We start from the raw sequence: 43,438 nt of genomic DNA on the forward strand, positions 1-43,438 counted from the left end.
CTTGCTTTGAGAAAGGGTTTGCTACGCAAACCCTTTCTCAAATCCCGTTTCAAATTATCTCGAACTTACGTTAATTTTTATTTAGTCCAATCTTGGGTGGGTAGATCGCTCGGATCAATAGGAGTATCCACGATTGATTTCAATCCTTCTAAGGTCGAAGGTAGCGATCGCGGATCCATAAACATCACCTTGCTACTGCCACTAGAACCAACAGTTGTAGCCATAGTGAGATAGCTTTGTGCTAACAAAAATTGCAAAGCCTCATTGGCTTGGGGATGCCCTTTCATAGACTGCAACAAAACCTGCATCGCTTGAGCCGTCCCCTGAGCCTTTAATACCTGCTCCTGTCGCTCCGCTTCAGCTCGCAAAATCCTTGATTGTTTCTGTCCTTCAGCTTCGAGGATCGCCGCTTTCTGAGAAGCTTCAGCATTAAGCAGTTGGGAGTCTGCTAAACCTCTAGCTTTGTTAATTGCTGCCTCGCGATCGCCTTCCGAAGTAAGAATGGCGGCGCGTTTTTTACGCTCGGCAGTCATTTGCAGTTCCATCGACTCCTGCACCGCCTTAGCAGGCAGGATATCACGCAACTCGACCCGCGTTACCTTCACGCCCCAAGGTTCGGTGGCATCATCGAGATCACGCAGTAGCAGTTCGTTGATTTTATTCCTCGCCGTAAAGGTTTCATCCAGTTCCAAGCTGCCTAACTCAGAGCGAATCTGGGTCAAAACAATATTAATAATTGCTTGGCGGAGATTTTCTACGCGGTAATAGGCTTTTTCCATATCAACGACTCGCCAATAGACCACGGCATCAGCGGTAATCGGCACATTGTCACGGGTGATGCATTGTTGAGCGGGAATATCTAATACTTGTTCTTTGATTGAGCCTTTGTAGCTTACGGTATCAATAAAAGGCAGGATAAAGTGGGGACCCGCAGGAAGCTTGCGTTTATATTTCCCAAAGGATGCAACTAGGGCTTCTTCGCCTTGGTTGACGATTTTAAAAGATGCACCTCCCATCCCAAAAAATACACCCGCACCAATTACAAAACTCCATAAGTCCATAGTGTTTTTCCTGTGAAAGACTAAAGTTTAATAATGCCGATTTTATATTGAGGCGTATCGCTTGAGCCGTTAACTCTTCTTCCAAATTATCTGGAAGCGTAATTGTCAAAGTTTTAGCCATAGCTTTCGTCAGATTGGATTGTAATCATTTTAGGTCACAAATCTAAAAACCTAAAATCAATAGTTTTATGTCTCAATGTCTAATGCAGCTAAGCGATCGCGTAATTTCTGCACCTCCAGATCAGCAATTTCTGCTCTCTGAGTTTGTACTTGCAAAAGTCATTTCAAAAATGACACTGGGAACTTTCCCTGTTTCCCAAATTTTGTAATTGTCTTAGGGCTGTTGCGGAATATCAAAAATTACCATCACATCAGGTGCAACCCGCAATCTAGGGAAACCATTCGCGTAATATAAAAATTGATTGGCAAGGACAACAGGCGATCGCTCAGAAAACTTTTCGGCTAAATAATTTCGTAAAACAGCTACCGTTGCAATAATCGCATCATTAATCTTAGTCATGGCTCAAACAATGCGATCGCACTGACAGCAGGGGACTTTTAAAGATATTTTTTAAAGATATTTTTTAATTATAGCGATCGCGGCAAATATACTTAGTCTTAATGCGATGTCTTGATGCGATGTCTTGATGCGATGTCTTGATGCGATGTCTTGATGCGATCGCGGGAAATGTTAATCTATTAATATAAATTTACAATTTATCAAACTTGGTTTTTGATAGCTAATTCCTGATGGCTAAATGTGTAATTAATCGCCGCGCTGAGTTTTCTGCTAGTCATCGTTACTGGCTGCCTGAAATCCCCCCAGAGGAAAATCTTGCTAAGTTCGGTGCATGTACTAATTTTCCTCCCCACGGTCACAACTATGTAATGTATGTGGGCATGGTAGGAGAGATCGACCATACTGGCATGGTACTAAATCTCTCAGATGTCAAGCACACGATCGCCCGTGAAGTGACGACCCAATTAAATTTCTCCTATCTCAATCAAGCATGGGAAGAATTCCAAGAAACGCTCCCCACCACCGAAAATATTGCCCGTGTAATTTGGCAGCGTTTAGAAGCGCACCTACCATTGGTCAATATTCGCTTATACGAACATCCCGAACTCTGGGCTGATTATCAAGGTAATAACATGCAAGCACATTTAACAATTAGCACTCACTTTTCTGCTGCCCATCGCCTCGCTCTCGACACATTATCCCTAGAAGAAAATACCGCGATCTATGGCAAGTGCGCTCGTGTTAATGGTCACGGACATAACTATCATTTAGAAGTAGCCATTGCTGGTGACATCGATCCTCGTACTGGCATGATTGCTGATCTATGCGCCTTTCAAAACGCCATTGATAAATATGTCCTCGAACCGATGGATCATACCTTTCTCAATAAAGATATTCCCTATTTTTCGGAAGTCGTTCCTACTGCCGAAAATATTGCTGTCTATATCCAAAAGTTGCTAACCAAGCCAATTCGCGAGATTGGCGCAAAACTCCATAGCATTAAGCTGATTGAGAGTCCTAACAACTCCTGTGAAGTTTATGGCGAATACCAACTCTCTGACATCGAGCATTCCTTAGAAGAAGCCTTGGCTAAGGCTTCTTAATTTCTAAAGATTAATTTCTAAAGATTAATTTCTAAACCGAAGATGAGCCAAGCTGTAGCTTGGCTCATCTTCGGCAAAAAATTTTTACAAATATCAATCATGTCCGCATCAAAACAGCATCACCAGCAACCCACAGCAAAGGATGCAGTTCTTGGCGGTCAGATAACGCCGCCACTGGGAGGAGTTGTATTAGGAGGAATTGCAGGAGTCAAGCAAAGGTTCCATAGCCCTGCGATCGCCTCTAGAATGGCATCCCTGCGCGAAGCTCTCAATCATGGGGAAGCGGGATTGAACTTAGTTTTGCAAGGCTTACAGGATCATTCGCTCTCCGTCCAACGTACCGCGCTCCTATTGCTTTGGCGCAGACCCGACCCCCATGTCCGTCAAGCCTTAGCCGACTACAGCCAATATCATTTATTCGATATCGTCGATACGCTCCAAGGTCATGCTTCAGCGATCGTTTCCCTTGCCCTGTCAGCCAATGGCAGGATTTTATATAGCGCTGGGGCGGATTTCAGTATTAAAGTTTGGGACTTAGGAACAGATAGAAATCAGCATAAACTGATTGGTTCCATTCGCGGACATAATCAGATGATTACCTCTATCGCCCTGAGTGCTAACGGTCGTCTATTAGCTAGCGGCAGCCGCGATAAAACGATCAAACTCTGGGATGCACGCTCTGGGCAAGAGCTACTAACCCTAACGGGGCATATCGGCTATGTTAATTCTGTAGCAATTACTCCCGATGGAAAGACCTTAGTGACAGGTAGCCAAGACACCACGATTAAGCTTTGGGATATTAAAACGGGAACCAAAATTCGCACTCTGCGCGGGCATACTAGTCTTGTGGATTCCGTCGCCCTGAGTCCCGATGGCAAAGCGATCGCTAGTTGCAGTTGGGATACAACGATTCGAGTATGGGACTTAGTTTCAGGGAGGCAACGTTGGGAATTTATCGGACATTCGGCAAGGGTGCTCTCCTTTGCCATCAGTCCCGATGGGCGTACCCTCGTTAGTGGTAGTCTCGATACGCGCATCAAGGTCTGGGATTTGCAAACGGGTAAAGCCATTCGGACATTAGAAGGACATTGGGGCTGGGTCAAGTCACTGATTGTCAGTAGGGATGGCAAAACTCTGATCAGCGCTAGCTATAAAGAAATCCGCGTGTGGAACTTAGAAACAGGAGAACCCATTCAAGTGCTTACTGGACATATCAATCTCATTAATGCGATCGCTCTCAGTCGTGACGGACAAACCTTAGTTAGTGGCGGCGAAGATAGCAATATTCATATCTGGAGAGTTCCCTAATCAAACGTGAGTTCGGGATAATTGGAAACGGGCTTTGAGAAAGGGTTTGCTACGCAAACCCTTTCTCAAAGTCCAAAATCAAAAGCCTTGCGTAGCAAGGCTTTTGATTTTGGACTTTTAAAATTTGCTAGCTTAACCCAAACTGACGTAAGTTTAACTAAGCAGCAACTACTTTAAGTTGCTTTTTACGTCTAGCTGCACGCCAGCCACCGAATGCACCTGCCAGAAAAATACCAGCGATCGCAGGAGGGACGGGAACTGGTCTTACAGAAACCAAATCATTGCTACATTCAAATCCTAAGGTTGCCAAAAATTGCTGACCTTGATATTGACTAGGAAGTGTAAACTTAAATCCAAAAGTATTGGGGTTGGCACTAGCTTGGTAGATCGTGCTGGGAAAACCAATGGCAGCTAGATCTGACTGCGTCAGATAGCTGAGGTTACCTCCCGCAAATAGATTCCCCGTAGCAATTTCAAGGGGAAGAGAAGAACCATTATTAATGTAGGGAGCAAAATAGGAATCATTGGCGGCTAGATCGCCAGCGGTAGAATTGCCCGCAGAATTTCTATAAGCGTTATAACTGGAATAGCCATTGTTACTTGAGGCAACACTTTGACCAGTAACACCCGTATAAACACCAACGGTATTAGCACCAAAGTCATTGTTGGGTGCAAACCTTACGCCAAGTAGCGAGCCTTGGGCTGTACTGAAGTTATTTCCAGCGTTGCCATAATTGAAGTCTAGAAAAAGAGAGCCGAAACCGACATTTGTGTTGTTGGAATTAACGCCATAGAGAGAATTACTGGAGTTAATTCCTACATAAACATCATTACCCACGACTTTATAGCCCATGCCATAGATATCCCAACGGCTGTCTGCATTAAATCCCCCCGATCCAGAACCATCATAGGAGTAGTCATCACGGGCATAATTCCAGCCATTTACGATCGTTCCGGCCTGTGCTGGAAGACTGGTGGCGATCGCCCCCAAAGAGATTGCTATAGCTGAGAATACTTTTGACAAAACCGACTTATTCATTTCCCTTCCCTAAAACCTGACTAAAACAAAAATATTTCTAATGACGAAGCAAGACTTATTAGTTAATGCTTGTTAGTTAATGCTTGGTTATTTCTTATACTCAGGTTTCTAGATCGGGTTGTCATCTAGGTAAAGTTAGCAAAAAGTTATTTTCGATACTTTTCACTGGTTATCGAATAGTTATATCAGTATAAAGTCTTACTAAATAAAGATTATCTCCTTGTTTTTATCCTCGTAATTTCTGAATCTGTCGTTCGCTCTGTTGCGCCCAAGGAATGTTTTTTTGCTGATTAAAATAAGCCTGCGCCTGAATAAAAGATTGCATCGCATCCTGTTTTTGCCCCGCTCTTACCTGTGCGACCCCAAGGGTATAAAAAGCCTCAGCATAGTCTTTACGAAACTGCAAAGCATTACGCAACTGTCCGATCGCATTTTCAGTTTGTCCTTGAATTAATAAAGCGGCTCCCAAATTGTAATAGGCTTCGGCATATTCAGGATTCAATTGCAAAGCCTTGGCATAATAGGCGATCGCTTTGGTAATATTGCCCTGAGTTTGAATTAATAGCCCTAGGTTATAGATCGTTTCAGGGGCTTGGGGATTGAGTTTAAGAGCCTGATTGAGATTCGCGATCGCCCCATTAATATCCTTTTTTTCCTTCAATGCTAAGCCGAGATTATAATAAGCAACTGATAGTTTCGGATCAAGGCTAATCGCCCTTTGTAAGCTGGGAATTGCGCGATTGGCATCACCTGACTGTAACAATGCTGCGCCCAGATTACTGTACGCAATCGCAAACTTAGGATCGAGTCTAGTGGCGCGTTGAAAAGAATGAATAGCTTCCTTTAATTTGCCTGCCTGTGCGTAGGCTAATCCCAGATTATAATGCGCTACCGTCAGTTCTGGATTTTTCTGAATCGCCGCCCGAAATATAACTATCGCTCCTTCTAAATTACCTAAACGCACATAGGCGTTACCCCGTTCCAAAAGCTGATCGGCAGTTTCATTGGGCGGTACGACGATTTCCTGCTGTACTTGAACTTTTTGCGGTGGCTTAGGACGCAGTTGCGCGATCGCCCCCTCAGCACCACAGATCATAATCACTAAGACCGATGCGAAAACTCCCAAAACTGGTTTCATAATCTTTTCTGGTCTGAATTCTTCATAAAGAATGTTAAATTGAGAAGGCTAAATTGAGTAAGAAATTAGCGATCGTCGTCAAGCCTTGAGCTTCAAAAATAAGCTTTACAAACACAAGCCCTGTAAACATGATTCTCGTTATCGACAATTACGACAGCTTTACCTATAACCTCGTGCAGTACCTTGGAGAATTATTACCCGAATTCCCTACATTGGGCGAAATTATAGTTAAAAGAAATGACGAAATAACCATCGCCGAAGTCAAACAACTTCAACCCGCAGGAGTCGTAATCTCACCAGGTCCTGGTCGCCCCGAAGAAGCGGGTGTATCTCTAGATATTATTCGTGAAATGGCTGCCCATACGCCAATATTAGGTGTATGTCTCGGGCATCAAAGCATGGGATTAATGTATGGAGGAAAGGTCGTCTCGGCTCCCTACTTAATGCATGGCAAGACATCCCAAATTTATCATACGGGAGTCGGTATTTTGGCAGGACTAGCTAACCCATTTACCGCCACTCGTTACCATAGTCTCGTTATTGATCGCCAAAATTGCCCCGATGTCCTTGAGGTTACAGCATGGACTGAAGATGACATAATCATGGGAGTCCGACACAAAGAATATCCCCATGTCCAAGGCGTACAATTCCATCCTGAAAGCATCTTGACCGAGACAGGCAAAGACTTACTGAGAAACTTCTTAAAAGGATTGAGCGTCATAGCCTGATATTTAAGGTAGGTGGCGCTTTATGCTACCTACCTTAAATACTGGGCTTTATAAATACTGGGCTTAAGTACCTGATAGTTTCGACTAAATATCGCTTTGGGAAAATCCGCACATTTCAAGCACATTTCAAAATACTTACTGAACTAAACAACATGCGCCGCAGACAAATTCTTCGACTCGCCCAAGGTGGACTGATCTCAGCATTTACCGCAGGAATTATTGCTGACGCAGCCAATTCTCAAGCAAATTCAACCCTACGCCTTCAGTGGTTGGGGCATCTATCATTTTTAATCTCAGGAGATAACGTTAGCTTTTTAACCCATCCATTTCGTCCCGTCGGTTGTACCGCGAAGCTGACCTCTCCAACCGCCCAATCTGACTATATTTTGATTAGTTCGCGCTTACTTGACGAAGGATATTTAGAAAATCTCCCCAAGGACAAGCGAGTTTTGTCTGAAGCGGGCTCTTACAATCTTAAAGGCATAAATCTTCAGGGAATTACGATGGATCACGATCGCCTTGGCGGTCGTAGATTTGGGCGCAATGTGGCATGGCGCTGGAAGCAATCGGGCATCTTTATATTGCATTTAGGTAGCGCCGCCGCCCCCATCACCGCTTCTCAGCGAATTCTCATGGGTCGTCCTGACGTTTTGATTTTGCCCATAGGTGGCAGTGCTCAAAGCACCGATCCAATGCAAGCTAAAGCCTATTCCCCCCAAGAAGCTCAAGCGATCGTTACCGAACTAAATCCCCGTATAGTTATTCCTGTGTATTACCGTACTGACAAATCCAGTAAGTCTTGCCAGCTAGCTTCTATCGATGAGTTCCTTGCGCTCATGCCCAAGGACAGTATTAAGAAGTTGGAAGGTTCGACCCTAGAGTTAAATGCGAGCAGTCTGCCTCAAAGCACTGTGGTGCGTGTCCTCAGTTCCTAAATAAACTCCTAAATCACTTCTATAGGGACATAAGCCCCAAGAATTGATAGGCGGCGCTTCGCGCCGCCTATCAATTCTTGGGGTTTGACTTACGGCGATACTCTTACAGTCGTGTTCGTTGTTACTTGACTAAACAACTCGCGAATATCTTCGTTATACATGCGGATACAGCCATGGGATGCCGCCGTACCAACCGAGGCGCGATTGGGTGTCCCATGAAAACCCGACCAATCTTTGCCATCCGTCCAAAAGCCAATCCAGCGATCGCCTAAAGGATTTTCGGGATCTTTGCTAGGAATGACATCCCCCGTAAAGGGATTTTGCCAAGCAGGATATTCAATCGTTTGTAAAACACGATGATTACCTATGGGCGTGCTCCAGCCTTGGCGACCAACGGCGACAGGATAGGTCTTAAGAGCAATTTCTCCATGAAAGGCGGTAACTGTCCGCCGACTAATGCTGACCTCAAGGCGCGTCACCTGCATTAGCTCCATATCCCACATGCGGCGATTGGGATCGATCGTATAGAGAGATCGAATTGACGGTACTTTCTTCTGATAGGCAAGAGCTTGATAGATCAGCACAGCCAGTTCACTTTTGGTAATTGCTCCATTGGGAGCAAGGATACGTGGATCGGGATAATTAGTAACTAAGCCTTCCTGAGTAATTGTAGCGATCGCAGGAATGGCATAGTTGGGAATCTCTATAGCGTCGCGAAACATTGATAATAAGTAGGATTGCGGTGTTTTAACGGCATTGCTATTAAGATTGAGTTGGCTAGCGATCGCGACCAGAGTTTCAGCTTTAGTGGCTGGCTCGTCAAGTCTGGTAGTAATTCTGGATGCATTGCGATTGGCAAAGGCAAGCTCTAAATAATTCGCAAGCTCGGCACGGGTAATGGGGCGATCGGGCTGAAATAAACTAATGCCATCGGCAGTATCAAAGGCTTTACTCAAGTTTGTTTTAGATAGCAGTCCCTCCACAAAGAGGCGCGACCAATGCCTTTGCAAATCCAAAAACAAAAATTGCTTTGAGTTGAATTTATCTGAAGAGCTGATCGTAGATTCAGAAGTGTTTGCCCAGATTGCTGAATTCTGAGTGTAAGAACATAACGCAGTAAAACCACATATATTTATCGCTATGGCAACATTAACAAATGAAGAGAAAAGACTTTGCTGATTTTGCGATCGCATTCTCATAGTTCTTAATTGCAATAGCTCTTGTTGACTTAATTATCTAAAGTAGCTATGCAGTCTAACATATTCCATCAAAAACACCCCTCCATAAATTGTCGGAAATTAACTCCTTAATAAGCAAAGCTTGCATTCCTATATAGGTGATCGCCAAATAAAAAAATCCCCCACGTTACCGTGAGGGATTTTTTTAATTAACTAGCAAGCTAGATTAACCGAAAGCAGTTGTGGTAGACGCAATCAGGAAGGCTGCATAGGTGACGATGTAGCCAATCGTGAAGTGAGCCAAGCCAACCAAACGAGCTTGAACAATGGAGAGAGCCACAGGCTTGTCTTTCCACTGAACCAAACTTGCAAGAGGTGTGCGTTGGTGCGCCCATACAAGGGTTTCGATCAATTCTTGCCAGTAACCACGCCAAGAGATCAAGAACATGAACCCAGTTGCCCAAACGAGGTGTCCGAAGAGGAACATCCAAGCCCAAACAGAGATATTGTTCATGCCATAGGGGTTATAGCCATTGATCAACTGTGCAGAGTTGAGCCATAGGTAGTCACGGAGCCAACCCATGATGGTGACAGATGATTCGTTGAACTGAGCAACGTTACCTTGCCATACACCGAGGTGTTTCCAGTGCCAGTAGAAGGTTGTCCAACCAATGGTGTTCAACATCCAGAACATAGCGAGGTAGAAGGAATCCCATGCTGAGATATCGCAAGTACCGCCACGACCAGGACCGTCGCAAGGGAAGCTGTAGCCGAAGTCTTTTTTGTCTGGCATGAGCTTAGATCCACGAGCATCCAACGCGCCCTTAACCAAGATCAAGGTGGTGGTATGTAGCCCTAGAGCGATCGCATGGTGAACTAAGAAATCGCCAGGTCCAATGGTGAGGAACAAGGAGTTATCGCCAGCGTTGATGCCAGCCAACCAACCAGCTAACCAGACGTTACCACTGTTGGGGTAAGCGGTAGAAGCAATGCTGTCAGGATTAGAAAGAAGAACATCAAAGCCATAAAGAGCTTTACCATGAGCGGCTTGAATCCACTGAGCGAATACAGGCTCGATCAAGATTTGCTTTTCAGGAGTACCGAAAGCTTGCATTACGTCGTTATGAACGTAGATGCCAAGGGTATGGAAACCTAAGAAGAGGGATACCCAGCTTAAGTGAGAGATGATCGCTTCCTTGTGCTCAAGCATACGTGCAAGCACGTTGTTCTTATTAGCTTCAGGATCGTAGTCACGAACGAAGAAGATCGCACCGTGAGCAAACGCGCCAACCATCAAGAAACCAGCAATATATTGGTGGTGAGTGTACAAGGCTGCCTGTGTGGTGAAGTCCTTAGCGATAAACGCATAGGAAGGCATCGAGTACATGTGCTGAGCCACCAATGATGTGATTACACCGAGGGAAGCAAGAGCCAAGCCGAGTTGGAAGTGCAAGGAGTTGTTGACTGTGTCATACAAACCTTTGTGACCATCGCCTAGCAAACCACCAAAAGGAGTGCCCTTAGGAGGATTGTGAGCAGCCAAAATCTCCTTAATGCTGTGACCGATACCAAAGTTGGTGCGGTACATGTGACCAGCGATGATGAACAACACAGCGATCGCCAAGTGGTGATGAGCAATGTCGGTCAACCAAAGAGACTCGGTTTGAGGATGGAAACCACCTAAGAAGGTGAGGATTGCAGTACCAGCACCTTGGGAAGAACCAAACACATGACCAGCAGTATCAGGATTCTGAGCATAAACACCCCAGTTACCAGTGAAGAAAGGTGCAAGACCAGCTGGGTGAGGAGGAACGCTCAAGAAGTTGTCCCAACCTACGTGAATACCACGGGATTCAGGAATCGCAACGTGAACCATGTGACCAGTCCATGCCAAGGAGCTTGCGCCAAACAAACCAGCCAAGTGGTGATTGAGGCGAGACTCAGCATTCTTGAACCAAGAGAGGCTAGGACGGAAGCTGGGCTGTAGGTGCAACCAACCTGCAAATAGCAGAACAGCCGCGAATACTAGCATCCAGATTGCGCCAGTAAATAGCTCTGCATTGGTACGCATACCGATGGTGTACCACCAGTGGTAAACACCAGAAAGAGCGATATTAACAGGGCCAGCAGCGTCGGTTTGAGTAAACGCTTCTACTGCGGCCTTACCAAAGTGAGGATCCCAAATCGCATGGGCGATCGGACGTGTGGTGAGAGGATTTTGAATCCATTGCTCGAAGTTACCCTGCCACGCTACGTGAAACAGGTTGCCAGATGTCCACAGGAAGATGATTGCCAAGTGACCGAAGTGCGAAGCAAAAATCTTTTGGTAAAGACTTTCTTCGGTAACTCCATCGTGACTTTCAAAGTCATTCGCTGTGGCGATCGCATACCAGATCCGACGGGTTGTTGGATCCTGTGCGAGAGCCTGGCTAAACTTAGGAAATTTCGTTGCCATAATTACTTCAATTTCTCCGTTTTATTAGCCAAGTGCACCGTAACGGGCTAGGAAGAATGCCCAAGTTGTGGCAATTCCACCTAAGAGGTAGTGAGCTAGACCCACTGCACGACCTTGAGTAATGCTCAAAGCGCGAGGAGAGATAGCAGGAGCAACGTTGAGCTTGTTGTGTGCCCAAACGATTGACTCGATAAGTTCTTGCCAGTAGCCGCGACCGCTGAACAGGAACATGAGGCTGAAGGCCCAGATGAAGTGAGCGCCCAAGAAGATCAAACCATAAGCCGACAATGCCGAACCGTAGGATTGAATTACATTGGAAGCTTGTGCCCACAAGAAGTCACGCAACCAACCGTTAATGGTCAATGCACTCTGTGCAAAGTTGCCACCAGCCATATTGGTCACAGTGCCACTTGCATCAACAGTACCGAAGATATCGGACTGCATTTTCCAAGAGAAGTGGAAGATGACAACGGAAATACAGTTGTACATCCAGAAAAGACCGAGGAATACGTGATCCCATGCCGAAACTTGACAGGTACCGCCACGACCAGGACCGTCGCAAGGGAAGCGGAAACCGAGTTCAGCTTTGTCTGGAATCAAGCGAGAGCTGCGAGCGTAAAGAACGCCTTTAAGCAAGATCAAGACAGTAACGTGAATGGTGAAGGCATGAATATGGTGAACCAAGAAGTCAGCCGTACCAAGAGCCATATGGGCAACAGCAACTTTACCGCCAACAACTAGAGTTTCACCGCCGAAGATAGGGCTAACACTAGAGGTTGCATAGGGAGCAGTTGTACCCGCAGCCGCAGCATGAATACCTTGAATCCAGTTAGCGAAGACGGGCTTCAACTGAATTGCGGTATCGGAGAACATATCTTGAGGACGACCCAATGCACGCATGGTGTCGTTGTGGATGTAAAGACCAAAGCTGTGGAAGCCAAGGAAGATACATACCCAGTTGAGGTGAGAAATAATTGCATCGCGATGGCGCAACATGCGATCAAGCAAGTTGTTTACATTCTTAGCTGGATCGTAATCGCGAACCATATAAATGCCTGCGTGAGCAGCCGCACCACAGATCAAGAAACCACCAATCCACATGTGATGTGTGAATAGAGAAACTTGGGTAGCGTAATCGGTAGCAATGTAAGGATAAGCAGGCATTGCATACATGTGCTGAGCAACGATGATGCTCAAAGAACCCATCAAAGCCAAGTTAACAGCTAGCTGAGCATGCCAAGAAGAGGTCAAGATTTCGTATAGCCCCTTGTGACCTTCACCAGTTAGAGGTCCCTTGTGAGCTTCAAGGATTTCCTTCATGCTATGACCGATACCAAAGTTGGTGCGGTACATATGTCCAGCAATGATGAAAAGTGTAGCGATCGCAAGGTGATGGTGAGCTTGGTCAGTTAGCCAAAGAGATCCAGTTTGAGGATTCAAACCACCCTTAAAGGTCAAGAAGTCAGCATAAGCACCCCAGTTAAAGGTAAAGAACGGTGTCAAACCTTGTGCAAAGCTAGGAAAAATGTCTGCCATCAATGAAGGATTCAGGATGAACTCATGGGGTGCAGGAATCTGGCTCGCAGGTACGCCCTTATCAAGGTAGTAATTGATAGGAATCGATACATGGATCTGATGTCCAGCCCAAGAGAGAGAACCCAAACCGAGTAAACCAGCCAAGTGGTGGTTCATCATCGATTCAGCATTCTTGAACCACTCAAGTTTAGGAGCAGCCTTGTGGTAGTGAAACCAACCAGCGAAGAACATCAAACCAGCCATCACCAAACCGCCAATTGCGGTGCAGAGGAGTTGATATTCCGTGGTGATACCAGATGCTCTCCAAAGGTGGAACAAACCAGAAGTGATTTGAATACCTTGGAAACCGCCGCCTACATCGCCGTTCAAGATGTCTTGACCGACAACATTCCAGACCACTTGGGCGCTGGGCTTGATGTTGACTGGATCAGCCAACCAACCAGTGTAGTTAGAGAATTTTGCTCCGTGGTAATACATACCACTGAGCCAGATAAAGATGATACCTAGGTGCCCAAAATGAGCGGAGAAGATCTTACGGGCAGTATCTTCTTCGGTTGTGAAACTGTCAAAGTCATGCACATTGGCATGAAGATCCCAAATCCATGTGGTTGTCTTTGGGCCCTTCTTTAAGGTGCGGTCGAAGTGACCAGGTTGTCCCCACTTCTCAAAAGAAGTAGGTACTACATCACGATCAACCGTTACCTTTACCTCTGTGTCTGGCTTTTGAGGAGTCATTGTCATGAAAATTTTCCTCTCTCAGACTGTTAAGACAAAGTAGATTAAACGATTAGGCAAGCTCTCTCATAGTGCTGAATCTATGAATGAGATAAGTACTGCTGTACAAGAGTCGCTGTGCCACGATGAGGTAATTATAGGTTTAGGTTTGTGTCGCTCCAGATAGTTTGTAACAATTGTTTAGAATGCACCTAATCACCCCAATCCTTTATGCTGCAATAAATTTACATCTTTAGGCTCAATTTTTTTAATGAATAACCCCTGTTAATTTCTTAACAAAACTTTATTTAAGTAAGTGGGCTTAATTAAATAAAGTGAGTTCGGGATAATTTGAAACTGGCTTTGAGAAAGGGTTTGCGTAGCAAACCCTTTCTCAAAGTTCAAAAGTAAAAGCCTTGCGTAGCAAGGCTTTTACTTTTGAACTTTGAGAATTCGCCAGTTTAATCCGAACTGACGTTAACTTTGGCTGAGCGGAGTCGGAGCCACAGGTACTTTAATTAATAGCAAGTCCCTAACATAAGCGGTGACAGTTATATCTCACTCCTTGATTGATGGTAATAGCCTACAAAGTGCTTAACAATTATTTATTTAGGTTTAAAATTGTTAATAGATTGTTGGTGAAAATTAATAGATTAAAAACTATGAAAATAATTAATCTTTGGTAATCTTTGGGCAGTAGGAAACTCTTTAGTAAATTAAAATGGCTCAAAAAAATTTCTTTGTTATTAAACTTTATATAAAGAAATAAGATCGAATGCAAAGAAAGCTTAACAATAATGGATTAGGTAGAAAAGCCTATATCAATTGGCTGATAAGGTTTACAGGGAAACTGAATTTTCTTTACTTAACTACATATTTAGCGCTTCTTGATTTGCACAAAATCTGCACAAATTAGTTGTTTTAATCGCTTTATCCAAAAGCTACGGAACTAAAAAAGATTTAATTAACCTGATTAATCAGCCTTAATTAGCCTTAATTAGTTCTATTAAGTAAATTGATCAAAGTTGATTTATCGCTTTAGTCTTTATCGCTTTAGTCAATGATGCTTAGAATCTATTTGTATTGGGTATTTGCATTAATCAATACCTAAGAAAAAGATTTAGCTAGGAACGATTCGCGATTTATACATCATTTAAAAAAGGAGATTCTTTAAATGGCTTTAGATGTTTTTACTAAGGTAGTTGCTCAGGCAGATACTCGTGGAGCTTATATTGCTGATTCACAAATTGATGCGTTGAAGCAAGTAGTTGCAGATGGCACCAAGCGTTTGGACGTAGTTAACCGCATCACATCTAACTCTTCTGCAATCGTTACCAATGCAGCGCGTTCTCTATTTGACGATCAGCCTCAATTGATCGCTCCTGGTGGAAATGCTTACACCCACCGTCGTATTGCTGCTTGTATTCGCGACATGGACATCATCCTTCGCTATGTCACCTATGCAATCTTCACTGGCGATGCCAGCATTTTGGAAGATCGTTGCCTCAATGGTCTACGTGAAACCTACAGCGCATTGGGCGTACCTGGTGGATCTGTAGCTGTTGGTATCGAAAAGATGAAGGATGCAGCGATCGCTATTGCTAACGATCCAAACGGTGTAACCCGTGGTGATTGCAGTGCTCTTATCGCAGAAGTAGCTAGCTACTTTGACAAAGCAGCCGCAGCAGTAGGCTAAGCCTGAAATTCTCTCAGAATATTTTTTGCAATATTTTCTTTTTCTCGAAATTTCACAACATCCATATAAATTTTCAGAGGTACATTGAGCATGAAAACCCCTTTAACCGAAGCAGTTTCTACAGCAGATTCTCAAGGTCGTTATCTTGGAGTTCCTGAATTTCAAGCAGCATTTGGTCGTCTACGCACCGCCGCAGCTAGCCTTGATGCAGCTAAAGCAATCAGTGCTAAGGCTTCTAGCTTGGCTGAAGGCGCAGCAAACGCTGTTTATCAGAAATATCCTTACACCACCCAACAACAAGGCAACAACTTCGCTTCTACCCCTCGTGGTAAAGCTAAGTGCGTTCGTGACATCGGTTACTACATCCGTTTGGTCACCTACAGCCTAGTTGCAGGTAGCACTGGTCCTTTGGATGATTACCTCGTCAGCGGTTTGACCGAAATCAACCGTGCATTCGACCTTTCTCCTAGCTGGTACATTGAAGCTTTGAAATACGTTAAGGCTAATCATGGCTTGAGCGGCGACGCAGCTTTAGAAGCTAATTCCTACATTGATTACGCCATCAATGCCTTGAGCTAAGGTTTTTCCTCCTAATTCAGAAATAGAGAATCAGGAAAACCCCGAAGACGGTAAGTCCGCCCCCACGGGGGTGTGCTTACCGTCTTTGTCTTTTAAGATATAGCGATAGATGAGCTGTGCGTTGCATTGCGGTTTTTCCTTTGGCTGTGTCAATTAGTGTCCTATAAACTAGACCGATATAGTATTTCCAGTTTTCAAGTTGTCTGAGACAGCTTGAAAATTTCGATACAGAATTAAAAAATTTTCAAAGATTATTTAAAAACTATTGAGGAGCTTAGATATGACAAGTTCTATGGCAGCAACTCGTTTGGGTTTTGAACCCTATGTGAATGTATCTCCTGTGGAGTTGCGTTCAAATTGGACAGGTGCAGATGTTGTTACCGTGATTGCTGCTGCTAATCGGCAGATTTTTGGTAATGATCATTTGATGCTGTCGGAGCGTCTAACCAGTGCTGAGTCACTACTTGCCAGTGGCAATTTATCTGTACGTGAGTTTGTGAGAGCTTTGGCTCAGTCGGAGTTGTATCGGAATAAGTTCTTTTCCTCGACTCCACAGGTTCGCTTTATTGAATTGAACTTTAAGCATCTATTGGGTCGTGCTCCTAATGATGAAGCGGAAATTACAGAACATGTAAATCGCTATATCGAAGAAGGGTATGAAGCAGAAATCAATTCTTATATTGATTCTGATGAGTATCAAGAGAATTTTGGAGAAGCGATCGTTCCTTACTATCGTGGCTTCGCAACGCAACGCGGTCAGAAGAATGTCGGCTTTAACCGTATGTTTCAACTGTATCGTGGTTATGCTAACAGCGATCGCGCCCAAGGGAAAAACAAATCTACTTGGTTGAGTGAAGATTTAGCTCGCAACGTGGCTAATCCCATTCGTACTCCTCATTTTGGTCAGGGTCTGGCTGGTAATGCTAGCGACGATCGCGGACAGCTTTATCGGGTAACTGCGATTCAAGGCGATCGCGGTCGGACGACCCAAATTCGTCGTAGCGTTACAGAATATTTGGTATCCTATGACCAACTTTCCCCTACTCTACAGAGGCTGAACAAGCGTGGTAGCCGTATTACGCAAATTTCTCTTGCTTAGGGCGATCGCTTGTTTCCTCTTTACTTAATCGATTTCACTTAATCGATTTCACTTAATCGATTTCACTTAGTCGATTTCACTTAGTCGATTCTCCCTAGATTCAGAATAGAAAAAATTAATTAATTTATTTTTTCTATTCTGGTAGGGAGATAAACTGAGGATGTAGGCTTAATTAACTAAACATATTCAAGGAGAATAATCTGTGGCAATTACAAATGCTGCTTCCCGTTTAGGGACTACTGCTTACATCAATGCTAGTCCAACTGAACTTCGCCCTAACTTCTCAGCCGAAGATGCTCAAATTGTGATTAGTGCAGTTTATCGCCATGTATTAGGCAATGACTATGTCATGGCGGCTGAGCGCTTGGTTGCTCTGGAATCCTTGTTGACCAATGGTCAAATTACAGTGCGTGATTTTGTCCGTGGTGTCGCTAAGTCTGAACTATATAAAACTAAGTTTCTCTATCCTAACTTTCATACTCGCGTGATCGAGTTGAACTTCAAGCATCTATTGGGTCGTGCTCCCTATAGCGAAGCAGAAGTGATCGAACACCTCGATCGCTATCAAAACGAAGGTTTCGATGCAGATATCGATTCTTATATTGATTCTGATGAATACGAAGCTAGTTTTGGCGATGCGGTAGTACCTTACTATCGTGGTTTTGAAACTAAAGCAGGGGATCAAACTACTGGTTTTACCAGAATGTTTCGTCTCTATCGTGGATATGCTAATAGCGATCGCGCTCAAATCGAAGGAAATAACTCGAGATTGGCAGCCGAACTTGCTCAAAACAGCGCTTCTGCGATCGTTGGTGCATCTGGTGGTAATGAAGGCTGGGCATACCGTCCATCCCTGAAAGGCACAATGGCAAGTCGTGCCTTTGGTCGTTCCTCTACAGGTTCTACCGATCGTCTTTATCGCGTCGAAGTTGCCGCAGTTGCCGCTCCTGGATACCCTAAAGTCCGTCGCAGTAACCGCGAGTATATCGTCTCCTATGAGCAGCTATCTAGCACATTGCAACGCATCAACAAAATGGGTGGCAAAGTCGCCAGTGTGACCATCGCTCAGTAGTTGTAAAACTTTTATACGGCAAATCTATTTTTATGATATCTTCTACCTCAACCACAGATAATCGCTTCTTTATATACGAAGTGTCTGGTTTGCGCCAAAATCAAGAAACCGAAAATAGCAGCCATGCTATTCGTACGAGCAGCAATATTTTTATGCAAGTTCCTTACAATCGCATGAACGAGAAGATGCGTACAATTACGCGTCTTGGCGGCACGATCGTAAGTATTCGTCCTCTTAACAATCATTTGTCCGCAGACGAATAATTATCCTATAGTCTAAAAAAGCAGATGGAGTAACAATTTCTCCATCTGCTTTTTTAGGACTATGTATCCTATCCATACCAACTGCTTGTTGCTATATATAACGTCAGTTCGGGTTAAGCTGGCAAATCTTAAAAGCCCAAAAGTAAAAGCCTTGCGTAGCAAGGCTTTTACTTTTGGGCATTGAGAAAGGGTTTGCTACGCAAACCCTTTCTCAATGCTCGTTTCAAATTATCCCGAACTCACGTTATATATAGCAACTTATACCAAAACTAAAAATGGCGTAGCCATTTTTGAAATCTCAAAACCTTACTGGGTTTGTTTTTTAATTCATTGAAGTGTTGGCTCACTTCAGTGAATTGGTATTAAGAGATAGCTACTCCCTTACCACCAAAGAAATAGACATACAAAACTAAGAATTAGACGTTGCGGCGCGAAGCGCCGCAACGTCTAATTCTTCATTGGGAAGAGATTAGGACAAATCAAAGCCCCAAAGATGAGTGGCGGCGCTTTGCGCCGCCACTCATCTTTGGGGTCTTGAACCTTACGTTACTATAGCTGTCGCCAAATGTATTAAAGCTCAAAAAGCTATAGCTCACGCGCAGCGTGAGCTATAGCTTTTTGACTCTGGTTTTTAATTATGACCAGCTACCTAGCTATAGATCGCTAATTGGTAAGTAATTAATTGGCGATCGTGGGTAATCAAAACTCAACACAAAAAACTTATTTAGGTAATTTAACCGATTACCATAACGCGGGAACGGGACGAGCAGGTACTGCGGCGGGAACCTCTGGTCTAGTGACAGGAACCACAGGTGCAGGCTCTTCAGGAGCAGCGCAGGCATTAAATCCTTCACTTAACAAAGAGGAACAATAAGAAGTGGGCAAATCACGGGTGCGAATTGTGGCATCGCTGACCGTTTGCAAATCCATCATTTCTCGATTAATTGCTCGAAAAGCATTGACTTGTTGTTCTATCCATTGATCCCTATATTTAAAATTGATATAGGGGGCAGGAATGTTGGGGTCGGAGGTCATATCCAAGACTTTGTTCTGTACCTGAGGATAGGTGGCAGGAAAGTTGCGAGGATATTGATCTTGATCGGTGAGCAAAGGGTCGGCAAAGGCAGCACCACTAGCTAGCAGCGTTGAAGCTGCAACTAGTGATGAAGCAAGCCAAGAGAATCTAGTACTCATATAAATACGCATCCTCAAAGTTGGACGCTGACTAATGTAGCAGATCCAGTCATAAATTGACTGGTTTCGGAAAATTGATATATAGCTAACGCCAATTGTATAGCTGTTGCCAAGTGTACTAGTACACTTGGCAACAGCTATATTTAGGTTATAAAGCCCAAAAGAGAGATATGACGCACCGCGCCGCATCTCTCTTTTGGGCTTTTTGTCATAATATAACTGCCAACAGCAGCTCAATTTTTTGTTGTGAGGGGATAAGCAGCATTTAAACTAAAAAAGTATTTACAAAATCAAAAGCTAAGTCAAAGTTGTGGAACATCCAAATCGCGAACAGTTGCTCGATCTGTTTTGTCGTCTTGCTTATAAGAGTGGCGACTTTATCCTCTCCTCTGGGCAAAAAAGTACCTATTACATCAATGGCAAATTAGTCACGCTACATCCATTTGGTGCTCTGTGGACGGGACAGGTCTTATTAGAGATGTTGCCAGCAGAGACAGGGGCAGTGGCAGGTTTAACCTTAGGTGCCGATCCGATCGTGAGTGCGGTAAGTGTGGTATCGGCCTATGAAAATAGACCAATTCCTGCTTTGATCGTTCGCAAGCAGCCAAAAGGACATGGAACGGCCGCATGGATTGAAGGTCCTGAACTTGTGCCAAATACGAATGTGGTAGTGCTAGAGGATGTGGTGACAACTGGGCAATCGGCATTACTCGCTGTCGAGAAATTACGTGATGCTGGTTACACTGTTACCCATGTATTAACGCTGGTCGATCGCCAACAGGGGGGAGCCGAGCTTTACGCTAAGGAGGGGCTAAAGTTTGGTGCGGTATTTAATATTGGTGAAATACAGAATTACGCCAAGGAACTGCATTAACAAGAAAGAAAAAGAGGGCTTAGCCCTCTTTTTCTTTTGTTAATGCAGTTATTAATGCTACTTTTGCGATTTGGCAATATCTAGATTTAGGAATGGAACTGCACCATTTCCTCCTAATACTTGGGGAAACTTGCCATCCCATTTTTCGATCGCTTGTTTCTGCAATAGTTCTGAAGTTAGGGTCTCGCGTAGAAGGCGTTGGGCTTCCGCTTGCCCCTTGGCGCGATTGATCGTTGCCTCAGCTTCCTGCTCGGCTTCTCTGGCAATATATACAGCTCGCTGAGCGCGTTGTTCCGCAATCTGTTTCTCCTCTACTGCCTTGGAAAATTCGGTTGAGAAATTTAGATCGACTACGCTGGTATCTAGAACGATAATGCCATACTTACTCAAACGTTGACTCAAAGCTTCATCAAAATCTAGCTTAAGCTCATCGCGCTTAGTGATTGCCTCTTCTACGGTGCGTCTTGCCGCAGCCACTTTAAACGACTCTTGAGTTTGTGGGGCAATGATTTTGGAAACAATATTTTGCAAAGTGCCTTGAGTACGGCGGATGGTTACCACCTCAATGGGATCGAGTCGAAAGTTAATTGCAAAACTTGCTGTGAGTTGTTGTAAATCCTTGGTGGAACTTTGGGCGGGGACTTCAAATTTCTGGACGGTTAAATCATAGACATCAACCTGTGAAATTACGGGTGGCTTGAAATGTACTCCCTCAAGTAATACGCCATCCTTAGCTTTTCCTAATATGCTCAGTACACCTGCTTCTCCAGGATTAATAATTACGAATGAATTAAAACTAATAACTGCGAGAATTCCTAATATGGCAACTAGGATTAAGGATTGCCAGCTCGTTTCTTGGTCTTGCATTACTTTTTCCTAATATCTGTGGTTTTCGATCATATAAGTAAGTGGGCTTAATTAACTATAAAACCTAGAACCTACGGCGCACGCTGCGCGTGCGCCGTAGGTTTGAGATCTGGATTTTAATTATTGGGCTAGTTGCTGTAACTGATGATCGAAAAACTGCTGTTGAAAAGTGAGTTCATTGGCTGCTTGAATGAATTTTTGGGATAGGGGTGGAGGAGTTGTATTTAAGGCGATCGCCTCAATACGGATGGTTGGGTTGTCTGGATCTAGTGGGTTATCGATCGCCCGAACCACATAGCCATATTGTTGTAACTCCTCGAAGCCCATTTGCAATATATCGCGATCGCCAATTCCTAACTTGGCAACTAGTTGCGATCGCTTAATCTCTTTACCAGTCCGACTGAGATATTTAGCAATTCCTACTAACGTTTGCCATGCGATCTTGCCATTGATCTTTTGGGGATTGGGATAGGTAAGCGCGAGGGATTGATTGGCTTGCTGAGCGCTAGCGATAATGGTATTGAGATCTTGCCAACTTTGCGGACAGCGATCGCAGATAGTTGTCACTAAATGGCGATCGATTGTGTCATCTTTGCCGCGCCAATCAATAATTTTAAGATTTGCGTCAGCCTTGTTGAAGGATTTCGCAAGGGCAGGTATCTCGTTAGCAAGAGGCGTACTTTGGGCATGAAAATCGATTAGCCTGACATCGTAACGCTTGCGAAAGGCATTATCGACTAACTCGATCACGATATCGCAAGGAGTATCGGGTAATTCGTAGCTATAATGTCCCCACCAATCGCCATGAATCCGATTGCCCTGCCGATCGCTTAGGGTAAATTCTGTTTTGATATATTCAACTTTCTGACCTTTGGGTGTACGGATATTCGCATTGGATATGTCTGAAAAGTGACAATTGCGAACCAATAATCGAGGATAGGAGTTCCCCATCCCAAAAGGTTCTAACTGTTTTAGCTCGTTAAATAAATCTTTGTTTAAATCGGCGATCTCTACTTCTAAATCAATCGTGATTTTCTTACTTTGCAATACTCCATATTGACTCCAGAACGAACGATCAATTGCCTCAATTAATACCTGTAAATTCTCGATCTGAAAGCTCAAGCCCCCCGCAAGGGGATGTCCGCCGAAGCTCTGCAATAGATGCTCTTGACCCTTGAGCAGATCGTAGAGATTGATGCCCTCTAGCGATCGCGCACTACCTTTGGCAAGATCATCCTCAAGGGTGCAGAGGATCGTCGGGCGACCATATTCGGCAACCACTTGCCCTGCTACTAATCCTAAGATGCCCACCGACCATTGCGGATCGACCAAGACAATAATGCCTACGGTTGATAAATCTAGTTGGGCAATTTTGGCTTGCACCTGTTTGAATACTCTTTTTTGGAGGGCTTTCCGCTGAGTATTTGCCATTTCGGTCTGTTCGATCAGCGCTTTACACAACTGCTCATCTTGGGTGGTAAGTAGTTCCACGCATTTTCGTACATCTCCCCAGATCCGACTGACGGCATTAATGCGTGGGGCAATGCCAAAACTAATGTCGATGGGGCGATCGCCAACCCTTTTACATTGCTCTAACAGCATTCGTACGCCGAGGCGCTTTTTTTGACGCAATACTTCAATTCCCTTTTGGGCGAGATAGCGACAGTCTCCCGTAAGCTGCACTAAGTCGGCAACTAAGCCGATCGCCACTAAATCCAATAAATCCTCTAGGGGCTGTTGCGGTACTTCGGGCATGGTGGCATAGAGGGCTTCCATGAGTTTATAAGCGACGGCAACTCCCGACAAATGGAATAATGGATGGTCGCTGTTTAAATAGCGAGGATTGATAATTGCCGTGACAGGAGGACGCTCGTCGGGCAAGGTATGGTGATCGGTGACGATCGTATCAATTCCTAATTCTTGAGCGTAGCTTAGAGCTGCAAGGCTGGTGCTACCCGTATCACAGGTAATAATTAGACTGAGAACCTTGTCTGCGGCTTCACATTGCGATCTCAACTCATCTAATCCCCTAAGGGATATTCCATGAGATTCTTTTAACCGATCGGGAATATAAAAAACTAAGCGATCGCCTTGAGCAAAAAACTGCCCTAATCCTTCCCATAAAACCGATGTAGCCGTGATCCCATCGGCATCAAAATCTCCCCAAATGGCGATCGTTTCGCCTCGTTCGTAAGCTGTTTGGATACGGGCGATCGCGATCGCCATTTCGGGCAAGGCAAAGGCACTAGTGGGTTGATAGGCTTCTATGTCCAAAAATGCGCTGACCTGTTCGGGACTCACAAATCCTCTTTGCCAGAGTAACTGCGCTGCAAATTTACCCACCCTGTCCCGTATCCAAGTCGGTGGATCGATAGAATCTAAAATTTGCCAATTAGTTAAGGTCATATTGCTATCGATAACTTCTTCTCCCAAAATAACCCATGACCTATTTCGGGATTTATACCAAAACTAAAAATGGCGTAGCCATTTTTTAGTTTTTCAAACCTTTAATTATGCCTAGCTACTTAATGCGCAGTAAAAGAAAGTTCTGAAGTTTGATTAGAAGATAAATCATTACAGGGCAAAATAATCGTGAAACGGCTTCCCACCCCTAATTCACTAGTTGCTTCAATGCTTCCGCCGTGCAGTTCGATAATTTTTTTGACAAAGGTCAGCCCCAGACCCATGCCATCATACTTGCGACTATAACCAGTATCGACTTGCTTAAAGGGTTGAAAAATTCTATGTAAATCTTCTTTAGCGATACCAATGCCACTGTCAGTTACTGAGATGCGAACTGGTGTCGTGAAATTAGACTCTCGTTGATATTCTCGCTGATTTTCGCAGGTTAGTTCGAGGATAATATGACCATTTTCAGGTGTAAATTTCACCGCATTATTGAGCAAATGCATTAGAGCCTGAAAAATGCGTCTTTCATCTAAAATCATAGAGGGAATTCCTTCTTGAATTTTCGATTCAATCTTAATTCGTTTGGGCGCTGCGATCTTGGCAACACAACCAAGACAGGTTTGACAAAGTGAAGCGAGCGACATCGGTTCGATGGTTAATTTAAACTCCCCTGCTTCAAGCATGGATAGATCGATCATGTTATTAACTAAGTTTAATAAATGATCACCACTGCTATTGATAACTTGAATTGCTTCCAATTGTTTGGGATTGATCGAACCAAATACTTCTTCCTTCAAACAGTCCGAAAAGCCTAAAATTGCATTAAGAGGAGTGCGAAGTTCGTGACTGACTACGGACAATAATTTCTCTTTGAGGGTGGTTTCCTTTTGTTCGTCGTTTTGAGCGCGATGGGTGGTTAAGGCGATCGCTAATGTGGAAAGGAGTTGCTCTTGCCGAAAAGGTTTAACTACATAGCCCATGGGATTAGTCGATTGGGCTCTTTTTAAGGTTTCTGCATCTGAAAAAGCAGTGAGGTAAACAACGGGAATATCGCAGAAGGATTGAATAAACTGGGCGAGCTTTATCCCATCAATATCTCCTTTGATCCGAATATCTAGAAGAACGAGTTTAGGAGAATATTCTAAGATCTTCTGGATGGCCGTCTGAGCATCAACAGCGATCGCACAAATGGTATAACCTTCGTCACGAAGTATTTGGGCAATATCTTGCGCGACTAGTCTTTCATCTTCAACTATGATTACTGGGATACTCAATACCTTAACCTCGTTCAGAAAGCTGCCTGCAAACCAATCTTGATTCTATGATTCTTTGAGATTCCTATAGGATAACCCAAGTTGCTACCTATCAAAAATCGTCTTAGAACAAGTTGAAAAGAGCCTTGCTAAGTCCTAAATAATGTTGCTTTTATATAAAAATCTAGCATTTTTTGTTTTAACTTTAGTTTTGGATAAATAGGTAGCAACTTGGATTAGGATATTAATCTCAACATAAAATTTACATTCATCTTAGCGTAGAAAGCTGCATGGATAAACAAGTTACTATACAAACTATTGTGATTTCCTAGGGCGATTAGATGCTTGTTATCACATGACTATAATATTTTTTGCCCAAATTTTATATGATTAGTTCAGCATAATTAAAAATAAAACTAGACGGCATAATGCTTGCTATACGGTCAGTACACCCTTCTAGTTTTTAACTTTTTTAGCTACTTAGATAATTGTTCTGCTTTTTTTCTTTTCTTTTCTTTTCTTTTCTTAATGAGTCTTTTGCCACACAGGAAAAATTACTTGAAATTTCGTTCCTTTCTCTCCGTCATGAATCAGAGTCCCTTCTAGTTGTTCTACTAAACTGAATACTAGCTGCATCCCCAAGCTATCCGTATGTTCTAAAATAATATTGGCTGGAATCCCAACTCCATTGTCCGCCACAATCAAATGATATTGCTGTTGTTTTTGTAAAAGCTGAATATTTATTTTGCCAATACCTTTAGGGAAAGCATATTTTAAAGAGTTAGATATTAATTCATTGATAATTAGTCCTAAAGAAATCGAGCGATCTAAGGGTAAAGAAATATTACTTGCATCTATCGTATATGTGATCAATGTAGGGCTTTTTCCATAGCACTGAAATAAATTTACTAGTAAATCAGATATATAGTTATAAAAATTGATTTGATCGAGATCGTCATTGCGATGAAGTTGGGCGTGAAGTAAAGCCATCGATTGAATGCGATTTTGATACTCTTCAACCAAGATTTTGACTTCGGGGGTAGTTTTGCGAAACTGCATTCTTAAAAGGCTAGACATTACCTGTAGATTGTTTTTTACACGGTGATGGACTTCTTTGAGCAATACCTTTTTCTGTTGGAGTTCATTCTCTAGTTGCTGATATAGGATTTCTTTACTAGCAAGCTCGATTTGTACCTGCTGATACAATGTTGCTTGTTGGAAAATAATCGTAAATTGACTAGATAACTGCTTCATTAAATCTATTTCCCATTCCTGCCAATGCCGAGAACTATCGTATTGATGTATGCATATTAATCCCCAAAGTTGATTATTGTTAATGATTGGCATTGCTAACTTAGCTTTAATGGGTGGGGAAATAAGATATTCATTGCCTAAAGATATAACTTTTAATTCCAATTCACTCTCTGATTCTCCATGTAAGACATAAAGTTTTCCCTGTAGATATTCTTTGTATAAATCTTCGGGAACGGTATTATCCCAAACAATGGCATTGAAGATGGATTGCCAAGGTGCAGAGACGGACTCGGCAACAACTAACCTCGTTCCGTTATCTAATACTTGATAAATAAGAGTGCGATCGCCATGGAAAAACTTATGGATTTCGGTAACGGTTATGTTGAGAATTTCCTCTAGTTGGAGAGAAGACCGAATGCGTTGGGTAATGATGCTGAGGAGTTTTTGTTGTGATGTTTGCTCAAGTAATCGAGCCTCAGCAAGCTTTAGTTCGGTAATATCCAGCATAATTCCATGGCGAGCAATATCTCCATTTTTGCGCTTAAATAAGGTCACATTTAGATTTTCGATCCTTTCGGGCATAGAGTTGATTTGTAACCATTTAATCTTGCCTGAAGGGGTAACGATTCGGCATTCATGGTTTAAAGGAGATGCCGAAGCAATGCTATGAAGAGCTGCGTCCCAAAAACCTTGCCGATCGTCGGTGTGGTGATGATCGTAAAGGCATTTGCAGTCTTGGAGTACTTGTTCAGGGGACAATTCATAGATATCCTCGACCCTCGAACTAATATATTCAAAATAATGCTCTCCGTCAGGATTATGAATATATGTATAGATTATTCCAGGAAAACTTGAAACAATCCTTGCGAATCTTTGTTCGCTTGCCAGTAGCTCTGCTTCTACTATTTTGCGATCAGTAATATCATTGGCTGTACCAGTAGTTAACAAGACTTTGCCATTTTTATCGAGACTAAATACCGTATCGAGAGTGTAAAGCCAACGCCAATTCCCATTAGCATGTTTCACGCGATACTCAGACTGAACGACTTCTCCATCAGCAGCAACATTAATCCGTTGAAAATATTGGAAATATACATCCATATCTTCTGGATGGATCAGGCTAAGAAAAAAATCAGATCCCATTTCTTGAATCTCTTCAGGGGTATACCCAAGAACAGATTGCAAATTTTTGTTTGCATAAATGTTTCTTTGCTCTTGGACATTGAATAGATAAATGATCCCTGGTGAAGAGTCTGCAATTTGATTGATGAACCTTTGACTTTCTTCCAGATTTAGCTCTATTTGTTTGCGATCGCTAACATCTTGAGCGTTACCAATAATCTGTTGCACTCTTCCACAATCATCGCGATTAAAAATCGTGTCATAGCTACGGAGCCATTTAATCTCACCATTTGCATTGATCGCTCGATATTCAACTTCTAAGATTTCTTCATCACGAGCCTGACTTAATCGATGGATGTGAGATTCCATGATAGCAAGGTCTTCAGGGTGAATCAGGTTCCGATGTAAGTTATCTTTCATCGCTTGGATCTGTTCGGTTGAATAGCCCAAGATCTTGGCAATTTCTCGATTAGAATAAATATTGCGTTTTTCCTGTAAATCGTATAGGTACAGGATATTGGGTGAAGCATCAGCAATCTTTTGAATAAATTTGAGATTATTTTGTAGTTCGATCTCAGTTTGCTTGTGAGCAGTAATATCACAACAGAAACCAATGTACCCTAGAAAAAGATTATCTTTATTAAATATTGGGACTCCACGATCTATAATCCAACCGTAGATTTGGTCGTGGCGCTTGAGGCGATATTCCATTTCAAAGGATTTTCTCGCATCAAAGGCTTTAAAGTAAATATCTAGACTCATCTCGCGATCGTCGGGATGAATGCCTTCAAGCCAACCATCACCGATTTCTTGCTCTAAAGATCTTCCCGTGTAGTCTAGCCAAGCTTGATTGAAATAGTAGTAGGACTTGTCTGTTCCAGATTCCCGCAGCATAACATGAGCGCGCTCGGCAATGGTATAGAAATATTCTCGATCGTCTATTATTTCTTCAGAAGGCAATGGTGCGTGAGGATTTTTAGACATTGGTGATTTCTGCCATTGCCTTGTAGCAGCAATTTCTTTTTTGGCAATTTCTTTTTTGGCAATTTCTTTTTTGGTAATTTCTTTTTTGGTAATTTCTTTTTTGGCAATTTCTTTTTTTAAATGGGATTGGGCGATCGCATTCCGCAGGGCTGCAAAAATTAATTCCTTCGTTAAAGTCTCTTTGACCAGATAATCTTGATAGTCTTGGGCGATACGAACCATGCATCCTTCATCGTCGGCGTTCACCAAGAGAACTACAGGCACTTGGATAGAATTCAGTTGGCGCAAAAAAAATTCTTTGTCTGGATGCGATTCTTCCCATTCTAAAAATACGCAGTTAGGGGGGGATTGCAAATCAGGCTCTAAAGTTACTAATAGAGATGGATCGGAGTGGAAGTTATGGAAATGATAGCGATCGCTTCGATATTCGATGATGAGGGGATTGGCTGACTCTGAAAAGCCGATGGGGGCAAGAGATGCATAGCTGTCTGCGATTATTAACACTTTCCATTCAGAACTAGCTATGACTCTGTTCATGGGTTTAATTTAAATCAGTTAAACATAATAAATAGTTCGGCATAGTTAAAAATTAAAGTAAGAAAGCCCCTACGCAGACGACGCGCTCTTCTAGATTTTAAGTTTACTTATGCTTGGCTGCTTAGGGCTATTATATAGCAATCCTAAGTAGCTAGGCGCAATTACATATAAAACCCAAAAGCTGTAGCGCATGCTGTGCGTGCGCTACAGCTTTTGATTATAGGTTTTAATTATGCCCAGCCACTTAAATGGTTTGTGGAAAAAAGCATCTCCCAAAATGGAGCGCGTAACATTGATTAATTTGTATATTTAGTAAACAAAGATGATAGAAGAACTGCATCAAATAGGTGATATTGTCAGCGATCGCTATACCATCGTTTCAGTTCTAGGGCGTGGCGGTATGGCAATCACCTACGCGGCAACAGATCGCCTTCGCGATCGCGCCGTGGCGATCAAAGTGCTATCTCTGCGGCAGGCAAGCCAATGGAAAGTGATCGAATTATTTGAACGCGAAGCTAAGGTATTGGCTAGCCTAAATCACCCGCAAATTCCGAAATATATCGACTATTTTTATACCGATCTAGAGAGCGATCGCCGCTTTTATTTGGTTCAAGAACTGATTGAAGGCAAATCTCTAAATGAGATCGTTCAGAATGGGACGCGGATGACAGAAGGAGAAGTAAAGGAGATTGCGATACAAATCTTAAACCTGTTGTGCTACCTGCACGAACTATCCCCCCCTGTTGTCCATCGAGATATCAAGCCTCACAATTTGATCCAACGACCTACGGGGGCGATCGCTCTTGTGGATTTTGGTGCGGTTCAGGATATTTATCGTAATACGATCGCTGGGGGGAGTACTTTTGTCGGGACTTATGGTTATATGGCTCCCGAACAATTTCAGGGACAAGCAAGTTGCGCTTCTGACCTGTATGGGTTAGGGGCAACCTTAATGTTTCTGCTCACCCATCGATCTCCTTCAGAATTACCACAAAATCGCATGAAAATTGATGTGCGATCCTGTACCGAAATTTCCCCAGAATTTGCAAAGTGGTTAGAGCAAGCGATCGAACCTACTACTGAGGATCGTTTCCCTTCCGCAAGAATTGCTCTAGAAATATTGGAAGGGAAGCGTAATTCTACTTATTCTCTGGCTAATGCTAATAATTATATTGCTACTCTAAAATCATCAGGTGAAATTGCTAAGGCGCGCAAATTAAAGCCTTTAGATACGCGCATTCAATTTGAAAGAACTAGCGATCGCCTGACGTTTAAAATCCCTAGCCTCGGCTACCGTCCTCTGACATGGGTTTTCGGAGCTTTTGCCCTTGGTATCTACTGGGGTTTAGATAAATTCATTCTCCCCTACCTCCATACCTTTGGCTTACTATCTCAGATTGCCTTAGGATTCGTTGCGGTGATGGTTGGATTGATGTCACTGATGTGTGCTTTTTTGTTTGTCTATGCGTTAATTGGTAATTTCTTAATTGAAATGGATCGCCAAACTTTCAGGATCTCATGGTATCTATTTGGTATTCGGATTGGACGCGAACGGGGCTATAACTCGGAGATTACCCGTATTGGGATTGAGGAAATTGAATCGGGAAACGGGCAAAAAAGTACTCAATATGCGATCTGGCGAGGTGCTAGCAAACATCGTTTTGATTCGATTTTAATAGAAAAAGAAGAGATGGATTGGATATTAGGTGAGTTATTGGATTTTTTAAGCCATTTATAGACTTGTTAACTATAGTGCTAAATAGGTAAGGATGGGTGGCGCGAAGCGCCGCCCATCCTCATGATGTAAATCCTTTCTTTTCTTCCTAAAGAAATAGATGTCTAAAAACAAGAGATAGCAGTAAGGCGCAAAGCGCCTTACTGCTATCTCTTCCCAGTGAAGAATTAGATGTTGCGGCGCGAAGCGCCGCAACATCTAATTCTTCACTGGGAAGAGAGTATGCTTGCTTATCATTCTTTGGTAGGATGATGTTCTCAAGTATAGGGATTAGACTCTGTTTTATAGATTTGGATTAAAAAATCAGTACTAGGTAACTGATGGAGGTCATAACTATGGATAGCCAAGAAGCAACCATTTTCGCATTACAGAATCGCATTAAATATCTGGAAGCCCATCTCCATCTAGCTTTACAGGTTTTGCGTGAAATGGAAGACTACGCTCAAGATTCCATAGAATCCTTTGAATCATCGCCAAAATCTCATGCCAAATCTCATACCATAGATATAGTTCCAACTAGTAAAATTGAATTGCCGACATTTCTCAGTTCACGCACTTGGAGACATCAGCCCCCCATGATGAAGAGTCCCAATGCATTTGTCTCCCGCGATCGTGCGATCGCAAATGCGTCCTAATACCACGTCAGTTCGAGGTAAGCTGGCAAATTTTAAAAGCCCAAAATTAAAAGCCTTGCTAAGCAAGGCTTTTAGTTTTGGGCTTTGAGAGGGGGGTGCTTAGCCCCCCCCTCTCAAAGCCCGTTTCAAATTATTCCGAACTCACGTTTGCTTAGGACATAAAATCCCCAATATGAGTAGCGGCGCTTAGCGCCGCTACTCATATTAGTTTAGACTTCGCCTCGATACTTTAGGATAACTATGCCCAAGGGTGGCGCAGTCACATCGATGGAGTAAGGTTTCCCATGAGTGCCGTAGTCATCGGTATACTTACCTCCCATATTACCGATCCCACTACCGCCATAGATTGGGGCATCGCTATTGAGGATCTCTTTATAGAACCCCTTTTCAGGAACACCAACCCGATAGTTATGATGGGGAACAGGGGTAAAGTTGCAGACTACTAATACAAACTCGCCATCTTCGCCTTTCCGTAAGAAAGAGATGACCGAATTGCGCGTATCATTGCACTCAATCCATTCAAAGCCTTCTTGGGTGAAATCTTGAGTGTAAAGTTCGGGGAGCGATCGCAATAGTTTATTGAGATCGCTGACATATTTTTGCAGCGTCTTGTGACTGGGATACTGCAATAAATGCCATTCGAGATCGCCCCAAACATTCCATTCCGCCCATTGACCAAATTCCATCCCCATGAACATGGTTTTCTTGCCAGGATGGGTAAACATATAGCCATACAGACAGCGCAGGTTGGCAAATTTTTGCCATTCATCCCCAGGCATCTTGCCAATCATTGGACTCTTGCCATGAACCACTTCATCGTGGGAGAGCGCTAGCATGAAGTTTTCGCTAAAAGCATACCAAATGCTAAAGGTTAGGTAGTTGTTATTATGTCCGCGAAAATAGGGATCGAGCTTGAAATAGTCCAGCATGTCATGCATCCACCCCATATTCCATTTCAGGTTAAAGCCTAAACCACCTGAATAGGCCGGCCATGTCACCATCGGCCAGGAGGTAGATTCTTCGGCAATGGAAAGCGCTCCAGGATAATAGGTAAACAAAATGCTGTGCAGGTGACGAAATAGCTCAATCGCCTCCAAACTCTCTCGACCGCCGTACTCATTGGGCAACCAAGTTCCCGCTTCGCGGTTGTAATCGCGATAGATCATTGAGGCAACCGCATCAACACGAATACCATCAATGTGATACTTGTCAAACCAAAAGAGGACATTGGCAATCAAGAAATTTTTAACTTCACTGCGTTTGTAGTTAAAAATCTTGGTTCCCCATTCTTTATGCTCGCCGATTCTGACATCCGCAGGCTCGTACAGAAAAGTTCCATCAAAGAAGGATAAACCATGTCCATCCTTAGGGAAGTGAGCGGGAACCCAATCGACAATGATGCCAATGTCATTCTGGTGACATTTATCGATGAAGTACATCAAATCTTGTGGTGTACCATAGCGCGATGTAGCGGCATAGTAACCAGTGACTTGATAGCCCCAAGAGCCATCAAAGGGATGCTCGGCAATGGGCATCATCTCAATATGGGTATAGCCCATTTCTTTGACATAGGGGATGAGATCTTCGGCAAGTTCGCGATAGGTGAGAAATCTTGCTCCAGGCTTAAGGTCGGCTGCGGATACGGCAGGATAGCCACTGTCGGGAGGATTTGCCGATGAGGCATGCATCCAAGAGCCGAGATGCATTTCATAGACAGAGATAGGCTTTTTGAGGGGATCTTCAGTGCGGCGCTTTTCTAGCCAAGCGCGATCATTCCACTGGTAGGTATTGAGATCGGTGACGATCGAAGCGGTTTTAGGGCGGATTTCTTGGAAGTAGCCGTAGGGATCGGATTTTTCGTAAATATGTCCTTCGGGGCTCTTGATTTCGTATTTATATACTGTACCAACGGTTAAATCGGGAATAAATAGATCCCAAATACCCGTATTACCTTTACGCATTTGGTGCTTGCGTCCGTCCCAGCTATTGAAATCACCAATGATAGAGACGTTGCGGGCATTAGGAGCCCAGACTGCGAAATATACCCCACTGACATTATCGATGGTGGTAAGGTGCGCACCCATTTTTTCATAAATCTGATAGTGCGTTCCTTCACCAAATAGGTAGGCATCAAACTCTGTCAGTAATGGTGATTTGAAATAATAGGGATCGCGAATTAGGCGATCGCTGTCACCAGATTTGACTTTAAATTGATAGCTAAATAGGTGGGGGGCATCACTGATAATGCATTCAAAAAAGTGAGGGTGATGCACGGAATGCATCGGATATTCTTTATGTTGGTCGGGTGTAACTACATATACTGCCTCTGCATCGGGTAGATATGCTCTAACCACCCATACCGACTTACCATCTTGCTCAATTTGATGTGGCCCGAGGACTGTAAAAGGGTCGTGGTGTTGGTTCCACACAATGCGATCGATCTGCTCGGTGGGTATGGTCGGGGTCATATCTCTTTTAGTAAACGCACATATTTAAATTACTGCATATTATTCACCAAATTGCGGTGTGTAATCTAAACTAAAGACTGATGGTTTATTTCGTTTTTTTTTAATGTGGTGCTTGCTGTTATAGCTGTAGTCACTTAAGTCAGGACATCAACCCCAATAGAGAGTTGTGGCGCGAAGCGCCGCAACTCTCTATTGGGGTTGATTTTTGCCCTAATATTACTGACTATAGCTATAAATTCTGTACCAAAAATATTTGTAAGTAGTTCGGCATAATGAGAAACCGAAACCAGAGAGCATACCGCCCGCGCAGCGGGCGGTATGCTCTTCTAGGTTTTAAGTTTACTTATGCCTAGCTACTTATTAGGGTAATGTTCCATCCAGTTAGGATAGAGAGGTCTGCTTATGAACGTTCTATATATTGAAGATGAAGAAAAAATTGCTAATTTTGTATGTATTGGCTTAAAAGAACAAGGCTTTGTGGTGGACTATTGTAATAATGGAAATGACGGATATACCCATGCCCTAGAGTTTGAATTTGACGCGATCGTACTGGATATTATGGTTCCTGGAAAAGATGGCTTAGCAATTCTGAAGGGGTTACGCAAGGAAGGAAATACTACGCCGATAATTTTATTGACAGCCCGCAATGAACTTGATGATCGCCTATCGGGCTTAAATCTCGGAGCAGATGATTATATTGCCAAACCATTTTTTGTTGAAGAATTAGTTGCGCGGATTCATGCTGTTGTCCGTCGGGGCTCAGGCGATCGCCAAAACATCCTCGTTGTTTATCCCCTCAAACTCGATCGCCTTACCCGCGAAGTTACCTGCAAACAAGTAGCGATCGAACTTACTTCCCGTGAATTTAATTTGTTGGAATACTTAATGCGATCGCCAGGACGGGTCTTTACCCGTACCCAGATTCTCGAGCATGTTTGGGGCTATGACTTCAATCCGAATACCAATCTAATTGATGTTTGTATTCAACGCATCCGCAAAAAAATCGAAAAGGTCGGCGGTGAAGAATGTCTAGAAAGTGTGCGCGGTGTGGGTTATCGCTTTCGCAAACCTCAAAACCCATGAAAAAATCACGAAAAAACCATGAAAAAATGAGAGATTACTACGCAGCAAGAACGCTCATAATGAACTTCTAATGAAACTAAGATCTTTCCGTTTTCGCATTGCGCTGCTATCCGCCTTACTTGCGGGAACTGCGATCGCGGGTTTTAGTGGTGTTACTTATTTACTATTCTATCAATCCAAACTCAACACCATTGACAATGAGATCAAAGATCAATTATTAAGAGAATCTTCTGTCCCCCGTCCGTTAAACCACTGGCAAATTTACGAGCAGCACCGATCGGCTTTTTTTGAAGATCGGATGCAAAATGCGATCGCCTTATTGGTGCAAGATCGCGATGGCAAAACGATCTATCAATCGAATAATTGGCAAACGGCTCTCAATCCTGCCCCCTTATTTGTAAATTTAACAGAACCAAAACTATCTAATTTACCCAATTTACCACTGCCATCTTTAAACCCAACGTTGCCGACTCCGCCACCCGATCGCCCTCCACCTCGCCTCCTCCAAAATCGAGAATCAACCACTGGAACAACTGAGAATCGATTTGCGGCTCGTCTCCCTGATCGTCCCGCTCCTCGTCCATTGGAGGAGGCATTCAAATCGCCTCAGGTTATCTCCAGCCTGATTACAAGCAAAACCCCCACGGGAATATGGCGATTGGGAACTGCTTCTACTCCCTATATAAAAATTGCGATCGCAGTTAATTTGGGAATAATCGATCGCGAGATGAGCACGATTCAAAAGGTGTTTCTGATTGCCATTCCCTTGACACTGTTATTAATGATGGTAGGCGCATGGTTTTTATCGGGTGGCGCATTAAAGCCCGTCAAACATCTTACCGAAACTATTCGTCGGGTAAATGCTAAGGGGCTAAGTCAGCGGACATCGGTTACAGATCTGGATATAGAGTTTGTGGAACTAGCGCAAGTATTCAATCAAATGATGGAACGCCTAGAGCGAAGCTTCTTACAAGCTTCAAGGTTTAGTGCCGATGCCGCCCATGAACTGAAAACTCCTTTAGCAATTTTGCAAGGCGAACTAGAACTTGCTTTACAGAATACGGAAACAGGTTCGACTATGCAGCAAACTCTCAGTAATCTATTAGATGAGGTTTGTCGTCTCAGTTCGATTACCCGCAAATTACTATTGTTATCCCTTGCCGATGCAGGCAAAATGAGCATACAGAAAACCGAGTTAAACTTTTCGCAAATTCTCTATGAAATTACCGAAGATATCGAGATTTTAGCGCCCGAACTATCACTAAAACTAGATATTCTTCCCGATTTAAAAATTTGGGGCGATCGCGAATTACTAACACAGGTTTTGCAAAACTTGATGAACAATGCCATTAAATACAATCTGACAGGTGGCTGGATTCGGATTGAGACCAAGGTTAAAAATAACTCTCTGTTAGTAACCATCAGTAATAGCTCGCACGATATACCCTTGAGCGATCGCGATCGGCTATTTGATCGATTCCATCGAGCCGATCCTGCCCGTAACCGTGGGTTAGAAGGCTTTGGGCTAGGACTTAGCCTGTCTAGAGAAATTGCGCGCGCGCACAATGGCAATTTACAACTTGAAACCAGTACTCAAGGCTTTACGAGCTTTACGCTAACAATGCCCCGATCAATACCCCAAAGATGAGTGGCGGCACTTTGCACCGCCACTCATCAGCTAAAACCTGCGGCGTGCACCGCAGGTTTTAGGGTTTTATATTTAATTATGCCCACTTACTTAAAACCTTGCTATAAAGCCTTAAATAAAACTTTCAAGCCCGTAGCTTCCGCTACGGGCTTTGGTTCTGTTTTTTTATTATGCACAGTTTCTTAACGGTTGCAAGGCAATTGATTATATGCTTAATTTAACTTGAATCATTATGTAGTTCGTGCCGAACTTTCACTTTAATTATGTTTTCTTGGCAAATGTCGTTACGAATTTTTCTGGGTATCATCACTGGACTGGCAACGGCGTTGATTCTCCATGCTTGTCAAGCTGAACCGAATGCTCTGAATAATGGTTCTAATGTTCCCTCTAGTGCCGAAGCAAATAAAGTTGCCGTTGTCTCAAAATCTCAAGATCAACCTCAAGATAAACCTAAAAAAACAGAATTGCCACCAGCAACGAAAGCGATCGTCGATAGCGTTCCAAATGGTCTATACGATCCACCCCGAGGCGACATTCGACTGGCGGTAATTAGCGATTTAAATAGTTCCTATGGCTCGACCGATTACGAACCAGAGGTAGATAAAGGACTTTCCTTGCTGCCATTTTGGCAACCAGATATGGTAGTTTGCAGTGGCGATATGGTGGCAGGACAATATCCATCGCTGACTGAAGATCAGATCAAAGCAATGTGGGCTGCCTTTGACGATCGCATTGCAGCTCCTTTGCGGAAAGCGAAATTGCCCTATGGATTCACGGTGGGAAATCACGATGCCTCCAGCGCGAGAGGCATTTCTGGAAAATTTTTATTTGCGCGCGATCGCGATGTTGCCTCGAAGTATTGGAATGCTCCCGCTCACGATCCTGGGGTTGAATTTGTTGATCGCTTTGAGTTCCCTTTTTATTACACTTTTAAATACAAGGATGTTTTCTTTTTGACTTGGGATGGTTCATCCGATTTGATTCCCAAAGATAAATTGGAATGGGTAGAAAAGTCGTTGCAAAGCCCTGCGGCAAAGGCGGCGAAGATCAAAATTTTATTGGGGCATTTACCTCTCTATGCGGTCACGGTCGGTCGGGACGAGCCTGGGGAAGTGATGGCAAATACCGAACAGTTACGTGCCATGCTAGAGCGCAATAATGTCCATACCTATATTAGCGGGCATGACCACGGCTACTATCCTGCCCATAAAGGCAAGCTGCAATTACTGCATACGGGGCTTCTCGGATCTGGTCCCCGTCCTTATATTGGTAGTAATATGCCGCCACGCAAAACAATGACAATTATGGATATCAACTTCTCATCGCCTGAGTTGACGACCTATACTACCTACGACATGAAAACCATGCAAAAGATTAATTATAACGAGCTGCCGAAATCGATCTCAGCGCATAACGGCATCGTATTACGTCGGGATGTAAAGATGGAAGATTTGAGTGCTTCGGAGCGATCGAATTGCGAAAGTAGATTGGGAGCGAATCTGTGTAGTGCTTAAGGTTACCATTCCTAAGATTTTGAATCGTAACAAAACCTCTATCTGGATAGATTTAATACCAATTCCCAAAATGGCGTTGCCATTTTGGGAATCTCAAAACCTTAATGGGTCTTTTTTTTAATTCGCTGAAGTGTTGGCGCACTTCAGTGAATTGGTAAGTAGTTCGGCATAATTAAAAACCAAAACCAGAGAGCATACCGCCCGCGCAGCGGGCGGTATGCTCTCTGGTTTTAAGCTACTCATTACGATGAAGACCTAAAAAGCGATCGCCAATAAGCTCGGATGGGAAAAGCAGTATAGTCGCGGACGATTGACATTAACACCAAAAAATGACCGCAAAAAGTGGCGATCGCCCAAAACTTAGGAAACCATGCTAAGGGAACATTGGGTTCTGGGGCAAAATAATAGGCGGCGCAGGAGGTAATTGCCGTGGGAATAATCACTAACAAAATCCCAAAAATACTAAGCCAGCGACTCGTATAGACCTGAACGGCGTTAGCATTTTCCCAACGTTTGCCCGTCCAAGCCCAGCGCAGGGTAGAGATCGTATCTGCCATTCGCAAAAACTGTTGCCGTCGATCCTCGCTTTGCTCCAGCAAAAAAATATGACTGCAAAAGTTACAAGCTAGGGATTCCATCATAGGCATAGGTGCGATCGCGCCTCGCAGACAGACGGGACAGGGAGAAGATGACGATCGCGAACTAAAATAACTCATTGAAATAACTCATTAAAATAACTCATTATGTTTTCCTGAGGCGACGCAGATCGATTTTGGCGCGAAGTTCATCCTTAATTCTAGCTAGGATCGAATCTTCATCGATCGTATCGAGAATACGTTTAACGACGGCTTTAGGACCATCAGCCCCCCATGATGCACCATTGGCGAGATATTCCTTAGTGACCAGTCCGAGGGCATAGGTTGAGAAGCCAGCGACCCCAGCTTGGGCGATCGCTACGGATAGATAACCACCTAGAGTCAAGCCACCCGTTGCAGGTGCAGCAATGCCCAGTAGTCCTTTGAGGGAACTCAAGCCAAAATTGGCGAGAAATTCACTGGCACTGATTCCCCCCATCCCTAGGGCGATTTTTTGCATTAACGCGATCGCGCCCCGATTGCTCATATTTATGCCATAGAGTTTTGACAGGGCAACGATCATCGACACATCAATAATGGCAGTGCTAATTACGTCAATTACCGTAAAGGGATTAACAGCGATCGCCACAGCTTGCGTGATCACACAATTCCAAACGATCCGATTGGCTTGGCGATCGCGAACAAACATTTTGCGCTGGACTACCCGCTCCTGCACCATATCGGCAAACATCATCGTATTGAGAGCAATCAGGGATTTTCCCTCGCGATCCAACACCTCTAGAATTTTTAATTTGAGCTCCTCAATTTGCGGTTTACCAACAACCAGCTCCGCTTCAAAGGAGCCATCGGGTTGACGGACTGCCTTGGCGATCAAGGGTGAGGCAGCCGCCATCACGATTTCATCTTGAGTCAATAGTTCGCGCACCCGCTCATCGCGAATTTTGGCATAAATGGCTAGACGATCTTCGGGGGGATACTGATCGATTTTGTTAAACACCAATAGGATTGGCTTACTAGCCCCTCTTAATTCCGAGAGTGCGTCATATTCCACCTTAGTCATATCGCCAGCCACGATAAATAAAATTAAATCCGCTTGCTGGGCGATCCGCTTGGCTAGTTCGGCACGACCTTCCCCATCAACCTCGTCAATGCCTGGGGTATCGATTAATTCAATGCGGGCTTCGCCTCGCCCCTGAAAGGATGCCCTCAGGATCGTGCGATCGCCATTAGTTTCCATGGTCTCCCGCGATATTTGCCATTCGGCTGCTTGCCTACTGGTCGTGACCCCATGCAGGGGACCAGTCTCAAAAAATTGCCCACCCATGAGGGCATTGAGAACCGATGACTTACCCCTGCCTACCATGCCAAATACTGCGATTTGTAAAACCTGACGCTCTAGCTTGTCGAGCATTTGCTGGAGTTCTTCTAAGGGTTCCTCTAATCCACGCCGTTCGCGTTCTGACAAATCTAGATTTGCCACAATATCGCGCAATGTTCTCTGTGCTTGGCGATAATTTAGTTCCTCAAAGATTTCATCAAAGCTGAGAAAATTTTCATCTTGTGGCATCACATTGCTAGGCATAACTATTTAGCATGAACTATTTCAGAAGGAACTATACTTATGGTATTCGAGTCTTAAAGGCTAACAATTTACCCACAAGCTAGTATAAAAACTGGTGTAAAAAGGTTGTCTTTTTTAGTGAATTATTGTTAAATTTGCCAGAAATTACTTTCGGACAATGATTACCTTTGACTTTTAAGTTAAGTTTGCAAGTTTAAGTTTGCAAGTTTAAGTTTGCAAGTTTAAGTTTACGTAGTTATTTCTGCGTATCCAATCCCAAATAACCCTCATAATAAATAGTATTGTAGCTAGGAGAAATATGTCCTTATTTAAGTCGTTGGTTAATCTAGCAGCCACCGCAGGTGTCGCAGGGGCGATCGCTGTTAGTCCCATATTTACTCTGAAAGCTGAAGCCTTGACCGAAGCCCAAGTTTTGGAGAGATTGGGTAGTATTCCTGTTTTTACAATCACCGATGATAAGGGTTCGCCCCTATTAGGTGCAATCCCCCAACAGCCAAACACGAAGCCTGATGACAGTCAGCTTTTGTTTTTCTTCCTCGGACCCGATGAAGCACAAATGATGCTAGCACAGGTACAAAAATCTAATCCTGAAGTTGGCAAAAAAGCGCAAATTGTCATAAGGTCAATGAATGACGCGTACACGGTAATTCGCCAAAATAAAGACAAAAAAATTGTTTTTCAGTTTATTCCCACTAAGGCAAGTGTTGAATCGGCGCGGACAATCTTAACCGCTCAGGGGGTAGCAGCTGACAAGATTCCCAATGTGCCTGTTTTCTTTGCGATCGGCGGTCAAGCTAATAGTCAAGGCTTGTTAACTATGAGCATCGATCAAAATGGCAAAAAGGAGCAAGTCGTCCCCTTCTTCCTCGATAAAACCGATCTCCAAAACTTGCTAGATCGTGCGGGTAAGGAGCAGCCTGATGTAGCCAAGACAACTAAGATCCAAGTTGCATCGCTCTTCCAAGTACTGGATTCGATGGTATCTAAGGATGATAAGCCCAATCCAGAAGTAGAACGTTTCCAGTTTGTGCCATCCCGTTCTTCCTTTGAGTATATCCTCAAAAATACAAAGCAACCTGCTACACCTCAGATAGCACCACAGACCTCTCCCCAAAAATAACGTGAGTTCGGGATAATTTGAAATGGGATTTGAGAAAGGGTTTGCTACGCAAACTCTTTCTCAAATCCCAAAAGTAAAAGCCTTGCGTAGCAAGGCTTTTACTTTTGGGATTTTAAAATTTGCCAGCTTAACCCGAACTGACGTTAAATAAGTTATCTTAGTCAAGTTTCCTACAATGGAAGCTTGACTTTTTTGTGTGGAATTTGTCGGGAGGATTGTAGGTGAGAAAGTTACAGGGTAACACTTTGTTTTTAACCACGATCGCTGCGATCGCCTTAATTGACGGAGGAAATTACTTCAAGGCGCTTCAGGTGCATCACTTGGCGATCGCCGCCGAAACCAACTCAGCCATCACTCCAGAAATAAATACGCTTGATAAAATCCAAAAACGGGGCAAATTGATCGTTGGGGTCAAAGATAACTTGCCACCCTTGGGATTTCGCGATCGCAGTGGTAACCTCGTGGGATTAGAAATCGAGATTGCGCGGGAGTTGGCAAAAGAACTAAATTTTCAGGTTGAATTATTGCCCTTAAGTAATCGCGATCGCCTAACAGCATTGCAAAACAATCAAGTCGATCTCGCGATCGCCCAAATTACAGTAACTACTAATCGTTCGCGTTTGGTTGATTTCTCGCTGCCCTACTACATAGACAGCACGATCGTGATTGCTAAACGCGGTACTAATTCTCAAGAACTCTACCAGCCTTTAGCCATAGGCGTTATCCAAAATTCCGATGCGATCGCCGCGATCCAATCGCAATTTCCGAAAGCGGCGATTATTGGCACAAGTTCCTATGCCGATGGTTTAGCAGCTTTGCAAGCGGATAAAATCAAAGCCTTTGTGGGCGATCGCACTAGCCTCACCCGATGGCTTCAAGAGCATCCTGATTTGGAAATCATCGGGCAACCCATTGCCGTTCATAGTTTAGCGATCGCCATGCCGCGCGGATTGCAGCATTTAGACTTGCGCGATCGGGTATTTGGCATTGTGGATAAGTGGCATAAAAATGGCTGGCTCAAGGAAAGGGCAAAATATTGGGGTTTATAAAAAAATAGAGTGCAAAGCACTCTATTTTTTATGGGATGGTTTGTTTTTTAATTGCGATCGCCTGTATAGCCTGAGGCATTGGCTAGCTCTTCTAACGTACGTTCGCCAGAGAGCATCTTGCCCTGAATTTCCCAAGTGGGATAGCCCTCAATCCCTTTCTGCTTGCATAACTCAGCTTCAGATTTTGCTCCATTAGGAGGATTTGGGGCGCATTCCACATAGGGGATTAATTTTTTCGCATCGCCAAATTTTTCCTTCTGATCTTTACAGTGGGGACACCAATATGCGCCGTACATCTTGGCATTAGTTGCGGTCAAATGTTGCGCCAATCTTCCTGCAAAGGAGTTACTTTGAGCAGCAATCTTACCCTGACTGGCATAAACACCCAGAGTCCCCGTCAAAGTCACAATTGCGACAATCGCACCTGTAAAAAATAACTGACCGACATCTTTCCAAGTATTACCAAATATTGTCAGCAACCAGATCGTCATCATCGTGACGGCTGAAGAGATGCAATAGAGACAAACTTGAGGCTGACCGCCAATACTACCTGAGGCAAGTAAATACATCAGATAGCCACTAAAAACGAAGGTCGAGGAAGATACCATAAACATCAAGAAATTTGCGGTTTCCTTGATTTGAACCTGTGCCTTGGGATCGTCGCGTTTTAATAGGAGTGGCAACCCTGCTAGTAGTCCTAGCATCAGATAGCCCAATGCACCAAAAATTGTTAAGGGAACGCCAAAAATTTTGGCATATTCGCTACTGAGTACCAGATCGCACCCACTACCCTCCACGGAACAGAGGGCTACTTTTTGACCCAAAAAGTGAGTTACTGTCAGATAAGTTGTAAGAGAAAAGCCAAATAGCGACAAAGCGACGATCGCAGGGCGCGACCACCGATGCAACCACGGCTCAGTTTTTTTTCGCATAGCTGTTCCTGACAATTTGTAAATACCTGCTAGATCTAAATTAACGCAGCATTAACGGTATGTAATTGCATCGTTAATTTTATTTATAGATTATTTAAGCGCCTCAGCATAATTAAAATCCAGATCTAAAGCCTGCGGCGCACGCGCAGCGTGCGCCG

At 43.6% G+C, this 43,438-nt stretch carries 32 protein-coding genes and 1 pseudogene; 17 read left to right on the top strand and 16 right to left on the bottom strand.

Translation table 11 applies throughout. The features are described 5' to 3' along the window. Positions 1 to 77: 77 nt before the first annotated feature. Positions 78 to 1,061 (bottom strand): SPFH domain-containing protein, encoded by a 984-nt coding sequence (locus PSE7429_RS03000; RefSeq protein WP_009625572.1) that lies wholly within the window; start codon positions 1,059 to 1,061, stop codon positions 78 to 80. Positions 1,062 to 1,311: 250 nt separating this feature from the next. Beyond that, positions 1,312 to 1,563 (bottom strand): annotated as a pseudogene (locus PSE7429_RS27705) (Uma2 family endonuclease); the annotation flags it as partial. A gap of 248 nt (positions 1,564 to 1,811) precedes the next feature. On the opposite strand from PSE7429_RS27705, the gene PSE7429_RS03010 reads away from it, so the two are divergent. Continuing rightward, a complete protein-coding gene (locus tag PSE7429_RS03010) occupies positions 1,812 to 2,684 on the top strand; it encodes a 6-carboxytetrahydropterin synthase (RefSeq protein WP_009625575.1) in 873 nt (290 codons plus the stop codon). Positions 2,685 to 2,783: 99 nt separating this feature from the next. Continuing rightward, complete coding sequence (locus PSE7429_RS03015) at positions 2,784 to 3,992, top strand: WD40 repeat domain-containing protein (protein WP_100228873.1); 1,209 nt, start codon at positions 2,784 to 2,786, stop codon at positions 3,990 to 3,992. Between the two features lie 157 nt (positions 3,993 to 4,149). Here PSE7429_RS03015 and PSE7429_RS03020 read toward each other — a convergent pair whose 3' ends face one another. Together PSE7429_RS03020 and PSE7429_RS03025 are read right to left on the bottom strand one after the other, a co-directional pair. Next, on the bottom strand, positions 4,150 to 5,031 hold the full coding sequence (locus tag PSE7429_RS03020; protein WP_009625577.1) for an XDD3 family exosortase-dependent surface protein: 882 nt from the start codon (positions 5,029 to 5,031) through the stop codon (positions 4,150 to 4,152). 226 nt (positions 5,032 to 5,257) lie between these two features. After that, positions 5,258 to 6,169, bottom strand: coding sequence for a tetratricopeptide repeat protein (locus PSE7429_RS03025; RefSeq protein WP_009625578.1), 912 nt, complete (start codon positions 6,167 to 6,169; stop codon positions 5,258 to 5,260). Between the two features lie 128 nt (positions 6,170 to 6,297). Here PSE7429_RS03025 and PSE7429_RS03030 point away from each other — a divergent pair, with 128 nt between their 5' ends. Together PSE7429_RS03030 and PSE7429_RS03035 are read left to right on the top strand one after the other, a co-directional pair. Further along, positions 6,298 to 6,897 carry an anthranilate synthase component II gene (locus PSE7429_RS03030; RefSeq protein ID WP_009625579.1) on the top strand — a complete coding sequence of 200 codons (600 nt, stop codon included), beginning with the start codon at positions 6,298 to 6,300 and terminating at the stop codon, positions 6,895 to 6,897. 152 nt (positions 6,898 to 7,049) lie between these two features. After that, positions 7,050 to 7,832 carry an MBL fold metallo-hydrolase gene (locus tag PSE7429_RS03035; protein ID WP_009625580.1) on the top strand — a complete coding sequence of 261 codons (783 nt, stop codon included), beginning with the start codon at positions 7,050 to 7,052 and terminating at the stop codon, positions 7,830 to 7,832. Between the two features lie 89 nt (positions 7,833 to 7,921). Here PSE7429_RS03035 and PSE7429_RS24985 read toward each other — a convergent pair whose 3' ends face one another. The 3 genes from PSE7429_RS24985 to psaA form a co-directional block, all read right to left on the bottom strand. Continuing rightward, positions 7,922 to 9,046 (bottom strand): L,D-transpeptidase family protein, encoded by a 1,125-nt coding sequence (locus PSE7429_RS24985; RefSeq protein ID WP_144052478.1) that lies wholly within the window; start codon positions 9,044 to 9,046, stop codon positions 7,922 to 7,924. A 190-nt stretch (positions 9,047 to 9,236) separates the two neighbouring features. Continuing rightward, on the bottom strand, positions 9,237 to 11,465 hold the full coding sequence (gene psaB / locus PSE7429_RS03045) for a photosystem I core protein PsaB (RefSeq protein ID WP_009625582.1): 2,229 nt from the start codon (positions 11,463 to 11,465) through the stop codon (positions 9,237 to 9,239). A 24-nt stretch (positions 11,466 to 11,489) separates the two neighbouring features. Further along, complete coding sequence (gene psaA, locus PSE7429_RS03050) at positions 11,490 to 13,742, bottom strand: photosystem I core protein PsaA (RefSeq protein ID WP_009625583.1); 2,253 nt, start codon at positions 13,740 to 13,742, stop codon at positions 11,490 to 11,492. Between the two features lie 1,147 nt (positions 13,743 to 14,889). On the opposite strand from psaA, the gene PSE7429_RS03055 reads away from it, so the two are divergent. From PSE7429_RS03055 to PSE7429_RS03075, 5 genes are all read left to right on the top strand, one after another. Beyond that, on the top strand, positions 14,890 to 15,411 hold the full coding sequence (locus tag PSE7429_RS03055) for a phycocyanin subunit beta (RefSeq protein ID WP_009625584.1): 522 nt from the start codon (positions 14,890 to 14,892) through the stop codon (positions 15,409 to 15,411). A 90-nt stretch (positions 15,412 to 15,501) separates the two neighbouring features. Then, entirely contained in the window at positions 15,502 to 15,990 is a 489-nt protein-coding gene (gene cpcA, locus PSE7429_RS03060) for a phycocyanin subunit alpha (RefSeq protein ID WP_009625585.1), read from the top strand. A 280-nt stretch (positions 15,991 to 16,270) separates the two neighbouring features. Continuing rightward, complete coding sequence (locus PSE7429_RS03065; protein ID WP_009625586.1) at positions 16,271 to 17,089, top strand: phycobilisome linker polypeptide; 819 nt, start codon at positions 16,271 to 16,273, stop codon at positions 17,087 to 17,089. 202 nt (positions 17,090 to 17,291) lie between these two features. Further along, a complete protein-coding gene (locus PSE7429_RS03070) occupies positions 17,292 to 18,161 on the top strand; it encodes a phycobilisome linker polypeptide (protein WP_009625587.1) in 870 nt (289 codons plus the stop codon). A gap of 32 nt (positions 18,162 to 18,193) precedes the next feature. Next, positions 18,194 to 18,424 (top strand): phycobilisome linker polypeptide, encoded by a 231-nt coding sequence (locus PSE7429_RS03075; RefSeq protein ID WP_009625588.1) that lies wholly within the window; start codon positions 18,194 to 18,196, stop codon positions 18,422 to 18,424. A 741-nt stretch (positions 18,425 to 19,165) separates the two neighbouring features. Here PSE7429_RS03075 and PSE7429_RS03080 read toward each other — a convergent pair. Continuing rightward, positions 19,166 to 19,618: a hypothetical protein gene (locus tag PSE7429_RS03080; protein ID WP_040687107.1), complete on the bottom strand. Its 453-nt coding sequence runs from the start codon at positions 19,616 to 19,618 to the stop codon at positions 19,166 to 19,168. 310 nt (positions 19,619 to 19,928) lie between these two features. Here PSE7429_RS03080 and pyrE point away from each other — a divergent pair, with 310 nt between their 5' ends. Beyond that, positions 19,929 to 20,492, top strand: coding sequence for an orotate phosphoribosyltransferase (gene pyrE / locus PSE7429_RS03085; RefSeq protein WP_009625590.1), 564 nt, complete (start codon positions 19,929 to 19,931; stop codon positions 20,490 to 20,492). A 57-nt stretch (positions 20,493 to 20,549) separates the two neighbouring features. Here the strand turns inward: pyrE and PSE7429_RS03090 are convergent, their stop codons facing one another. The 4 genes from PSE7429_RS03090 to PSE7429_RS03105 form a co-directional block, all read right to left on the bottom strand. Continuing rightward, the gene (locus PSE7429_RS03090) at positions 20,550 to 21,359 is read right to left on the bottom strand and encodes a prohibitin family protein (protein ID WP_009625591.1); all 810 of its coding nucleotides are present in this window, start codon (positions 21,357 to 21,359) and stop codon (positions 20,550 to 20,552) included. A 120-nt stretch (positions 21,360 to 21,479) separates the two neighbouring features. Further along, positions 21,480 to 23,765 carry a single-stranded-DNA-specific exonuclease RecJ gene (recJ, locus tag PSE7429_RS03095; RefSeq protein WP_009625592.1) on the bottom strand — a complete coding sequence of 762 codons (2,286 nt, stop codon included), beginning with the start codon at positions 23,763 to 23,765 and terminating at the stop codon, positions 21,480 to 21,482. A gap of 119 nt (positions 23,766 to 23,884) precedes the next feature. Then, positions 23,885 to 25,042, bottom strand: a complete 1,158-nt coding sequence (locus tag PSE7429_RS03100; RefSeq protein WP_009625593.1) for a hybrid sensor histidine kinase/response regulator — start codon at positions 25,040 to 25,042, stop codon at positions 23,885 to 23,887. 504 nt (positions 25,043 to 25,546) lie between these two features. After that, positions 25,547 to 28,918 carry a PAS domain-containing protein gene (locus PSE7429_RS03105; RefSeq protein WP_009625594.1) on the bottom strand — a complete coding sequence of 1,124 codons (3,372 nt, stop codon included), beginning with the start codon at positions 28,916 to 28,918 and terminating at the stop codon, positions 25,547 to 25,549. Positions 28,919 to 29,240: 322 nt separating this feature from the next. Here PSE7429_RS03105 and PSE7429_RS03110 point away from each other — a divergent pair, with 322 nt between their 5' ends. Further along, positions 29,241 to 30,656: a serine/threonine protein kinase gene (locus PSE7429_RS03110; RefSeq protein ID WP_009625595.1), complete on the top strand. Its 1,416-nt coding sequence runs from the start codon at positions 29,241 to 29,243 to the stop codon at positions 30,654 to 30,656. A 332-nt stretch (positions 30,657 to 30,988) separates the two neighbouring features. After that, positions 30,989 to 31,288 (top strand): hypothetical protein, encoded by a 300-nt coding sequence (locus PSE7429_RS03115; RefSeq protein ID WP_009625596.1) that lies wholly within the window; start codon positions 30,989 to 30,991, stop codon positions 31,286 to 31,288. Between the two features lie 209 nt (positions 31,289 to 31,497). Here the strand turns inward: PSE7429_RS03115 and glgB are convergent, their stop codons facing one another. Continuing rightward, a complete protein-coding gene (gene glgB / locus PSE7429_RS03120) occupies positions 31,498 to 33,756 on the bottom strand; it encodes a 1,4-alpha-glucan branching protein GlgB (RefSeq protein ID WP_009625597.1) in 2,259 nt (752 codons plus the stop codon). Positions 33,757 to 34,158: 402 nt separating this feature from the next. On the opposite strand from glgB, the gene PSE7429_RS03125 reads away from it, so the two are divergent. The 3 genes from PSE7429_RS03125 to PSE7429_RS03135 all read left to right on the top strand — a co-directional run bounded on the left by PSE7429_RS03125 (position 34,159) and on the right by PSE7429_RS03135 (position 38,001). Further along, positions 34,159 to 34,839: a response regulator transcription factor gene (locus tag PSE7429_RS03125; RefSeq protein WP_009625598.1), complete on the top strand. Its 681-nt coding sequence runs from the start codon at positions 34,159 to 34,161 to the stop codon at positions 34,837 to 34,839. A gap of 70 nt (positions 34,840 to 34,909) precedes the next feature. Further along, positions 34,910 to 36,487 carry a sensor histidine kinase gene (locus PSE7429_RS03130; RefSeq protein WP_009625599.1) on the top strand — a complete coding sequence of 526 codons (1,578 nt, stop codon included), beginning with the start codon at positions 34,910 to 34,912 and terminating at the stop codon, positions 36,485 to 36,487. Between the two features lie 263 nt (positions 36,488 to 36,750). Continuing rightward, on the top strand, positions 36,751 to 38,001 hold the full coding sequence (locus PSE7429_RS03135) for a metallophosphoesterase family protein (RefSeq protein WP_009625600.1): 1,251 nt from the start codon (positions 36,751 to 36,753) through the stop codon (positions 37,999 to 38,001). A gap of 242 nt (positions 38,002 to 38,243) precedes the next feature. On the opposite strand, the gene PSE7429_RS03140 is transcribed toward PSE7429_RS03135, so the two are convergent. Together PSE7429_RS03140 and PSE7429_RS03145 are read right to left on the bottom strand one after the other, a co-directional pair. After that, on the bottom strand, positions 38,244 to 38,717 hold the full coding sequence (locus tag PSE7429_RS03140; RefSeq protein WP_009625601.1) for a hypothetical protein: 474 nt from the start codon (positions 38,715 to 38,717) through the stop codon (positions 38,244 to 38,246). A gap of 25 nt (positions 38,718 to 38,742) precedes the next feature. Beyond that, the gene (locus PSE7429_RS03145; protein WP_009625602.1) at positions 38,743 to 40,179 is read right to left on the bottom strand and encodes a GTP-binding protein; all 1,437 of its coding nucleotides are present in this window, start codon (positions 40,177 to 40,179) and stop codon (positions 38,743 to 38,745) included. Positions 40,180 to 40,477: 298 nt separating this feature from the next. Here PSE7429_RS03145 and PSE7429_RS03150 point away from each other — a divergent pair, with 298 nt between their 5' ends. Both PSE7429_RS03150 and PSE7429_RS03155 read left to right on the top strand, forming a co-directional pair. Further along, positions 40,478 to 41,299: a Tic22 family protein gene (locus PSE7429_RS03150; RefSeq protein WP_009625603.1), complete on the top strand. Its 822-nt coding sequence runs from the start codon at positions 40,478 to 40,480 to the stop codon at positions 41,297 to 41,299. A 221-nt stretch (positions 41,300 to 41,520) separates the two neighbouring features. After that, positions 41,521 to 42,348: a transporter substrate-binding domain-containing protein gene (locus PSE7429_RS03155; RefSeq protein ID WP_009625604.1), complete on the top strand. Its 828-nt coding sequence runs from the start codon at positions 41,521 to 41,523 to the stop codon at positions 42,346 to 42,348. Positions 42,349 to 42,395: 47 nt separating this feature from the next. Here PSE7429_RS03155 and PSE7429_RS03160 read toward each other — a convergent pair whose 3' ends face one another. Further along, the gene (locus PSE7429_RS03160) at positions 42,396 to 43,280 is read right to left on the bottom strand and encodes a vitamin K epoxide reductase family protein (protein WP_009625605.1); all 885 of its coding nucleotides are present in this window, start codon (positions 43,278 to 43,280) and stop codon (positions 42,396 to 42,398) included. Positions 43,281 to 43,438: the final 158 nt, after the last annotated feature.

The organism is Pseudanabaena biceps PCC 7429, assembly GCF_000332215.1.
In the GTDB taxonomy this organism is placed as follows: domain Bacteria; phylum Cyanobacteriota; class Cyanobacteriia; order Pseudanabaenales; family Pseudanabaenaceae; genus Pseudanabaena; species Pseudanabaena biceps.

Excerpts from the sequence above, each read along its gene's own strand:
- PSE7429_RS03065 (WP_009625586.1), top strand. The coding sequence starts at position 16,271 with ATGACAAGTTCTATGGCAGCAACTCGTTTGGGTTTTGAACCCTATGTG.
- PSE7429_RS03110 (WP_009625595.1), top strand. The coding sequence starts at position 29,241 with ATGATAGAAGAACTGCATCAAATAGGTGATATTGTCAGCGATCGCTAT.
- PSE7429_RS03055 (WP_009625584.1), top strand. The coding sequence starts at position 14,890 with ATGGCTTTAGATGTTTTTACTAAGGTAGTTGCTCAGGCAGATACTCGT.
- PSE7429_RS03015 (WP_100228873.1), top strand. The coding sequence starts at position 2,784 with ATGTCCGCATCAAAACAGCATCACCAGCAACCCACAGCAAAGGATGCA.
- PSE7429_RS03115 (WP_009625596.1), top strand. The coding sequence starts at position 30,989 with ATGGATAGCCAAGAAGCAACCATTTTCGCATTACAGAATCGCATTAAA.
- PSE7429_RS03075 (WP_009625588.1), top strand. The coding sequence starts at position 18,194 with ATGATATCTTCTACCTCAACCACAGATAATCGCTTCTTTATATACGAA.
- PSE7429_RS03140 (WP_009625601.1), bottom strand. The coding sequence starts at position 38,717 with ATGAGTTATTTTAGTTCGCGATCGTCATCTTCTCCCTGTCCCGTCTGT.
- PSE7429_RS03130 (WP_009625599.1), top strand. The coding sequence starts at position 34,910 with ATGAAACTAAGATCTTTCCGTTTTCGCATTGCGCTGCTATCCGCCTTA.
- PSE7429_RS03145 (WP_009625602.1), bottom strand. The coding sequence starts at position 40,179 with ATGCCTAGCAATGTGATGCCACAAGATGAAAATTTTCTCAGCTTTGAT.
- PSE7429_RS03090 (WP_009625591.1), bottom strand. The coding sequence starts at position 21,359 with ATGCAAGACCAAGAAACGAGCTGGCAATCCTTAATCCTAGTTGCCATA.
- PSE7429_RS03160 (WP_009625605.1), bottom strand. The coding sequence starts at position 43,280 with ATGCGAAAAAAAACTGAGCCGTGGTTGCATCGGTGGTCGCGCCCTGCG.
- PSE7429_RS03020 (WP_009625577.1), bottom strand. The coding sequence starts at position 5,031 with ATGAATAAGTCGGTTTTGTCAAAAGTATTCTCAGCTATAGCAATCTCT.
- PSE7429_RS03135 (WP_009625600.1), top strand. The coding sequence starts at position 36,751 with ATGTTTTCTTGGCAAATGTCGTTACGAATTTTTCTGGGTATCATCACT.
- PSE7429_RS03105 (WP_009625594.1), bottom strand. The coding sequence starts at position 28,918 with ATGAACAGAGTCATAGCTAGTTCTGAATGGAAAGTGTTAATAATCGCA.
- PSE7429_RS03010 (WP_009625575.1), top strand. The coding sequence starts at position 1,812 with ATGGCTAAATGTGTAATTAATCGCCGCGCTGAGTTTTCTGCTAGTCAT.
- psaA (WP_009625583.1), bottom strand. The coding sequence starts at position 13,742 with ATGACAATGACTCCTCAAAAGCCAGACACAGAGGTAAAGGTAACGGTT.
- PSE7429_RS03150 (WP_009625603.1), top strand. The coding sequence starts at position 40,478 with ATGTCCTTATTTAAGTCGTTGGTTAATCTAGCAGCCACCGCAGGTGTC.
- PSE7429_RS03035 (WP_009625580.1), top strand. The coding sequence starts at position 7,050 with ATGCGCCGCAGACAAATTCTTCGACTCGCCCAAGGTGGACTGATCTCA.
- psaB (WP_009625582.1), bottom strand. The coding sequence starts at position 11,465 with ATGGCAACGAAATTTCCTAAGTTTAGCCAGGCTCTCGCACAGGATCCA.
- PSE7429_RS03125 (WP_009625598.1), top strand. The coding sequence starts at position 34,159 with ATGAACGTTCTATATATTGAAGATGAAGAAAAAATTGCTAATTTTGTA.
- PSE7429_RS03080 (WP_040687107.1), bottom strand. The coding sequence starts at position 19,618 with ATGAGTACTAGATTCTCTTGGCTTGCTTCATCACTAGTTGCAGCTTCA.
- recJ (WP_009625592.1), bottom strand. The coding sequence starts at position 23,765 with ATGACCTTAACTAATTGGCAAATTTTAGATTCTATCGATCCACCGACT.
- glgB (WP_009625597.1), bottom strand. The coding sequence starts at position 33,756 with ATGACCCCGACCATACCCACCGAGCAGATCGATCGCATTGTGTGGAAC.
- PSE7429_RS03025 (WP_009625578.1), bottom strand. The coding sequence starts at position 6,169 with ATGAAACCAGTTTTGGGAGTTTTCGCATCGGTCTTAGTGATTATGATC.
- PSE7429_RS03030 (WP_009625579.1), top strand. The coding sequence starts at position 6,298 with ATGATTCTCGTTATCGACAATTACGACAGCTTTACCTATAACCTCGTG.
- cpcA (WP_009625585.1), top strand. The coding sequence starts at position 15,502 with ATGAAAACCCCTTTAACCGAAGCAGTTTCTACAGCAGATTCTCAAGGT.
- PSE7429_RS03000 (WP_009625572.1), bottom strand. The coding sequence starts at position 1,061 with ATGGACTTATGGAGTTTTGTAATTGGTGCGGGTGTATTTTTTGGGATG.